Source organism: Bosea sp. BIWAKO-01 (assembly GCF_001748145.1).
Classification (GTDB): domain Bacteria; phylum Pseudomonadota; class Alphaproteobacteria; order Rhizobiales; family Beijerinckiaceae; genus Allobosea.
This window is the reverse complement of sequence record NZ_BCQA01000001.1, coordinates 3,175,439-3,233,109: the sequence shown is the minus strand read 5'-3', so window position 1 is coordinate 3,233,109 and position 57,671 is coordinate 3,175,439. Positions and strand designations below refer to the sequence as shown.

Annotated in this window: 49 protein-coding genes and 2 pseudogenes (2 of these 51 running past the window's edge); 10 read left to right on the top strand and 41 right to left on the bottom strand. The window is 64.1% G+C overall.

Features of this window, described 5'->3' with window-relative positions:
* From BIWAKO_RS14870 to BIWAKO_RS14835, 8 genes and pseudogenes are all read right to left on the bottom strand, one after another.
* Window positions 1-151 (bottom strand): annotated as a pseudogene (locus BIWAKO_RS14870) (ABC transporter ATP-binding protein) (its annotated part extends 638 nt beyond the left edge of the window); the annotation flags it as partial.
* A gap of 70 nt (window positions 152-221) precedes the next feature.
* Window positions 222-1,145, bottom strand: a complete 924-nt coding sequence (locus BIWAKO_RS14865) for an ABC transporter permease (protein WP_069879318.1) — start codon at window positions 1,143-1,145, stop codon at window positions 222-224.
* Between the two features lie 9 nt (window positions 1,146-1,154).
* Window positions 1,155-2,225, bottom strand: coding sequence for an ABC transporter permease (locus BIWAKO_RS14860; protein ID WP_069879317.1), 1,071 nt, complete (start codon window positions 2,223-2,225; stop codon window positions 1,155-1,157).
* 9 nt (window positions 2,226-2,234) lie between these two features.
* Entirely contained in the window at window positions 2,235-3,875 is a 1,641-nt protein-coding gene (locus BIWAKO_RS14855; RefSeq protein ID WP_069879316.1) for an ABC transporter substrate-binding protein, read from the bottom strand.
* A gap of 91 nt (window positions 3,876-3,966) precedes the next feature.
* On the bottom strand, window positions 3,967-5,394 hold the full coding sequence (locus BIWAKO_RS14850; protein ID WP_069879315.1) for a M20 family metallopeptidase: 1,428 nt from the start codon (window positions 5,392-5,394) through the stop codon (window positions 3,967-3,969).
* Window positions 5,395-5,421: 27 nt separating this feature from the next.
* Complete coding sequence (locus tag BIWAKO_RS14845; protein WP_069879314.1) at window positions 5,422-7,236, bottom strand: S9 family peptidase; 1,815 nt, start codon at window positions 7,234-7,236, stop codon at window positions 5,422-5,424.
* 10 nt (window positions 7,237-7,246) lie between these two features.
* Window positions 7,247-8,224, bottom strand: a complete 978-nt coding sequence (gene pip, locus BIWAKO_RS14840; protein WP_069879313.1) for a prolyl aminopeptidase — start codon at window positions 8,222-8,224, stop codon at window positions 7,247-7,249.
* A 192-nt stretch (window positions 8,225-8,416) separates the two neighbouring features.
* Window positions 8,417-9,331: a LysR family transcriptional regulator gene (locus BIWAKO_RS14835; protein ID WP_069879312.1), complete on the bottom strand. Its 915-nt coding sequence runs from the start codon at window positions 9,329-9,331 to the stop codon at window positions 8,417-8,419.
* An 86-nt stretch (window positions 9,332-9,417) separates the two neighbouring features.
* On the opposite strand from BIWAKO_RS14835, the gene BIWAKO_RS14830 reads away from it, so the two are divergent.
* Together BIWAKO_RS14830 and BIWAKO_RS14825 are read left to right on the top strand one after the other, a co-directional pair.
* The gene (locus tag BIWAKO_RS14830) at window positions 9,418-10,620 is read left to right on the top strand and encodes a 4-oxalomesaconate tautomerase (RefSeq protein ID WP_274533583.1); all 1,203 of its coding nucleotides are present in this window, start codon (window positions 9,418-9,420) and stop codon (window positions 10,618-10,620) included.
* On the top strand, window positions 10,553-11,539 hold the full coding sequence (locus BIWAKO_RS14825; protein WP_069879310.1) for a Bug family tripartite tricarboxylate transporter substrate binding protein: 987 nt from the start codon (window positions 10,553-10,555) through the stop codon (window positions 11,537-11,539). The genes BIWAKO_RS14830 and BIWAKO_RS14825 overlap by 68 nt, the downstream gene beginning before the upstream one ends.
* A gap of 98 nt (window positions 11,540-11,637) precedes the next feature.
* Here the strand turns inward: BIWAKO_RS14825 and BIWAKO_RS14820 are convergent, their stop codons facing one another.
* On the bottom strand, window positions 11,638-12,843 hold the full coding sequence (locus tag BIWAKO_RS14820; protein ID WP_069879309.1) for an MFS transporter: 1,206 nt from the start codon (window positions 12,841-12,843) through the stop codon (window positions 11,638-11,640).
* A 119-nt stretch (window positions 12,844-12,962) separates the two neighbouring features.
* Between BIWAKO_RS14820 and BIWAKO_RS14815 the strand changes: the two genes are divergently transcribed.
* Entirely contained in the window at window positions 12,963-13,784 is an 822-nt protein-coding gene (locus BIWAKO_RS14815) for an AraC family transcriptional regulator (RefSeq protein WP_069879308.1), read from the top strand.
* 24 nt (window positions 13,785-13,808) lie between these two features.
* Here BIWAKO_RS14815 and BIWAKO_RS14810 read toward each other — a convergent pair whose 3' ends face one another.
* The gene (locus BIWAKO_RS14810) at window positions 13,809-14,735 is read right to left on the bottom strand and encodes a LysR family transcriptional regulator (protein ID WP_069879307.1); all 927 of its coding nucleotides are present in this window, start codon (window positions 14,733-14,735) and stop codon (window positions 13,809-13,811) included.
* A 91-nt stretch (window positions 14,736-14,826) separates the two neighbouring features.
* On the opposite strand from BIWAKO_RS14810, the gene BIWAKO_RS14805 reads away from it, so the two are divergent.
* Window positions 14,827-15,258 (top strand): PACE efflux transporter, encoded by a 432-nt coding sequence (locus BIWAKO_RS14805; protein WP_069879306.1) that lies wholly within the window; start codon window positions 14,827-14,829, stop codon window positions 15,256-15,258.
* A 221-nt stretch (window positions 15,259-15,479) separates the two neighbouring features.
* Here BIWAKO_RS14805 and BIWAKO_RS14800 read toward each other — a convergent pair whose 3' ends face one another.
* From BIWAKO_RS14800 to BIWAKO_RS35950, 23 genes are all read right to left on the bottom strand, one after another.
* Window positions 15,480-16,304 (bottom strand): MipA/OmpV family protein, encoded by an 825-nt coding sequence (locus BIWAKO_RS14800; protein ID WP_176733326.1) that lies wholly within the window; start codon window positions 16,302-16,304, stop codon window positions 15,480-15,482.
* Window positions 16,305-16,382: 78 nt separating this feature from the next.
* Window positions 16,383-17,762, bottom strand: coding sequence for a sigma-54-dependent transcriptional regulator (locus tag BIWAKO_RS14795; protein ID WP_069879304.1), 1,380 nt, complete (start codon window positions 17,760-17,762; stop codon window positions 16,383-16,385).
* Window positions 17,759-19,489, bottom strand: a complete 1,731-nt coding sequence (locus BIWAKO_RS14790; RefSeq protein WP_069879303.1) for a sensor histidine kinase — start codon at window positions 19,487-19,489, stop codon at window positions 17,759-17,761. The genes BIWAKO_RS14795 and BIWAKO_RS14790 overlap by 4 nt, the downstream gene beginning before the upstream one ends.
* Before the next feature lie 54 nt (window positions 19,490-19,543).
* A complete protein-coding gene (locus tag BIWAKO_RS14785; protein ID WP_176733325.1) occupies window positions 19,544-19,975 on the bottom strand; it encodes a DUF2147 domain-containing protein in 432 nt (143 codons plus the stop codon).
* Complete coding sequence (locus BIWAKO_RS34810) at window positions 19,962-20,378, bottom strand: EamA family transporter (protein ID WP_069879301.1); 417 nt, start codon at window positions 20,376-20,378, stop codon at window positions 19,962-19,964. Before BIWAKO_RS34810 ends, BIWAKO_RS14785 begins: the two co-directional genes overlap by 14 nt.
* Window positions 20,375-21,562 carry a GNAT family N-acetyltransferase gene (locus BIWAKO_RS14775; RefSeq protein WP_069879300.1) on the bottom strand — a complete coding sequence of 396 codons (1,188 nt, stop codon included), beginning with the start codon at window positions 21,560-21,562 and terminating at the stop codon, window positions 20,375-20,377. Before BIWAKO_RS14775 ends, BIWAKO_RS34810 begins: the two co-directional genes overlap by 4 nt.
* Window positions 21,559-22,413, bottom strand: coding sequence for an alpha/beta hydrolase (locus BIWAKO_RS14770; protein WP_069879299.1), 855 nt, complete (start codon window positions 22,411-22,413; stop codon window positions 21,559-21,561). The genes BIWAKO_RS14775 and BIWAKO_RS14770 overlap by 4 nt, the downstream gene beginning before the upstream one ends.
* Window positions 22,414-22,426: 13 nt before the next feature.
* Entirely contained in the window at window positions 22,427-22,780 is a 354-nt protein-coding gene (locus tag BIWAKO_RS14765; RefSeq protein ID WP_069879298.1) for an EamA family transporter, read from the bottom strand.
* Window positions 22,777-23,694, bottom strand: a complete 918-nt coding sequence (locus BIWAKO_RS14760) for an arginase family protein (RefSeq protein ID WP_069882508.1) — start codon at window positions 23,692-23,694, stop codon at window positions 22,777-22,779. Before BIWAKO_RS14760 ends, BIWAKO_RS14765 begins: the two co-directional genes overlap by 4 nt.
* A 23-nt stretch (window positions 23,695-23,717) precedes the next feature.
* Window positions 23,718-25,172 (bottom strand): aspartate aminotransferase family protein, encoded by a 1,455-nt coding sequence (locus BIWAKO_RS14755; RefSeq protein ID WP_069879297.1) that lies wholly within the window; start codon window positions 25,170-25,172, stop codon window positions 23,718-23,720.
* Window positions 25,165-25,857, bottom strand: a complete 693-nt coding sequence (locus tag BIWAKO_RS14750; RefSeq protein WP_069879296.1) for an MtnX-like HAD-IB family phosphatase — start codon at window positions 25,855-25,857, stop codon at window positions 25,165-25,167. Before BIWAKO_RS14750 ends, BIWAKO_RS14755 begins: the two co-directional genes overlap by 8 nt.
* 299 nt (window positions 25,858-26,156) lie before the next feature.
* Complete coding sequence (locus BIWAKO_RS14745; RefSeq protein WP_069879295.1) at window positions 26,157-26,882, bottom strand: HpcH/HpaI aldolase family protein; 726 nt, start codon at window positions 26,880-26,882, stop codon at window positions 26,157-26,159.
* 7 nt (window positions 26,883-26,889) lie between these two features.
* Window positions 26,890-27,720, bottom strand: coding sequence for a carbon-nitrogen hydrolase family protein (locus tag BIWAKO_RS14740; RefSeq protein ID WP_371331962.1), 831 nt, complete (start codon window positions 27,718-27,720; stop codon window positions 26,890-26,892).
* A gap of 78 nt (window positions 27,721-27,798) precedes the next feature.
* Window positions 27,799-29,349, bottom strand: coding sequence for an ABC transporter substrate-binding protein (locus tag BIWAKO_RS14735; RefSeq protein WP_069879294.1), 1,551 nt, complete (start codon window positions 29,347-29,349; stop codon window positions 27,799-27,801).
* 24 nt (window positions 29,350-29,373) lie between these two features.
* A complete protein-coding gene (locus tag BIWAKO_RS14730; protein ID WP_069879293.1) occupies window positions 29,374-30,513 on the bottom strand; it encodes a C45 family autoproteolytic acyltransferase/hydolase in 1,140 nt (379 codons plus the stop codon).
* Window positions 30,514-30,526: 13 nt separating this feature from the next.
* The gene (locus tag BIWAKO_RS14725; protein WP_069879292.1) at window positions 30,527-32,080 is read right to left on the bottom strand and encodes an ABC transporter substrate-binding protein; all 1,554 of its coding nucleotides are present in this window, start codon (window positions 32,078-32,080) and stop codon (window positions 30,527-30,529) included.
* An 84-nt stretch (window positions 32,081-32,164) separates the two neighbouring features.
* Window positions 32,165-33,010, bottom strand: coding sequence for a hydrolase (locus BIWAKO_RS14720; protein ID WP_069879291.1), 846 nt, complete (start codon window positions 33,008-33,010; stop codon window positions 32,165-32,167).
* 22 nt (window positions 33,011-33,032) lie between these two features.
* Window positions 33,033-34,463, bottom strand: coding sequence for an NAD-dependent succinate-semialdehyde dehydrogenase (locus BIWAKO_RS14715; protein WP_069882506.1), 1,431 nt, complete (start codon window positions 34,461-34,463; stop codon window positions 33,033-33,035).
* A 34-nt stretch (window positions 34,464-34,497) separates the two neighbouring features.
* On the bottom strand, window positions 34,498-35,829 hold the full coding sequence (gene aptA, locus BIWAKO_RS14710; RefSeq protein WP_465247426.1) for an omega-aminotransferase AptA: 1,332 nt from the start codon (window positions 35,827-35,829) through the stop codon (window positions 34,498-34,500).
* Window positions 35,830-35,978: 149 nt separating this feature from the next.
* Complete coding sequence (locus BIWAKO_RS14705) at window positions 35,979-36,878, bottom strand: GntR family transcriptional regulator (RefSeq protein WP_069879290.1); 900 nt, start codon at window positions 36,876-36,878, stop codon at window positions 35,979-35,981.
* A 213-nt stretch (window positions 36,879-37,091) separates the two neighbouring features.
* Window positions 37,092-37,247, bottom strand: a complete 156-nt coding sequence (locus BIWAKO_RS35955; RefSeq protein WP_176733324.1) for a hypothetical protein — start codon at window positions 37,245-37,247, stop codon at window positions 37,092-37,094.
* Between the two features lie 345 nt (window positions 37,248-37,592).
* Window positions 37,593-38,528, bottom strand: coding sequence for an alpha/beta fold hydrolase (locus BIWAKO_RS14695; protein WP_069879288.1), 936 nt, complete (start codon window positions 38,526-38,528; stop codon window positions 37,593-37,595).
* Window positions 38,529-38,668: 140 nt separating this feature from the next.
* Window positions 38,669-38,812 (bottom strand): hypothetical protein, encoded by a 144-nt coding sequence (locus tag BIWAKO_RS35950; RefSeq protein WP_176733323.1) that lies wholly within the window; start codon window positions 38,810-38,812, stop codon window positions 38,669-38,671.
* 130 nt (window positions 38,813-38,942) lie between these two features.
* Here BIWAKO_RS35950 and BIWAKO_RS14690 point away from each other — a divergent pair, with 130 nt between their 5' ends.
* The 4 genes from BIWAKO_RS14690 to BIWAKO_RS14675 all read left to right on the top strand — a co-directional run bounded on the left by BIWAKO_RS14690 (window position 38,943) and on the right by BIWAKO_RS14675 (window position 43,791).
* Entirely contained in the window at window positions 38,943-40,316 is a 1,374-nt protein-coding gene (locus tag BIWAKO_RS14690; protein ID WP_084651406.1) for a serine hydrolase domain-containing protein, read from the top strand.
* 556 nt (window positions 40,317-40,872) lie between these two features.
* Window positions 40,873-41,766 carry a hypothetical protein gene (locus BIWAKO_RS14685; protein WP_176733322.1) on the top strand — a complete coding sequence of 298 codons (894 nt, stop codon included), beginning with the start codon at window positions 40,873-40,875 and terminating at the stop codon, window positions 41,764-41,766.
* Window positions 41,767-41,870: 104 nt separating this feature from the next.
* Window positions 41,871-43,406 carry a serine hydrolase domain-containing protein gene (locus BIWAKO_RS14680; RefSeq protein ID WP_069879285.1) on the top strand — a complete coding sequence of 512 codons (1,536 nt, stop codon included), beginning with the start codon at window positions 41,871-41,873 and terminating at the stop codon, window positions 43,404-43,406.
* A 37-nt stretch (window positions 43,407-43,443) separates the two neighbouring features.
* Window positions 43,444-43,791 carry a hypothetical protein gene (locus BIWAKO_RS14675; RefSeq protein WP_069879284.1) on the top strand — a complete coding sequence of 116 codons (348 nt, stop codon included), beginning with the start codon at window positions 43,444-43,446 and terminating at the stop codon, window positions 43,789-43,791.
* Window positions 43,792-44,049: 258 nt separating this feature from the next.
* Here BIWAKO_RS14675 and BIWAKO_RS14670 read toward each other — a convergent pair whose 3' ends face one another.
* The 5 genes from BIWAKO_RS14670 to BIWAKO_RS14650 form a co-directional block, all read right to left on the bottom strand.
* Entirely contained in the window at window positions 44,050-47,010 is a 2,961-nt protein-coding gene (locus tag BIWAKO_RS14670; RefSeq protein ID WP_069879283.1) for a hypothetical protein, read from the bottom strand.
* Between the two features lie 143 nt (window positions 47,011-47,153).
* Complete coding sequence (locus tag BIWAKO_RS14665) at window positions 47,154-48,782, bottom strand: GMC oxidoreductase (protein ID WP_069879282.1); 1,629 nt, start codon at window positions 48,780-48,782, stop codon at window positions 47,154-47,156.
* Window positions 48,769-49,137, bottom strand: coding sequence for a hypothetical protein (locus BIWAKO_RS14660; protein ID WP_069879281.1), 369 nt, complete (start codon window positions 49,135-49,137; stop codon window positions 48,769-48,771). The genes BIWAKO_RS14665 and BIWAKO_RS14660 overlap by 14 nt, the downstream gene beginning before the upstream one ends.
* Entirely contained in the window at window positions 49,134-50,507 is a 1,374-nt protein-coding gene (locus BIWAKO_RS14655) for a sugar porter family MFS transporter (protein ID WP_069879280.1), read from the bottom strand. Before BIWAKO_RS14655 ends, BIWAKO_RS14660 begins: the two co-directional genes overlap by 4 nt.
* 34 nt (window positions 50,508-50,541) lie before the next feature.
* A complete protein-coding gene (locus BIWAKO_RS14650) occupies window positions 50,542-51,879 on the bottom strand; it encodes a DegT/DnrJ/EryC1/StrS family aminotransferase (protein ID WP_176733321.1) in 1,338 nt (445 codons plus the stop codon).
* Between the two features lie 184 nt (window positions 51,880-52,063).
* Here BIWAKO_RS14650 and BIWAKO_RS14645 point away from each other — a divergent pair, with 184 nt between their 5' ends.
* Window positions 52,064-53,374, top strand: a complete 1,311-nt coding sequence (locus BIWAKO_RS14645) for a sugar porter family MFS transporter (RefSeq protein ID WP_244523449.1) — start codon at window positions 52,064-52,066, stop codon at window positions 53,372-53,374.
* Between the two features lie 233 nt (window positions 53,375-53,607).
* Here BIWAKO_RS14645 and BIWAKO_RS14640 read toward each other — a convergent pair whose 3' ends face one another.
* Complete coding sequence (locus BIWAKO_RS14640; RefSeq protein ID WP_069879278.1) at window positions 53,608-54,045, bottom strand: universal stress protein; 438 nt, start codon at window positions 54,043-54,045, stop codon at window positions 53,608-53,610.
* Window positions 54,046-54,141: 96 nt separating this feature from the next.
* A complete protein-coding gene (locus tag BIWAKO_RS14635; protein ID WP_141740091.1) occupies window positions 54,142-56,928 on the bottom strand; it encodes a UPF0182 family membrane protein in 2,787 nt (928 codons plus the stop codon).
* Window positions 56,929-57,064: 136 nt separating this feature from the next.
* On the opposite strand from BIWAKO_RS14635, the pseudogene BIWAKO_RS36645 reads away from it, so the two are divergent.
* Window positions 57,065-57,276: pseudogene (locus BIWAKO_RS36645) on the top strand (slipin family protein); the annotation flags it as partial.
* A gap of 125 nt (window positions 57,277-57,401) precedes the next feature.
* Here the strand turns inward: BIWAKO_RS36645 and BIWAKO_RS14630 are convergent.
* Window positions 57,402-57,671, bottom strand: partial view of a hypothetical protein gene (locus BIWAKO_RS14630; protein WP_141740090.1) — the 3' end only. 654 nt of this gene lie beyond the right edge of the window; only the last 270 of its 924 coding nucleotides appear in the window; its start codon lies beyond the right edge, outside the window; its stop codon occupies window positions 57,402-57,404.

Sequence of the window (57,671 nt, the reverse complement as noted above, 5' to 3'; positions counted from 1 at the left end):
GCAGGTCGATGCCGTCGAAGGAGAGCCGCCTGGCGTCGATATGTGCGGCCTTCGGCGTCAGCTTCAGCACCGTGCGCCCGGTGAGCGACTTGCCCGAACCGGACTCGCCGACGATACCGACCTTCTCCCGGCCGACGTTGAACGAGATGCCCCGGACCGCCTGGGTGGTGCGATGAGCCCCCTTGAAGGAGACGAAGAGGTCCTCGACCTCGAGCAACGGCTTAGCCATGACGCGGATCCAGGATATCGCGCAGGCCATCACCGAAGAGGTTGAAGGCGAGGCTGGTAATCAGGATGGCAGTGCCGGGAATGGCCGCGATCCAGCCATTGGTCAAAATGAACTCCCGGCCGGAAGCCAGCATGGCGCCCCATTCCGGGCTTGGCGGCTGCGCACCGAGGCCGAGGAAACCGAGCCCCGCAGCGGTGAGGATGATCGCCGCCATGTTGAGCGTGAGGCGCACCACGACGGAGGGAATGCACATCGGCACGACATGGCCAAGGATGATGCGCAACGGCGAGGCTCCCTGCAGCCGCACGGCGGCAATATAGTCCGACTTGCGGATCGACAGGGTTTCCGCCCGGGCAAGCCGGGCGATCGGTGGCCAGGCGGCGAGCGCAATCGCGATGATGGCGTTCTCGATGCCCGGGCCGAGCGCGGCGACGAAGGCGAGCGCCAGCACCAGGCTCGGGAAGGCCAGGAAGACATCGACCACGCGCATCAGCACGATATCGACCCAGCCACCGAGATAGCCGGAGGTGGTGCCGATGATGAGGCCGAGCGGCGCGACGATGATCGCCGTCAGCAAGGCGATGTAGAGCGTGATGCGCGCACCGAAGATAAGCCGGCTGAAGATATCGCGACCAAGCTCGTCCGTGCCGAGCCAATGCGCCGCGGACGGCCGCATCAGCCGCTTGCCGAGATCCTGGGCATAGATGTCATGCGTCGCGATCAGCGGCGCAAACAATGCCGCCAGCACGATGAGCACGATGACGGCCAGCCCAAACAGCGCCGACGGGTTGGCCTTCAGCCGCCACCATTTCAGGGACAGCTGCTGCATCCGCGCCTGGAATGGCGAGGCCGGGACGGGGGCCGTAAGCCAGGCCTTGAGGCCTGTACCGGACGTTTCAAGAGGGGGAGCGGACATGGCGTGCCTTCACCGGGTGCGCGGGTCGAAGACCCGGTAGAGCAGGTCGCAGAGCAGATTGAGCGTGACGAAGATGACGCCGACGAGCAGCGTGCAGCCGACCACGGCATTCATGTCGCCAACCAGCAGGGCATTTGTCAGGTAGCGACCGAATCCGGGCCAGGCGAAGACGGTCTCCGTGAGCACCGCGCCTTCCAGCAGGAAGGCGTAGGAGAGCGCCACGACGGTCACGACCTGCACGGCAATGTTGCGGAAGGCATGGCCCCAGACGGTGCGCGACCAGGACAGGCCCTTGACCCGCGCCGTCACCACGTACTCCTGGCTGAGCTGCTCGATCATGAAGCTGCGCGTCATCCGGCTGATATAGGCAAACGCACCGAAGGCCAGGATCGAGGCTGGCAGGATGATGTGCGAGAAGGCGTTGCCGAACATCTCCCAGTTGCCGGCCATGGCGCTGTCGATCAGCAGGAAGCCCGTCACCGGCTCGAGGTCGAACTCATAGGTGAAGTCGATGCGCCCCGGCCCGGCCACCCAGCCGAGGGTAGCGTAGAACAGGACGAGCCCCATCAGCCCGAGCCAGAAATTGGGGGCGGAATAGCCGATCAACCCGATAATGCGCGACGACTGGTCGATCCACGTGTCGCGGTACATGGCAGCGAGCACGCCCATCGGAATGCCGAGGCCGGTACCGATGATGATCGCCACGCTGGCAAGCTCGATCGTCGCCGGGAAGACGCGGGCGATGTCCTCGATCACCGGTTTCCCGGTGTTCAGCGCCGTCCCGAAATCGAGATGCAGGATGCCCCAGACATAGCGCGCGAACTGCACCCAGAGCGGCTGGTCGAGACTGAGCTGCCGGTACATCGCATCATAGGCTTCCTGGGTCGCGTTGTCGCCAAGCACGGCGGCAACGGGATCGAGCGGCAGCAGGCGGCCGATGAAGAAGGTGAGCGCCGCGAGCCCGAACAGGGTCACAGCAACGGAAATGATGGTCCTTCCGGTTGCCCAGACCCAGGACGGAAGACCCTTCCGCCCTGGACTTGCAAACCGACGGGAGCCGACCTCGGCGACTTCGGACACCGGCCGGCCTTACTTGCTGGTTCGGGCGTAGTAGGTCTTGAAGCCGGTCCAGCTCCAGTCCTTCAGGTCCTTGCGGACACCCGCGATGTTGTACATCTGGAACATGAAGGCCATCGGCCCCTTGGCCATGACGTCCTTCTGGATCTCGGCGTAAAGCGCGTCGCGCTTGGCCGTATCGGCTTCCAGCAGGGCTTCGTCGATCTTGGCGTTGAGCGCCAGGTCCTGATACGACGAACGCCAGCTCGGATACTGCGTCTGCTTCGCCTCGGCCCGGTTGTCGGGATTGAAGACGAGGCGCGAGGCATTCCCATGCGCATCGGGCACGCCGGTCTGCCAGGCCAGCATCGCCGACTGGAATTCGCGGCCGCGGACCTTGCTGAACAGCTGGGCATTGGCCATCCGCTCGAGCGACAGCTTCACGCCGATCTTGGAGGCGTTCTGCTGCACGCTTTGGGCGATCGGCGCCGAATGCGGCAAGGTGCCGAAGATCAGGCTGGCTTCGAAACCGTTCGGATAGCCCGCCTCGGTCAGGAGCTGCTTGGCCTTGTCGAGGTCGAGCTTGAAGGGCTGGCCCTCCTTCTCGTCCAGCGCGCCGACCGCTCCAAGCTGCGCGAAGCTCGCGCGCGGCACGCCGAGATAGGTCATGATCGTCTTGCCGAGACCGTCATAGTCGATCAGGTAGCGCATCGCGAGGCGCACCTTCTCCTTGGAGAAGGGACCGTCCGCAACGTTGAAGTTCCAGAAGAACAGCTGCGGCCGCAGAACCTTGAGGATCGAGACATCCTTCGAAGCTTCGAGGTCCTTGACGTCCTCGGGCGTCAGGTCACGCGCGACGTCGACGTCGCCCTGCCCCAGCAGCAGGCGCTGGGTGCCGGCTTCCGCAACATGCCGGATCAGCACGCGCTTCAGCGCCGGAGCCTTGCCCCAATAGCCCTCATTCGCCTCGAGTACGATGGACTCGCCGGCGTTCCAGCGCGTCAGCTTGTAGGGGCCGACGCAGGCCGTGCGGGTGCCGAGATATTTATTGCCGAGATCGCCATTCTGCTCATTGGCCATGATGGTCTTCATGTCCATCACGGCGGCGACGCGGTTGGCGGCGATCGCCTGCAGGATCAACGTCGTCGGATAGGCCTTGTCGAGCTTGAACACGACCGTATTGGCATCCGGCGCCACGATGCGCTGATCGACCGTGTCCTTGGTGAAACCGTACTCGGTCAGGGTTGCGGCATTGCCGAAATTGAGTTTGACCACGCGGCGCAGCGACCAGAGGACATCCTCCGCGGTCACCGGGTTGCCGGACGGGAACTTGGCGCCCTTGCGCAGGTGGAAAGTGATCTCCTTGCGATCCGCCGAGACATCCCAGCGCTCGGCGAAGAGCGGGACGACCTTGCGCTCGTCCGCCGGGTCGAAATCGACCAGCGTGTCGCACGTGTTCTGCAGGATCTCGTTGGTCACGACCTCGCCGACCTGGGCCGGATCGAAAGTGCTGATCGCGTCGATGTTCCACGCCATCACCAGGGCGTTCTTGGGGGTGGCGGCACCAGCCGTCGTGGCCGCAGCGCAAACGGCCGCCGCAGCGGCGACGCTTGAAAGAAGATACCGCGCAGCGCGCGGAGCACGCGTCTCGGTCGACTGGTCTTGCTTGGCCATCGTCAGTTCCCGCTCTCGTGATTGTTCTTGGTCAAGATTTGGTGTGGTCGCCGGGCCTGCGCTGTCTCCCGCGCAGGCCCGGCTGAAAGGCTCAGGCGGCTTCCGGCCGCGGCTGGATCGGCGGCTTCACCTCGGCCGGGATCGGGCAGATATAGGGCGTCCTGGTCGTCCGCTCCTGGTGGTCCTTCTTGGCGCGCGCCAGCAGCGTCTCGTCGCTCATCACGTCGACGGCAGTGCCGGCCATGATCTTGGCGGCATGAACCATGCCCTTATGCGCGGCCGGGGCCTTGCCTTGCGCGGTGATCTGCCAGGAATGCCCGGGCGTGCCGATGGCATGCGTTGCGACGCGCGCCTGGATGGTCGGCACCTTCCAGCTGACATCCGCGACGTCGGTCGAGCCGACCATCGGCACGCCTCTGGCATCCCTGGGGATCACAAAATCGCAGAGCGGAGTGTTCTCGCGCGGCGCAACGCCGGTACGGCGATAGTCGTTCAGGATGTCGGCCTCGCTCAGCGTCGCCTGGATCTGCGCGGCGTAGGCGCGGTCGGCATCGTCGAACGGCACCGGCCCGAGGCGCTGGATGTTCTGGAACATCGCCTCTTCGAGCGGCGTATTGCCGAGCATGTTGGAAACCGCGCTCATGATCGAGATCGAGACCTTGGTCTCGGTCATCAGCGCCGCCCCCTCGGCGACTTTCTTGACCCGTTCATTGAGCTCCAGCATGCCCGCGAGGTCGCGGGCGCGGATCGCATAGCGCACCTTTGCCGAAGCCTGCACGACGTTCGGCGCGATACCGCCGGAATCGAGCATGGCATAGTGGATGCGAGCATCCGACGGCATGTGCTCGCGCATGTAGTTGACGCCGACGTTCATCAACTCGACGGCATCGAGTGCGCTGCGTCCGAGATGCGGCGCCGCCGCCGCGTGCGAGGCGCGGCCGGTGAAGTGGAAGTCCATGCGCGTATTGGCGAGCGACAGCGCCTCGTCGACCCGCGTCATCGACGCCGGGTGCCAGGTGATGGCGACATCGACATCGTCGAAGGCGCCGGCCCGCACCATGAAGGCCTTCGCTGCGCCACCCTCTTCCGCCGGGCAGCCGAAATAGCGCACCCGCCCAGGGCGCCCCGTCTCGGCAAGCCAGTCCTTGAGCGCGGTTGCGGCCAGCAGCGCGGCCGAGCCGAGCATGTTGTGGCCGCAGCCATGGCCATGTCCGCCACCCTCGACCGGGCGCGGCACGGCGATATTCGCCTCCTGGCTCAGGCCGGGCAGAGCATCATATTCGCCGAGAAAGGCGATCACCGGACCGCCCTCGCCGGCTTCGCCCATCACCGCAGTCGGAATACCGGCGACATTCTCGGTAACGCGGAAGCCCTGCTCCTTCAGCATCGCCGTATGCTCGGCGACCGAGCGATACTCGGTATAAGCGATCTCGGGCATGCCCCAGACCCGGTCGCTCAGCGCCTCGAAGGGCTGCCGCTTCGCATCGACCAACTGCCAGATCGTCTCGGAATTACGCATGGGCGTCCTCTCGCATTCCAGATGCTGTCACAGATGCTTGCGCAGAAAGCGCGCGACGGCCCCGAAGACCGTGCGCCGGTTCTCGATCCGGGCGAAGCCATGGCCCTCATGCGGGATGCGGACATATTCGACCGGATGGCCGCGGCCGCGCAGCACCGAATAGATCATCTCGCTCTCGCCAGGAGGCACACGCGGATCGTCGAGCCCCTGCGCGACGAACAGTGGCGCGCGGATGCAGCCTGCCTTGTGGATCGGCGAGAAGCGGATCAGGTCGTCTCGGTCGGCAACGAGATCACCATATTCGACCGCGCGCAGATACTTCCGCCACGGCCCCGTGGTTTCGAGCATCGTCAGGAAATTGGCGATGCCGTAGAACTCGACGCCGACCTTCCACAATTCGGGTTGTTCGGTCAGCGCCGCGAGCACCATGAAGCCGCCATACGAGCGCCCATAGACCGCAACGCGCGCGTCATCGACCTCCGGCTGTTCGCGCAGCCACAACCGCACCGCCTTGAGATCCGCGACACTGTCCATGCGCAGATGCTTGTCGTCTAGATGCTGGTAGGTGCGGCCGTAGCCGGTCGAGCCACGCACGTTGGGGGCGACGACCATGATGCCCTGGCTCAGGAAGAACTGCAGGTCGGCCCGGAAAATCGGCGTCCACTGCGCTTCCGGTCCGCCATGCACCACGACCACTGCCGGATAGCCGCCCGCCGGAGCCTTGCTCCGCGGCCGGTAGACGAAGAAGGGCACGTCGAGACCGTCGAAGCTCGCGACGCGCTCGACGCTGGGCTCGATAAAGCTGCTTGAATCGAGACCTGCCTTGGATGCATCCGTCAGCCGTGTTGCCGTGCGCGTGGCCACATCGAAGCGCCAGATATCCGGGGACGAGGTTGCACCATCGAGCGGGAACACGAGGCCGCTGCCATCGGGAACCCAGGCCACCGAGCCGATGGTCCCGCGCGGCAAGCCGGCGACCTCGAACTCCTTGGCCGTCGCGAGATCACGAATGAAGACGCGGTTCCAACCCTCGTCATTCGCGACATAGGCAAGGCGCCCCTGGTCGGGCGCGAGCGCGATCGCCTCGATATCCTGCTTCTCCCGCTCGACGATCCAGGTGACGCGGCCCTCGGCCAGTGCACAGAAGGCGACGCAGAGATGCTCGCGCCCCTGATCGGACACGAAGAAGAAGCCGCTGCCATCCTTCTTCATGCGGCTGACGACATAGCGCGCACGGCCCTCATGCGGCAGCAATGGTGTAAGGGCGCCGGTCTCGAGATCGAGGCGATACAGATCCTGATCGCTCATCGAACGCGTGGCATTGGCAACGAGCAGCGACTTGCCATCGGGGAAGAAGGCAACCGCCTCACGATAGCCGGAGCCTTGATGGACGCGCTTGGCCGTGCGCGTTGCGAGATCCATGATGTAAACGTCCATATGCTCGCAATCGCGGGCATTGGAGGTGAACGCGATGCGTTGTCCGTCCGGCGCCCAGGCTCCCCAGGCATGCACGACCGTCGGGTCATCGGTGAGCGGCTCAGGCACTCCGGACGCGCCCGGCACCAGCCAGAGCTGATGCCGCTCGTCGCCACCGCAATCCATAGTGAAGAGCAGGTCGCGGCCCTTGGGGTTGAAGGAGATCGCGCCGATCGGCTCCGGCATATCGGTCAGGCGCCAGGGCGCTCCGCCCGCGAGCGGCCTCAGCCAGATCTGGTGCGTGCCGCTCTCGTCGCTGAGATAAGCCAGCAATTCGCCGTCGGGAGCGATGGCGGGGCTCTTTGCGCTCCGGACCTCGAGATAGGGCTCGATGCCGATGCGAATCTGGTTTGCGGCCTCGTACATGGGCTCTCCCTCAGGCCGCCTTGGCCAGCATCACATCGCGCAACCGGTCCGTTGCCTCGCGCAGGGCTTGCGACAACGCCGGCGCATTCGGCGTCGCTGCGTGGTTCGCCTCGGTCACGATCGTGAACCGGGCTTCGGGCCAGGCCTTCTTCAGCTGCCAGGCCGTGCTCATCGGCGTCACCGTATCGTAGCGCCCCTGCACGATCTCGGCCGGCAGATGGCGGATGCGACCGATGTCGCTCAGCAATTGGCCAGGGGGAAGGAAAGCCCCGTTCATGCAGTAATGCGTGAAGATCCGGGAGATCGCGAGCGCGGCGTCGGTGTCGGTCAGCGTCGCGACATGGTCCGGGTCGGGCAGGAACGTCTGGGTCTGCGCCGAAAAGGTCCTGAGGCTGACGGCAGCGGCAGCACGCAACCCGGCATCGTCGCTGGTCAGGCGCTTGTAGTAGGCCAAGAGCAGATCATGGCGCTCCACCTCCGGCACGAATTCGGCGAAAGTATCCCAATGATCCGGGAAGATCATGCGCGAGCCCTGGAACCACCAGTCGATCTCCGAGCGCTGCGCCATGAAGATGCCATGCAGACGGAACCCGAGACAGCGCTCGGGATGGCTCTGGCCATAGGCGAGCCCAAGACAGCTGCCCCAGGACCCGCCGGTGACGAGCCAGCGCTCGATGCCAAGATGGCTGCGGATGCGCTCCAGATCGGCGATCAGGTCCTGCGTCGTGTTGCCGTCGAGCTCGGCATGCGGGGTCGATTTCCCGGCGCCGCGCTGGTCGAAGGTCACGATATTGAAGACGGCAGGGTCGAAGGTGCGGCGCTGGGCCGGCTTGGTGCCGCCGCCCGGACCGCCATGCAGAAAAACGACCGGAATGCCGTCGCGATTGCCGCTCGTCTCGACATGGAGTTCATGCGCGCCCCCCACCGCAAGCCGAAAGGCGCGGTAAGGCTCAAGCGCGGGGTAAAGAACGTCATCGTAGGCCGACACGCCTTGCTCCAACGAAAAATGCGCTGAAGCCAGCGCTCAACCATCTCGATGACCTAACGATGCCACGCTCGGCCCGATGCTGGCTAATGCAATTTGGGTTCGATGTTATGCGCCTGTGGAATAGTTTTGCAGCATACCCGTCCCCGACCTCCTGTCGCCTCGGGCGCCGCGGCCAGCCGCGCGGGCAGGCTCCTATTTCCGCTGAGGCAGAGGCCCTCGCCATGTCCCCAGCAGCATATCGAGAAAGCGCTCCGCCGCCGGAGCAAGGCGAACGCCGCGGCGACGCACAACACCAATGGTCCGCGAGACCTCCGGATCCCGGATCGGGCGTGTCACGATGATGGGATGCTCTCCGGTCGGCGTTGCAAGGCGCGGCAAAACCGAGATGCCAAGCCCGGCTTCGACCAGCCCCAGCGAGGTCGACAGATGCGTGACTTCGAACGACCAGTCCAGCCGCACACCGACCCTCACCAGGGCCGCGTCGAGGATGGCGCGATTGCCGCTCGCCCGGCTGACGGTGACCAGTGGATGCCCTTCGAGATCGGCCCAGGCGAGCGATGGCTTGCCCGCCAGGATATGGTCGCGCCGGCAGGCGAGGACGAACGGGTCTTCAAGCAGCGGCTCGAAGCTCAGATCGGGATCGGAGCCGCCGAGTAGATTGATGCCGAATTCGACCTCGCCGCGCGCCACGCTCTCCAGGCCGTCATTGGCCGAGAGGTCGAGGATCCGGAACCGAATATTGGGATACTGCTCCGAGAACCGCGCGATCACCGAGGGCAGGAAGTAGAACGCTGCCGTCGGCACACAGGCGAGCGCGATCTGCCCTGCCCGCCTTGTGCCGAGATCGCGCATCGCGAAGATCGATGAATCGAACTCGTCTAGCATGCGCCGCACCAGCGGCAGCATCTCACGCCCGACCATGGTCAGCGCCACGCGCCGCGTCGTGCGTTCGAGCAGGGCCGCGCCGACCGCTGCCTCGAGTCGCTGGATGCGCCGGCTCAGCGCCGGCTGCGACATGTTGAGGGCCTCCGCGGCGCGGTGGAACCCCTCCAGTTCAACCACAGCAATGAACGCGCGCAGATCAAGCGCTTCGAAATTGATGCTCATGACGCATCAATAGCACCGATCTCTGCATTTCACAGCGGTTTCGCGATCTGGGATGAGAGCCCGTCACCCACCGCAGGACGCCGCCCTTGCCCGATCCACTCAAGCCCGCTCATGCACGTGCCCTGCGCATTCCCTGTGTGCTGATGCGCGGCGGCACATCCCGCGGCCCGTTCTTCCTGGAAACCGATCTGCCGGCCGACCCGGCGGCGCGCGACCGCGTGCTGCTCGCGGCAATGGGGTCGCCTCACACGCTGCAGCTCGACGGGATCGGGGGCGGCAATTCGCTGACCAGCAAGGTCGCCATCGTCGGCAATGCGTCACGCCCGGATGCCGATATCGATTACCTCTTCGCCCAGGTCGCCGTCGACCGGGCTCATGTGGATCTCGGTCCGAACTGCGGCAACATGCTCTCCGCCATCGGCCCCTTCGCCATCGAGGCCGGCCTCGTGCCGGCATGCGATGGTGAGACGATGGTTCGGATCTACAACCGCAATACCGCCTCGCTGATCGAGGCGGTGGTGCAGACCCCCGGCAAACGTGTCGAGTATGACGGCGCAACCGCAATCGACGGCGTTTCAGGCACTGCAGCCCCGATCAAGCTGACCTTCCTCGAAGCTGTCGGCTCCAAGACCGGCTCCCTGCTGCCGACCGGCCAGCCGCGCGAGTTGATCGATGGTGTGCCGGTCACGTTGATCGACTATGCCACGCCGATGCTGCTCGTCCGCGCTACCGATTTCGGCCTTGCCGGTGACGAGTCGCCGGCGGATCTCGACGCGAATACGGCCCTGCTGGCGCGGCTGGAGGAGATCCGGCGCGAGGCGGGCAGGCGCATGGGTCTTGGAGACGTCGCCGGCCGGGTCATTCCCAAGATCGGAGTGCTCTCGAAGGCCCGTCAGGGCGGCAGCCTGACTTCACGCTATTTCACGCCGGACCGCTGCCATCGCAGCCATGCCGTCACCGGCGCACTCTGCATCGCCGTCGCCAGTCAGGTCGCCGGCAGTGTTGCGCAGGACGTCAGCCTCGCGGACGCCGTCTCGCTGGTGACGATCGAACATCCGAGCGGCCGTATCCAGGTCGATCTCGCTCTCGACGCATCTGGCCAGGTTGCCAGAGCCAGCCTGGTGCGTACCGCGCGCCGTATCTTTGAAGGCCATGTCATCGTCCCCGCCAGCGCGATTGGCGCGCTGCCAGAAGGGACTGCAATCGGAGGAAATTCCCATCATGACACCGACGCGTCGCCACTTCTGCAGCCTGCTGACGACTGCAGCCGCCAGCGCCTGTCTGCCTGAGCTGGCATTCGCTCAGGCGGCATTTCCCGAGCGGCCGATGCGCCTGCTGGTGCCTTACGCGGCCGGCGGCGGAACGGACGCGATCGCGCGTCTGGTCGCCCAGGGCGTTGGGGAAAAGCTCGGCCAGTCGCTGGTCGTAGAGAATAACGGATCGGCCGGTGGCAACCTGATCACCGCACAGGCCGCCACCTCCCCGGCGGATGGCTACACCGTGCTGATGGCCAATCAGGGCCCGATGGTGGTCAATCCGCACCTGTTCAAGAACGTCAAGGTCGATCCGCTGACGGCCTTCGACCCGATCACGCTGATATCCGCGGCCCCGCTGGTCGTCGTCGTGGCGCAGAATTCGCCCCACAAGACGATCAAGGACCTGATCAGCTTCGGCGAGAAGAATCCGGGCAAACTGACCTACGGGTCTGCCGGCAATGGTTCGGCCAGCCACCTGGCAACCGTTCTGCTGGCGCAGATGGCGCAGTTCACTGCCGTGCACGTGCCCTATCGCGGCGCGGGCCCGGCCCTGACCGACCTGCTCGCCGGCCAGTCCGACTTCATGATCACCACGGTGCCGTCGGTTCTCGGACTGATCGAAGGCAGCAAGGTGCGCGCGCTGGCGGTGACGGGCAAGGAGCGGGCCAAGCTCTTCCCCGAGGTGCCCTCGGTCGCCGAAAGCGGCTGGGCCACTTACGAGGCGACAGCCTGGTACGGCTTCGTCGTGCCGAAGGGTACGCCGAAGGATGTCGCTGCAAAGCTCCGCACTGCCACCATCGAAGCCATCAACGACGCGACGATCCGCGAACGGCTGAAGAACGAAGGCGCCGAGCCGATCGGCAATACACCGGCCGAGTTCGCTGCGATGATGGAAGCGGAGTCGAAGCGCTGGGCCGGCATCATCAAGCAGGCCCAGATCGCGGTAAACTAGGCTCGGGATAGGCCATTCCATACAAGGACCTGCGTCACGGCCCGCCAGCGGCAGGCCGTGACGCAAGCGTACTCATCAGGCTTGAGCGATTCCGGGGCCTAGCTCTCGCCCCTTTGCGGCAGGCGAGGCAGCAGGATCGTAAGCAGCCCCAGCAGCGGCAGGTAGGAGCAGACGCGGTAGACGAAGGCGATACCGTGCGTATCGGCGAAGTTGCCGAGCAGGGCCGCTCCAAGTCCGCCCGCGCCAAAGGCAAAGCCGAAGAACACGCCCGCGATCAGGCCGACACGGCCCGGCACGAGTTCCTGCGCGAAGACGACAATCGCAGAGAATGCCGAGGCGAAGATCAAGCCGATCACGACGCTCAGCACGCCCGTCCAGAACAGGTTCGCATAAGGCAGGAGCAGCGCGAACGGGATCACACCCAGGATCGAGAACCAGATCACGAAACGCGCTCCGAACCGGTCTCCGATCGGCCCGCCCAGAAAGGTCCCAGCAGCCGCCGCCGCCAGGAAGAGGAACAGCATCAGCTGCGCGTCCCGCATGCCGAGCTGGAACTGGTCGATCACGTAAAAGGTGAAATAGCTCGAGATACTGGCCATGTAGACGTTCTTGGTCGCGGTCAGCAGCACGAGGATGAGAAACGCCAGGGCAACGCGCCCCTGCGGCAGCGGCAGTGCACGGCTGACGGCAGGACGGCTGGCATTCTGGCGGCGATGGCCGGCATACCAGGCCCCGACCCAGCCGAGCACGATCATGCCCAGCATCGCGATGGCCGAGAACCACGCCACGCTGCCCTGGCCGAACGGCAGCACCACGAAGGCCGCGAGCAGCGGTCCGATGGCCGAGCCCATATTGCCGCCAACCTGGAAAAGCGATTGCGCCAGACCGTGGCGGCCGCCGGAGGCCAGGCGAGCCACCCGAGACGCTTCCGGGTGGAAGATTGCGGAACCGAAGCCGATCAGGCTCGCCGCCACGAGCAGCATCGCAAAGCTATGCGCATTGCCCAGCAGGATCAGTCCAGCGCAGGTGCAGGCCATCCCGGCCGGCAGCGAATAGGGCATCGGCCAGCGGTCGGTCACCATCCCGACGACCGGCTGCAGCAGCGAGGCCGTGACCTGGAAGGTCATGGTCAACAGGCCGATCTGGACGAAATCGAGAGCGTAATTTGCCTTGAACAGCGGGTAGAGCGAGGCAAGAAGCGATTGCATCACATCGTTGAGCAGGTGGCAGAAGCTCACCGCCAGCAGGATCGATGTCGTCGTCTTCTCGAAACGGGACCGGGTCCCGGGGAACGCTGCAACCATCTCAATTCGTCTCCAGCGCGGGCCGCAAACACCGGCTGATCGCCGCCATGCCTCTTTACAGAGCGCCTCCTTGACCTGCATTCGTATTTCGGTCGAATTCTTTTGCGTTTGGGCCAAAGATGAGAAAACTGCCGCAGCATCTGCTCGAGGCGCGCGACGAGGCTCACCGCCGTAACCTCGGATGGATTGCCTATGCCGAGGCCGACATCCCGGTGCACAGCAACGAGGATCCGGCGGGCTACACCATCCCTCTCCATAGCCACCAGCGCATCCAGTTGCTCTGCGTCTTCTCGGGCGTCGTGGCAGTCGCGACCGAGCGCGGCCGCTGGATGATTCCGCCAGGCCACGCGCTGCTGATCCCCCACCATCTCGAGCATTCCGTGGAAATGCTGAGCGATGTCAGCATGAGATCGGTCTATCTTCTCCCCCGGGAGGGCATCCTGGCCGATCCCCAGCCGGTGGTGCTCGAAGTGACGGATCTTGCGCGCAGCCTCATCATCGAAGCGATCCGCCTGCGCGAGGCACCCGCTGGAAGCCGCAAGCTCACATTGAGCCTTCAGCTCCTGATGGAAGAGATCGCCTCCCTCAAATCCCGTCCTCTCGGCCTTCCATTCCCTCCCGACAGGAGACTCGCGGCGCTATGCCGGGCCTATATGGCGGCGCCGTCAGCGAATGCCCGGCTCGACACCTGGGCGGAAGCGCTTGCGATGAGCCGCCGAACCTTCACACGCTTCTTTCTCAGGGAGACGGGCGTCAGCTTCGCGACCTGGCGGCAACAGGCCAGCCTGTTCGCCTGTCTCCCGAAACTCGCGGAAGGCACCCCGGTGACGCAGATCGCCATGCTGGCGGGCTACGAGAATGTCGCCGCCTTCACCACGATGTTCCGCCGCCTGCTTGGGACCTCGCCACGCAGCTACATGAAGGCCTCGATGACCCGCTAGGCCCGCGCCGGCTCGCCAGGGCCGCTATGTCCGGTTTCCTTCCGGCAGTGGCGACCTCCAGGACGAGATGGTGTCGATCCGGGTAGCGGCGAAGCGCTCGCGGAGCCATTTGGCTGCCGGGCCGCATGGCCGCTGCTTGTGCCAGATCATCTCGAGCGCGATCGGCCAATCCGCGTCGTCGAATTGAAGGTCCGGCGTGATCAGACCGGGGGCGGCCGGCGAATTCGCGATGACATGGTCGGACACGAAGGCCCAGCCAATACCGTGCTTCACCATTTCCAGAATGACCCAGTGGCTTTCCACCCACCAGACCTCGGCAGCAACGCGCAGGCGCCGCTTCTCCGGCCCGTCGCTTCTGGCGGCAACGAGAATCTGCCTGTAGCGCTTCAGCTCTTCCCAATCGACGCGGGCCTTGGCAAGCGGGTGGTCCTTGCCGCAAACCAGCTTGAGCGGAACCCATCCGATCGTCTGGAAGCCAAGCTCCGTCGGCAAGACCTCCTGGCGCCACATCACGCCCATATCGGCTTTCCCTGCGAGGACCAGCCGGCTCACATCCTCCATCAAAGGAAACAGGATTTCGAGCTCAACATGAGGGAAATGCCGCGCGAAATCGGCGAAAAGTGCCCCCAGAGCGTGCTCCGGGTAGAGTTCGTCGATCGCGATGACAAGCCGCTTCTCGACATGGGCCTCGAAGCTGCGCGCGACGCCGATGAGGTGTTCGCTGCGATCGAGCACGACCTTGGCCTCGCGCAGCAGCCGTTCGCCGGCTGGAGTAAGTACAGGATTGCGCCCGGCCCTGCTGAACAGAGCGACGCCCAGATCTTCCTCGAGATTCGAGACCTGCGTGCTCACGGCTGATTGCGCCTTGCGAAGCGCACGTGCAGCCCCGGAGAACGAGCCATGCTCCGCTGCCGCGACGAAGGCCCGAAGTTGGTCCAGTGAAACCGTCATCTATCTGATTATCAGATACGATCCAACTTGATGCAATCGAAATGACAGATAGAGAACGCGGCCATCAATCATATTGAAGGCCCCTTAGCACATGCGCTCCGTTCGAGACCGAATCCGCCACGCACTCATGTTCGAGGCGGTCGGATTAGCCATTGTCATTCCGGCGGGAGCCTATCTGTTCGGGCTGCCGGCGGGGCATATGGGCGTCATCGGCGTCGGCAGCGCAACCGTTGCGACGATCTGGAACTTCTTCTTCAACCTCGGCTTTGACCACGCGATGCAGCGTATGGTCGGCCATACCCATAAGGGAATCGGCACGCGCATCCTCCATGTCGCGTTGTTCGAGGGCGGACTTCTGATGATCCTGCTGCCGCCGATCGCCTGGTATCTCGGCATTACCTTGATGCAGGCCTTCGTGATGGATATCGCGATCGTCGTCTTCTACGTCGTCTACGCCTTCAGCTTCAACCTGGCCTATGATCGGGTCTTCCCGATCCCGGCGAGCCCGGCTTATGCAATATAAGGCTGAGGCTGTCGTCGCGGCGTCAGCTCATCATGACGGCCGCGCGCTCGGCTGCTGACTTCGTCTCCAGCCGGAGGCGAGGCACGCCCGAGGACGAGTGTGAGGGCCTGAAAAGCTGATAAATCCGCGGCCGCGGGCGAGCCGGATCGAGGTGCCGTTCCGGCCGCTTCTGGCCCGGTTCGAACAGCCCCTTCACTTGATTCCGTGCCTGAGGATTGGCGCTAGCCGCCAATCTTGAAGGAATAGGTCGTGCTCAATCCGAACGAGAATTGGTCGCGCTGGCCGATGGTGCGGACGATCGGTGAGCGCGCCGCCTCCTGGAGCAGGCGGTCATAGCGGGCATAGGCCGTGGTCTTCCAAACCTCCGACCATGCATATTCGAGTGCCGCCGCGAGGCCCGCCGACTTGACGCCTCCCGAAGGGCTGTAGGCGGCGAGGATGCCGTTCGCGAGCGATTCCTCCGGCGTCACACCGAAGTTCCTGCGCATATAGGCCTGGTTGCCAAAGGAGAGGCGCGGACCGCCCGAGAGCGTGAAGCGGCCGATCGGCTGAACCCAGTCGACGAAGATGTCGGCGACGATGCCATGATGGCCATGGAAGCCCTGCCGCACCTCGATCCGGGTCCGTAGCCGATCCTCGATCGGCCAGAACTCGGCGAAGGCGCCAGCCTCGATCGTCCAGGGTACATCGCGCATGCCGAACAGTTTTCGATCCGAGCCGGAATAGCGACCCGACTTCAGGTCGCCGACGACGCCGATGCTGAAGCGGCTCGTCTCGAACAGGGCGAAGTCCAAGCCCTCGTCAGGTGCGCTGAACCCTTCCGGTTCGCCAACCCGCCGCCAGCTCAGCGACGGCGTACCCGACAATCCGTAGGACTTTGCGCCGTCATATTTGGGACCGTACTGCCCCGAGCCGCCGAGCGTCACGATCCAGCCGGAGGCCGGAGCGGGGTTGAGCAGCGTCGGAGCCGGATCGGCCGCGAGAGCAACCTGGGATCCTGCAGCCAGGCACAGACCGGCGACGGCAAGCTTACGGTAGGCGGGCACAATCGTCGCTCCTGCAGGTCACCCACTCGCTTGCCATATCCGAACTCTGTCGCAAACCGGTAAAGATCGAACCCAGCGTCACTCGACGATCTTTCTGCCGAGTTTCACGTCCAGTTTCTTAATGCGGTGCCACAGGCTCCGCTCGGCAATGCCCAGGAGCCGCGCAGCCTGGACCTGGACGCCGTCCGTACGCCGCAGCGCCTCGATGATGAAGCCGCGCTCGAGCCGCTCGAGTTCGGCATCGAGATCGTTCGGGAGGCGATCGCGCTCGGCGCGCCGGGCGCCGCCTTCAAACAAGTCGCGAGGCAGATCCGGGACGTCGATGGTCGGCGACTTCGCGACGATCACCGCGCGCTCGACGCAGTTATGCAGCTCACGGATATTGCCGGGCCAGTCATGGCCGTCCATCGCCGAGAGAGCAGCCGGTGTAAAGCCGGTCACGCGTTTGCCCATGGCCTCGGCCAGCGTCGCGAGAAAATACGCGGCGAGGATCGGGATGTCTTCGCGGCGTTCACGCAGGGCGGGCAACTGGATCGGGAAGACGTTGAGCCGATAGAACAGGTCTTCCCGGAACTCGCCGGCCGCAACCGCCTGGCGCATGTCCCTATGGGTTGCCGCGATCAGCCGGACATCCACCGTCTGGCTGCGGGTGCCGCCGACAGGCTCGAAGCTGCGCTCCTGAACCGCACGCAGCAGCTTCGCCTGAACGGCGATCGGCATATCGCCGATCTCGTCGAGGAAGAGCGTTCCGCCATCGGCGGCTGCGAAGCGGCCGACGCGGTTGGCCAGCGCTCCGGTGAAAGCACCTTTCACATGACCGAAGAGCTCGCTTTCGAGCAATGTCTCCGGGATGGCAGCGCAATTGATCGCGACAAAGGGCTTGTTCCGGCGCGGACTGTTGAAATGGATCGCGCGTGCGACGACCTCCTTGCCGGTGCCGCTCTCTCCGTTGAGCATGACCGTGGCGCGCGTCTCACAGACCTCGGTGACCTGCTCGATCACTCTTCTGAAGGGCGGGCTCGTTCCGATCAGATTTTCGAAGCTGTAACGGCCCTCGAGTTCGCCCCGCAGCCGCTCATTGTCACGCACCACTTCGGCAAGCCGCAATGCGCGACGAATGACGGCCGCGACATCCTCCATCTCGAACGGTTTGGCGATGTAGTCGAAGGCGCCCTCCTTCACGAGTTCGACAGCGTCGCGAACCGTGGCGAAGGCGGTGATGACCACGACCGGAACATCCGGCCAGCGCTTGCGCACCTCCTGTAGCAGGGCGCGCCCATCCATCCCCGGCAGGCGCAGATCGGTCAGCACCAGGTCGAACCGTTCCTGCTCCAGACTCGAAAGCGCCTCGCGGGCGTTTTCGACGGCGGTCGCGCGATAGCCGAGATCATCCAGCGCTGCCGCCAGAACATCGGCCAGTCGGGCTTCGTCATCGACGACCAGGATGCTGTGGGTCATCCGGGTGCTCCCCGCTCCAGCAGAGGCAATGTAATCGTGAACGAGGCGCCCTGCCCCGGCGGGCTCGCATAATGGGCGCGGCCCCCATGCGCAGCAGCGACGGATTGCACCTTTGCGAGACCAAGCCCGGTGCCCTTCGTCTTCGTGGTGAAGAAGGGATTGAAGATCTCGCCCCTGATCTCGTCAGCCACGCCACCCCCCTGATCGCTGATCGTCAGCGAAATCTCGCCATTGGCCGATGTGAGCTCCGCCGTGATCATTCCGCCAGCGGGCATCGCATCGATCGCGTTCAAGACGAGATTCAGGCCCGCCTGATGGAGCTGGTCCGGGTCGCCCGAGATCACCCCGCCCCCGCTATGATCCTTGATGTCGAGGACGATGCCATGACGGTCAAGCTCCGGCATGGCGATCGAGGCGACCCGATCGATCACCGCGCGGAATGGAAAGACCGTCTTGCTCGGCGCCTTGGGCTGGGCGAAGTCGAGAAAGTCCCGCACCAGCGTCTCGATCCGGCGCACCTCCTCGATCACATAGCCAAGCATGCGGTCCTCGGCGACCCCGAGCTTGGCGCGATTGCGCACCACCTCGGTCGAGGTCTTGATGATTCCGAGCGGATTGCGGACTTCATGGGCAATCACCATCGCCGCTTGCCCAAGGGCCGACAACCTGTCGCGGCGCCGGAGTTCGGTCTCCAGAGCATGCAGCTTGCCGAGCTGCTCCGCCATACCGTTGAACCCCGCGGCGAGCTGCGCAATCTCGCGCCCGCCGGTTTCAGGAACCCGCTGCTTGAAATCGCCGGCCGCAATCGCCCGGACGCCGCGCGTCAATGCACGCAGCGGCTTGACCAGGATGCCCGACATCGCAGCGCCGACGATGATCGAGATGAGGCTGCCGAGCAGGAAGATGCCGATGAAGAGCTGGGATGGTCCGAGCTGCTCGAAGAAGTCTGCACCGCTTGGCAGCCCGATGAATGCGACAGCCGCCAGCTTGCCGTCGATACCGCGGAAGGCCGTGTAGACCGCACGATAGGCGCCGCCATCGGCCTCGCGGTCGAAGATCGTATCCTCGCCCTTCGCCAGGCGCTCACGGATAGCATCGGGTACCGTGCGCGTATCGTCCGGATGGGTCAGCATGACGGATTCCAGACCGGCGCCGGTCTCGGCGAAGAGCCGGACATCCAGCGAGGTCACGACTTTGATGCTGCCGAGATAGGAATCGTCGAGCCAGGTGCCGACAAGAACGTAAGCCGGCTTGTCATTGACCTGAACGCTCTGTACGGCGCCGGCCATGAGCTGTTTTTCATCCCCGGTCGTGATCTTGAAGATGCCCTGGCTCGTTTCGGTGGGCAGGACCGCCGACGACGTGAAGTCGCGCGACGTGAACAGCATTTCGCGCCGATCGTCGTAGATCGCGATCAGGTCATAACCGACCGAGCTGAGCAGCGCGAACTCCCGCTCAATGGCCTTGGGGCGGCGAAGATCGCCGTGGACCGAGGTCTCCAGGCGATGACCGATGACGCTGGCGACGCGCTGCGCCTCCTGTGTCGCCTCGGTCACCTCGAGCATGAAGAAGCGCGAGGTCTCGCCGAGCCATTGCTCGACATTCGCCTCAAAGGCGGAGGAGATCAGCCGCGCCGCGACATAGGCGGAGGTCAGCATCGCCGGGACGCTGACCAGCAGAAAGCCGATCACAAGCCTCAACCGGAGCGACGTCTTGCGAATAGGCATCAAGCCGTCTCCAGGACAATGGAAGGCTGCGTTCTGCCCAAGCAGCACATCCGCTCAGGGTCGCCTCGTCCAGGTATCGTCATCGCAGATGAAGCCACCCAGCACGCACCCCTTTACGACGAGTGTCGTCTGTGACTGCAAGCTGAGCGTGGTCTTGTAGGTGCGGCCATCCTCCGGATTATACCCCTCCCCGGCCAGCACCCCAGCCGTGCCCTCGGGTCTGAAGCCAGTCAGGACCTGGACGCCGAGCAGCGAACGTCCGCGCAAATTGTTTTCGGGATTTGATCGGTCGACCCGCTCCTGCTTGAGCCAGACGATCTTGCCGCAGAGCGCCTGCCCGCAACGCGCGATCGCAATCTCGGACTCGCCATCGGAATCGCGCCAGCGCCCAACGACCTCGCTCATCGGGTCCGCAGCGGCGGCCTGTAGTGATGACATCCCCGCCAATGCGGCGAGAACAAGCATTCCGGCGCTAAGTCTGGCCATCGCCATCCTCCTCATCCTCCCAACCCAAAGCAATGACGCCGGCGACGATCAGGGCGATGCCACCGGCTTGAACCGCGTCGATCCGTTCGCCGAGCGCAAGCCAGGCGAGCAGAGGCACCGTGACATAGGCGAGCCCGGTCATCGGGAAAGCGCGGCTGAGCGGCATGTCACGCAGGATCAGCATCCAGACGATGAACGTCGCGGCATAGCCGATCGCCGCCAGCCAGACGCCCGGCAGCGTCGATGCCCTGATCATCATCTGCAGCCCGAAATCCATGTCGGCGAGCCCATCCGCCCCCCACTTGAAGGCAAGCTGGGTCGCGGTATCGAGCGCAATGAAGACCGTCCAGATCCAAAGCTGGCGCCATGGCACGAGCTGCCGCGAAGTCTCGATCGTGCTCATGCCGCTTGCTCCCTTGTCGCCTGCTCCCTTGCCGGCGAGCGGCGCAGCGCCCGCAGATCCGGATCGAACCTGTCGAAGGCAAACCAGGGACTGGCCGATTTCAGGGCCCATTGCAGCGCGGCATTCCGGTGCCTGAAGAAGACCGTTGAAGGCACCAGTCGGCTGCCGAAGCGCAGCTTCGACGCATAGGCTGTCTGGCCGGTCTGCAGCCGGGCGATGCCGCGCTCGAGACAAAAGCGAACATTCGTCATCCAGCTCACCGCATAGAGGTTGTGCTGGCGGGCAAGCGGGTAACGCATGCCGAGGAACTTATCGATCACCCTGTCATTCTCGATCAGCAGCAGATTGAAGGCGGCCAGCGTCTGGCCCACCCAATAGAGCGCAAAGACGGCGCGCTCGCCGAGCGCCGCCGAGACAGCCTTGAAGTACCCGGGGGGAAGCACCTCCAGATCGCCGTAGTCGAGGCCACTCTCGGCCCGCGTCGACTCATAGAGCTCGGCAATCTCGCTCTCGATGCCCTCGATCCCATGCCGCATCTCGACCCGGACCTCGCCGGCCTTCGCCAGCTTGCGCCGGATATCCTTGCGCGTGGCAGCCGAGAGCGAGGCGAGATAGTCCGCCTCGCCAACGAAGGGCAGATCGAGGACCGCGAACGGCAAGCTGCCGACACCCGCAAATCCGCGCGAAAGCAGCGCATCACGCAGCCCCGACACATCCTGCGCGGCAACGTCCTTCCAGGCCACGACATCGGCCCCCACGCTTCGGGCGTGCTGGTCGAGGATTTCGCCCAGCGCCGCAAATGCAGACGCGGATTGATCGGAACCAAGCCCATCCCGCACTGAGGCATGACAGCGTTCGGCATAGGGCGAGCCGACACAGAGCACGTTGAGGGAGACGAGACGCGGCGCCAGTCTGAACACCGCATCGCCGAAGCGCCGAAGCCCCCCCTGAAACGGCGTATCAAGCCGGTAGGTGAACTGGAAGAATGGCGCGATGGCACTGATGCCAAGCGCATCCTCGACACAGGCCGCGCCCATGGCGATCCCGCTGCCGCTCCCGGCCAGCGCCTGCTCGCAAGCGCTGTAATAGGCATGATTTTCGGCTTCGCCGGGGCAGCAGCGATCCCACGCCTCGGGCGCGATCTCGGCGATCCTTTCGACGATGCGGGCGCGCGGCGCGTTCATTCCGCCGCAACGGCGCAGAGACTCGCCGGCTCCCGTCGGACTTTGCCTGGAACGGACAGCCGCGCCGCCAGGGCAAGCGAGCGGTCGATCACGACATCGCGCTGCTGGTCGATGGTCACGAGATGATAGCTGTCGTTCAGCACGACAGTATCGACGATCCCGCCAAGGCGCCGCTGGATATAGGCGGCATTGGAGAGACCGGAAATGTCGTCCTCGCGCGCCTGCACGACGAGCGCGGGACAGGTAATCTCGCCCATCCGGCGGCGCGTGTCCTTGATCAGCGCCCACATCTGCTGAAGCGAGCCCGCGGGCGTGCCCAGGAGGCCGGCCTGCGAGCTGTCCCCGCCGCCCATCGCCCCCACGATCATCGCGCGGGTGCGCTCATCCTTGACGCCATAGGGAGGCCGCTCGACGAAGCGATAGCGGCGGCCCATGGGCGTGTTGATCAAGAGCTTCAGCAGGAAGCTGTACCAGGGGATCGACCAGCCATCATACCAGAGCGTCGGGGCGTAGAGGGCAAGCCCGTGGACGTCGTCGCGGTGGCGTGCCGCGATAAGCATCGCCATCACCGCCCCCATCGACAATCCCCCGACGATGACCGTGTCGCAAATCAGCTTCATCCGCGCGAGTTCCGCCTCGACACTGGCGGTCCAGTCACGCCAGCCCGTCGCCAGGAGATCGTCTTCGCTGCCGCAATGACCAGCCAGCTGGGGGCAATGCACGGTGTGCCCGGCCCGCGCCAACGCCCGGGCGACGAGCCGCAGTTCCACCGGGGTGCCCCCCAGACCATGAATCAGGAGGAAACCAGTCCCGCCACCGGCGAAGCGAAGGCTGTTGTCTTTTGCTGCCACGGAAGCGGATCCCTCAGGCGGTGCGGGCGACGATGACGACGCCAAGAGTGATGAGGCAGGCACCGAGCCATTGCCGACGCACGACGCGCTCCTTGAGGAACACGGCGCTGGCAAGCGTGACGCCAAGGAAATTCAGGCTGGCGATCGGGAACGCGATCGAAAGCGGCACTTCGGCAAGAATCCGCAGCCAGACCACGACCTCGACGAGGTAGATCAGGATTCCCCAGCAGATCCAGCTGTCGCGCAGCGCCGCCAGGACAAGCGCCCGTCCGTCCACGTCGGGCAAACGATCAGCCCCGAGCTTGAAACAGAGCTGGCCTGCGACGTCGCATATCACCGACAAGGCGAACCAAAGCACGAGGGTCATGACAGCACCCGGTCGAAGCAATCCAGCAACGCACCGTTCACGCGCGCATTGACCGCCAGCTCGGCGGCAGTGACCTGGCGTCGCGGCGGATGATCGAAATAGGCGAGCGTCGCCCGGAACGGATCGGTGAAGCGAGGCTCGGAGTAGTCGCCGCAGATATCGACGCCGGCGATCTCGCACTGCTCCGCCAGCCGCTCGATCGCGAGCAGCAGATTCTCGAACGGCAGCTCGCCCTGATCCCAGTTGGTCGCGGCGTCGCCCGGGCCAAGAACATCCTTGTCGATCGTCAACCAGATCCGGCGGGTCGGCAGGTTGCGGATCAGTTCATCGAGGAAGTCGCCCCAGTTTTCATCCGCGAGATTGCGCCAGTGCAGCGCCCCGGCCTTCTGCGTGTGTCCGCGCCCATCACGATAGCGGCGCCAGACACGAGAGGGCGCATGCCGCCATGGGTAGAGTTCGATCCGCCCGTCGGAGACCGCGTCAAGATTGGCAAATTGCCATTCCGGCCTGACCAGATCGCTGCTGCATGGGCCGATCGTCACGACCCGCTTGACGTGATCGAGTTCGAGGGCGCGGTTGACCCAGGCGCCGCAATTCATGGTCGCCGGAAACCGCACCCAGTCGGGGTGATTGTCGAAATGCACGACCGTCAGCGGCCGACTGGTCTGCGCAAGCAGGCCGGCAGTCAGATGATGGAAGTCGCCTGATCCGTAGAACGTCACGGAAGCCTCGCCTTCCCGCATGGGTTTCGCGCGCAGCCGCTCATGCAGCAGGCTCAGCGCCCGCCTGCTTGCGACGATACGCAATGCGCTTCCAAGATCGGTCGCATCGATGCGGGTGGCGGCTCCCGCACCGATGCGCCGGTGCAGCGGCTCCTGAACCGCCGCACTGCCGTCGAGGTCGATTACACGCAACTGCACGTCCGACCTCGCCGTGTTCAAACCCTGGCGACGCGCGTGAACAACTGATCGAGCAGCGCAAGCGCCAGATCGATCTCCGCATGGGTCATCGTCAGCGCCGGAGCCAGCGTAATGACGTTCTTGTGGTAGCCGCCGATGTCGAGGACGAGCCCGTAGCGCTGGCCGTCGACCACCAGATCGGCCTTCATGCCCTCGTCGCACATCAGGTCGACCAGCCGCTTCGACGGGGTGTAGCTGTCATGCGGCTCGCAGATCTCGATGCGCAGCGCCATGCCGAGACCATCGACATCGCCAACGATCCGGTGCCGGCGCTTCAGTTCCTGGAGGCCTTCGAGGAAATAGGCCCCCTTCTCCATCACCATGGTCTCGTAGTCGTCCTCCTCCATCATCTTCATCGCCTCGAGCGCGACAGCAGTGCCGAGCGGGTTCGCATTGAAGGTCGAGTGGGTCGAGCCTGGCGGGAAGATGGTGGGGTTGATCAGCTCTTCCTTGGCCCAGATGCCGGAGAGCGGGTTCAGCCCGTTGGTCACCGCCTTGCCGAAGACGATCACATCCGGCGTCACGCCGAAATGCTCGATCGACCACAGCTTTCCGGTTCGGTAGAAGCCCATCTGGATCTCGTCGACGACGAGCAGGATGCCGTGCTGATCGAGGACCTTCTTCAGCTCGATGAAGAAATTCGGAGGCGGAATGACGTAGCCGCCGGTGCCCTGGAGCGGCTCGACATAGAAGGCCGCATATTCCGACTGGCGGGCCTTGGGATCCCAGACCCCGTTATACTCGCTCTCGAACAGGCGCGCGAACTGCTTCACGCAATGCACGCCGTATTCTTCCTTGCTCATGCCCTTGGGGGCGCGGAAATGGTAGGGAAACGGCACGAACTGAGCCCGCTCGCCGAAATGGCCGAAGCGCCGGCGATAGCGGTAGGACGAGGTGATGGCGGAGGCGCCGAGCGTGCGACCGTGATAGCCGCCCTCGAAGGCGAACATCAGGCTCTTGCCGTTGCTCGCATTGCGCACGAGCTTCAGTGAATCCTCGACCGCCTGTGCGCCGCCGACATTGAAATGCACCCGCCCCTTGCTGCCGAATTTCGCCTGCGCATCACGGGCGATCATCGCGGCGAGTTCGATCTTCTCGCGATGGAGATACTGGCTCGCGACTTGCGGCAGAGTGTCGATCTGGCGCTTCAGCGCCGCGTTCAGGCGCGGATTGGCATAGCCGAAATTGACCGCCGAATACCACATCTGCAGATCGAGGAAGCGATTGCCCTCGGCATCGAACATGTAGGAGCCGTCGCAACCCGAGAAGATCTTCGGGAACTGCGTGTAATGGACCGTGTCACCATGGGAGCAGTACTCCGCTTCGAGGGCGAGCAGGCGCGCCTCCTCCTCGGCATGGAGGCTCGTCGGCCGGGATTCCAGGCCAGCCAGTGCTGCGGAAGCCGGCTCAAGCAAGGCGTATCCGTCATCCATCGATCATATCCTTGAGTTGGTTCTGGGCTCCGCTCGTCACCGGGCTGGCCAGCAGTTCTGCCAGCAGGCCGACGGCCTCGGAAAAATCGGAGAAGGGGTGATGAGGCAGAGCATTGTCGTGGCAATGCCCGATGAGGCTTTTCTTGGCGAAGACGAGATCCGCCTGGCCGGCGAGGCAGAAATCCGAGCGGCCGTCACCGACGAGCAGGGTCAGCGGTCGTCCGAAGCCGTCGGCCACACGGCATTTGCAGGTGCCGCTCGCGCAATCGCCGGTTAGTGCGGCATGCGGCGACGTCAACTGCCAGCGATCGCCACCGACCGCAGCGAGGTGATTGGCGATGACGGGCAGCGCGCCGAGCTCGATCCGGCCCAGCACCGCGCGGATCGTGCGATCAAGGCCGTCGGAGACGACCGTAACCGGGATATCGTGCCGTCGGCAGAGTGCGACGAAGGCGCCGAAGCCACTATCGATCGCAATCGTCTCGGTGAAGCCGTCGAGCACGGCCGGCAGGACGCGCAGCAATTCGACCTGCCGGGCCATGCATTCGCGAGAACCGATCCGGCCGGAAACCCAGTCGTCCTCGATAGCCTCCCAGCCCGGCTCCGCGAAACGCGCCAGGATCTGGTCGGTCGTGTCTTCACACGTTATCGTTCCGTCGAAATCGACGATGGCCTGCCACAGCATGCTCGGCGCTCATTTGTAGCTCTCGGTGAGTGCCGATAGCGCAAGCGCTGTGCCATCTCGTAATCAATTGATATTGCTACAAATTCAGACAAATTATCTGCGCTACCCGCCTCTCACTCGCGGAGCTTCCATCAAAAAATGGAGCTAAACCCCGCGTCAGCTCGCCGGACAGGGAGGCCGATAGCGGCGACCTGCAAGCGCGACAATGACGCCGCGTTGCCCCACCAGCACGGGGGAGGCCGACATGTCAGCAAGCCCGGAACCGCTCCGTGCCTGGGTGCATTCGAGGCAGCGCATCGTTACACGGCAGTGCGCGCCATCTGGAGCCCGCTGGCCATCGCTGCCTGTTGCTCCGCGACCACCTGGAGTGACGCGCCGCGATCTCCGGCGAAGGCTCGTTCTGCCGCGGACCATGCCGGCATGATCCAGGGCTTTTCCGCCGCAGCGCAGGCGGAAGCGATCCGGCTGATATCGTCCCTATCGGCATCGCTGAAGCGATAGCGACCTCTCCCGCGCGTCAGCGAAAGGTCCGAGGGGCCAACGAAAACGCCATCCACGGTCGGCAGGGCGAGAATGGCTTCGACATCGGCAAGCGCCTCGGCCGTCTCGATCATCGGATAACAGGCGGTGTCGCGGTTATCGTCCTCGAAATAGCTGGCGGATGGCGCGCTATAGCGGACGCTGCGGGCTCCGGCATAACTCCGGGTTCCCAGCATCGGGTATTTCGCCGAACGGCAGATTGCCGTTGCATGCGCCACGGAACCGACATGCGGGATCACGACGCCATTCGCGCCGAAGTCGAGCGCCTGCTGGATCGGCTCGGCCTGCGGCCCGGCAACCTTGACCAGAACTTCGAGCTTCAGGGCGCGAGCAAGTGGAATGAGTTTGTCGAGGTCCCCAAGCGACAGCGTCCCGTGCTCGACATCGAGGACGAGCGTGTCGAATGCCAGGTCCGCCGCGATTTCGATGAAGACCACGTCAGGTGCTGCAAGCCAGCAGCCGATCTTGGGCTGTTTCCGTGTCATTGGATGCTCACCTGACAGAGGCAAAGGGCAGACGGCGGTGGCGCGCCAGCGGGATGCGCGTGCGGGCGAGATCGATCGCGGCAAGATCCAGCCGAGCTGCAACGATGCCTTCGCCCAAGGCGCGCTTGGCGATGACCGCGCCCCAGGGTTCGGCGATCAGCGAGTGCCCGTAATTGTACAGGATCTGCCCATCTTCCTCGAAGGGCCCCTCCTGCCCGGGCGCGAGAATGAAGCATTGGCTCTCGATGGCGCGGGCCCGCAGCAGCGGCTCCCAATGTTCCTTGCCGGTGTGCAGGGTAAAGGCTGCCGGCACCGCGATCACGCGGGCGCCAGCGTCGACAAGCGCGCGAAACAATTCGGGGAAGCGCAGATCATAGCAGATCGTGCAGCCGACGGTGACGCCGTCGAGATCGAAGGTCACCAGCTCGGATCCCGCGCCGTAGATCTTGCCTTCGTCATAGACCGTGTCATCCGGCGCCGTGATCGCGAAAAGGTGGATCTTGCGATAGCGGGCCACCTCGCGCCCCACGCGGTCGAAGACGAGGCTGGTGTTGAAGATGCGGTCTCCGTCACGCTCGTTCAACGAGCCGCCATGGATGTAGACGGCGTGGCGGGCGGCAGCCTCTCGCAGCATGGCATAGGCTTCACCGCCCGGGCACAGCTCGGCCGCGGCGCGCTGGGCGTCGGCATCGCCGCCATAGAGAGTGAAGCACTCCGGCAGCATGACGAGATCGGGATTCTCTTCGCGGCAGGCCTGTTCGATCAGGCGCTGGGCGATGGCGATATTGGCGGCCTTGTCCTGGCCGGCATTCATCTGGATCAACGCAACTTTCATCATGTCTCGCTTGTTGGGGAATCCTGGCGGACGACAGCGCAGGCGAGCCGCTGGAGGGCGGCTTGCCTGCGCGCCCATCGGTCACTTCTTGAGGCTGACGGCCCAGAGTCTCGGCTTCGGCATGATGGTCGCGGCATAGCCCTGGACGCTTGAGCGCGCCGCGGCGACTTCGACACCGTTATAGAGCATCAGGAACGGCGCCTGCTCAATGAAGAGAGCATGGAGCTTGTCGAACAGGGCCTGACGTTCGCCATCCTTGGTCGATGCCAGGATATCGCGCAGGAGCTCCTCCGCCTGCGGATCGTCCCAGATCCGGTTCGGACGCTTGTCCTTCGAGCCCATCACCGCGCCATAGGCCAGGGCGGGGTCATAGCGGGCCGAATAGGAGAAGGACTGCATCTGGTAGTTGCCCTTGCTGTAGCGATCGAGCTGCGTCGCCCATTCCAGCACCTCGAGCGTCGCGTTGATTCCGGCCGATTGCAGCATCGCCTGGGCGATGACAGCGCTCTCATAGGTGTCGCGCTCGTTCTTGTTCGCCATCAGCACGATCGGCTGGCCGGCATAACCCGCCTCCTTCAACAGACGAGCAGCCTTGGCCGGGTCATAGCTGTGGAGGCGGGCCTGCTCCTTCGAGTAGAAGCGCGATTCCGTCGGAACGACCGAAGCGTTTGGCTGCCCCAGCCCCTCCGACACGGCCTTGACGAGTTCGCGCGTGTCGATCGCGGCGGCGATGGCCTGACGCATCTTGACGTTGGCCAGCAGCGGATCGCGGGTCTGCAGCAGGATCGTGTTGAGCATCATGGTCGGCGAGGACGAGACCTTGAGCTCCGGACGCGCCTTCATCTCTGGAATGTCGGCTGCCGCGAGCGAAGGCAGGATGTCGATATTGCCACGCAGCAACGCGGCCTTGGCCGTGGCGTTGTCGGGGATCACCATGAAGTTGACGGTATCGACGAGCGCGCGCTTGCCCCCGACATAGCCATCCGGCTCGCCGCCACGATCGGTATAGCCGTCGAACCTGTCGAGGCGAACATATTCACCGCGCTTCCATTCCCCGAACTTGAATGGCCCGGTCCCGACCGGCGCCTTGAACGAGCCGTCAGGGTTGAAGGACGAGCGGGCGATGATCGCAGTCTGCCCGCACTGATTCCGCGCGATGCCCGCGAGAAAGACAGAACTCGGACGGTTCAGGGTGAAGACGACGGTGTCCGCATCGGGAGCGGCGATCTCGACCTTGAGGATGTCTGATCCGTTGTACTCTCCCGTGCAGAGCCAGCCCGTCTTCGGGTCCATGTAACGCTGCCAGTTCCAGACGACATCCGCGGATGTCAGCGTCGTGCCATCGTGGAACTTCACGCCCCTGCGCAGCTTGAGCGTATAGGTCAGCCCATCCGGCGACACCTCGATGCTGTCTGCGAGCAGCGGCTTCGGGGTGCCGTTGGCGGAGTAGCCGACAAGGCCCTCGACCATGTGAAGCACCACGCCGTCCGTCGTGTCGTCCCGGTTCACCCCGGGATTGACGCTGCGGATATCGGCATTGAGACGCACGCGCAGAGTGTCGGCCTCGGCCTTCGACGCCTGAAAACAAGCAGCGCCCATCATCAATGCGAGTGCCGTGAAACGCATTCTCATTCATTCCTCCCGTGGATAGACATGTCAGGCCGCGAGCATCTTCGGCTCGTCGGCGAGGCTGTATTGGGTAAAACGGCGATCGAGGGCGGGAAGAGCCGCCACCTCCATCACGCCGCTCTCCGGCTCCATCACCACCATCGCGACGGTCGCCGAGAGGTGAGCATCGCGCAGGCCGGGCCGCGGTGGCCGGCAGACGCTGTAGGGCGTGGCGAAATCGTCGAAGAGCGCAGCCTTAACCTCGGCGGCGGACAGGGTGCCACCGCTCTGATCCAGCAATCGGCGCACGCGCCAGTCGCGGTAGACGCTGTCCGGCACGTTGACGAGACCGGTATCCCTGAGCTTTCCAAGCGCAATGGGACTGACCCAGTGATTGGCGTGAACGATCAGCCCGTCGCTCGGATAGATCGCGAAAGCCTCGTCCGGGGCGCATTCGTAATTGACCGCAAACCCCTCGGCGCTCGACAGGATCATGTTGTTCGAGCAGGTCTTCTGCGTCGTCGCGACGGCCCTGATCGCGAAAGCGAGGTGGGATTGCTCGAGCACCTTGCGGCGGATCAGGGCAAGCGGCACGCCCTGCTGGCGATAGTCCCGGTCACTGTCGAGATAGTTGGCGGTGATGGCGAGCCCAGCCGCATTCATGCCGGAACGGGCAAGTCCCCCGGCCTCGACGAAGGTCAGGAAATCCGGGCCGTTATCGGGGCGCACCCGCAGCACGATCGCCGTCTCCGCGCATTCGGCGCGCCAATCCCAGTTCTGGGCATGGATCAGCCGCCCCGACAGGCTGCGCTCCGGCATGACCACGAGACCGGTGCAGCCATCGTCGGCCTCGTCCTGTTCCCGCTGCGGCCTGCTCCGTTCGATGCGGGCCTTGGCGATGACCTCGGTCCTGGCGTTGACCATCACGATGTCTTCGAGCGTGACGCCGGCCCCTTCGGCAATCCCACGCATCTCGTCGAGGTAATGGGCTCCGAAGGCCTCGATCTCGCCGGCGAACGCCATGATCAGTTCGGACTGGGCCGCAGGCTGATAGCCGAACTCCGCGAGCTGGTCGCCATAGAGCTCGACGCTCCGGCGCACGCGCTCCCTGGCGGCCTCGCCATATTGCCGGCCGCGCTCACGCGGGGCACCGGAGATAGAGACGAAGGGAAAGGGCGAGGTCGTCATTGGCATGCTCCTGCTAACGGGTGATCCACACGCCCCAGGCGCGCATCTTGCCGAAGCCGGTGACGCCGATGCCGTCGACGCGGTCGGTCGAGGCTTCGACGAGGGGGGTGTTGTAGAGGCTGACGATCGGTGCCTGGTCGATCATGCGCAGATGCATTTCGTCGAAGATCGCTTGGCGCCGGCCGGGATCGAGCTCCGCCGTCGAGGAGGACAGCAGCGCGATGGCATGCGGGTCCTCCCACTGGTTGTCAGGGTCGACATCCTTGGAGCCGACGATCGTCTTGTAATTCAGAGAGGGTTCGAGCCGTGCCGTGAAGCGGAAGGACTGGAGCTGGAAATTGCCCTTGCTGTAGCGGTCGAGCTGGGTTGCCCATTCCAGCACCTCGAGATCGACATTGAAGCCGGCCTGCTTGAGCATTGACTGGAGAATGATGGCAGTGTCGTAGAGATGGGCGAGCTTCTGCGACGTCTGCAGCTTGATCGGCCGCCCGTCATATCCGGCCTCCTTCAGCAACCTGCGGGCGAGATCGGGGTCGTAGGCATAACCCTTGCCGTGGACCGCTGTATGGGCCGAACTCGCGTCCGGGATGGCCGAGGGATTGGGCTTGCCGAGCCCGTCCGTCCTGGTTTCCACCAGCGTCTTGAGATCGATGGCATGGGCCAGCGCGCGTCTGACGCGAATATCGGCGAAAAGCGGGTCGCGTGTCTGGACGAGCAGCACGTTCCAGCTCAGCCCCTGTGCGGTCGCGACCCTGACGCCCTTGGCCGCCCTCAGGTCGACCACATCCGAGACATCGGTGACGATCCAGTCGATCTGGCCTGCCCGCAGGGCCGTCCTGCGTGTGGCGTCATCGGGCACCACCATCCAGCGCACCTGATCGACATGGGCGAGGCGCGCCCCGGCATAGCCGCTCATCGGCTCGGAACGCGGTCGGTAGCCGGCAAATTTCTTGAGGAGAATGAACGAGTTCTTGCGCCACTCGGCGAAGGTGAAGGGGCCCGTACCGACCGGCTGGCGCCACTCACCGTTCGGCCCGACCGAATCCTTGTGCAGGATGCCGGTCAGGCATTGGACATTGGCGACATAGTGCAGGAAGAGCGCCGAAGGCGCGGCCAGCCTGAAGACCACCGTGCGTGCATCGGGCGTCTCGATCGCCTCGATCTTGGTGTCCTGCGAGCCGTCATACCAGCCCCGGCACTGCCATTTCGTCGCCGGGTCCAGCAGGCGGTCCCAGCTCCATTTCACGTCCGCCGAGGACATCGGCGCACCGTTATGGAAGGTGATTCCGTCGCGCAGGGTGAAGCTGTAGCTGCGGCCGCCGTCGCCGACCGTGTAGGTCTCTGCCAGCAGCGGCGCGATGGTCAGGTCCTCGCGATAGGCGACCAGGGCCTCGAGCACATGATGGAGAATGGTGTCGCTGTCGCCGCTGCGCCGAACACCCGGCTCGCTGCTCGTGATATCGGTGGAGAGCGCGATGCGCAGCTCGCCACCCTGTTTCGGGACCTGAGCGAGCGCCTGCATCGGGCAGGCGAGCGCGGCCAGGGCCGCAAGCCATGCAACCTTCATGATCTCTCCCTTTCGTTCGCGAGCGGCGCCCGGTTTTCCGGTGTCACCGCCCAAATGGCTGGCAGATCGCCGCGCCCTGCCCCGCTAGAGGTTTTGCCGTCGGGCAAGCGCGCTGGCGAAGAACTCCTTCACCGGGGGGTGCACGAGATGTCCGATATGCTCGACGCCGGGCACGACATCGAAGCGCACCGGGATATCGAGGCTCAGGAAGGCGCGCTCAAGCGAGCGCAGGCGATCGACCCGCGTCACGCCGGTCTCGTTGATGCCCTCCATCCAGTTCGAGGAACTGGGAGCGACGGTCACGTCCCAGGTCTCGATGTCATCGCCGCCGATGACCATCTGGACCGCGACTTTGCGCATCTCGGACAGATCAAGATCACGTCCGAAGATGCTCTTCAGATGGCCTGTCCCGAGCCACCACGGCTTGTCCGGGTCCGGCAGAGTCACGACGCCAGGAGCGCCGATCGAGACCGCCAGCAGTCGCTCAGGGTGCAGGTAGAAGAAGCGGTGCACGAACTGCCCGCCGCCGGAGAAACCGTGCATCAGCACCTTCTCGGCGTCGAGGCGATAGAGTTCGCCGATCTCCTCGATCATCGCCAGGACCAGGAGGTCGTAACGGATACCGCGATAGAGGATGCGCTTGTAGTTATGCGTGTCGCCCGGCTCCCCGATCCCGCAGGGAAAGAGCGGCACCAGGACGACGCATTGGTTGGCTTCGGCGAAGTCAATGAACTGGTCGCGCAGGCTGTCGACCGTGCGGGTGCTGCCGTGGATCAGGACGGCCAGCGGATAGCGCCTTGTGCCGTTCTCCTCGTAGCCCTCGGGAATATAGCAGCAATAGGAGAAGCGCTGGTCGGCCTGGCAGGCAAAGATCGCCGTCCGTCCGAGCTGGTAATAGGAGAGCTTCTCGCCATGTCCGTTGCGCGTCATCGGTCGTCTTTCTCCGGTCGTCTCAGGCTTGGCTGATCGTCTTGGTGACAAGATAGGCGTCGAGCCCCTCGGTGCCCCCCTCGCGGCCGTCGCCGCTGTCCTTGACCCCGCCGAATGGGGTTTCCGCCGCGGCGATCTCGAAGCGATTGATGCCGACCATCCCGGCCTCGATCCGTTCGCCGAGCGCAAGGGCCCGTGAGCCGGAGCCCGTGAATGCATAGGCGGCGAGCCCGACCGGCAGGCCGTTGGCACGACTGATGACCTCGTCCAGATCGCGGAAGCGGGCGATCGGAGCCACCGGCCCGAAGGGCTCCTCGCTCATGATCGCCGCGGCCTCCGGCACATCGGCGAGAACGGTCGGCGCGTAGAAGAAGCCACGATTGCCGATGCGCTCCCCGCCGCAGACAAGCCTGGCGCCATGGCGCTGCGCATCCTCGATCAATCCATGCACCGCCTCCAACCGCCTGGCATTGGCAAGCGGACCCATGCCGATGCCCTGGTCGAGGCCATTGCCGACCTTGATCCGCTGGGCGGCCGAGGCGAGGGCGGTGACGAAGCGATCATGCACCGCCTCGTGGACATAGAGCCGTGTCGGCGCGACACAGACCTGGCCGGCATTGCGGAATTTTCGCTGGGCTCCGAGCGCAGCCACCGCCTCGACATCGACATCATCGAATACCAGGACGGGGGCGTGACCACCGAGTTCCAGCGTCGCGCGCTTGGGCCCTTGGGCGGCCAGGGCTGCAACCGCACGCCCTCCCGCCGTGGAACCGGTGAACGAGACCTTCCGGATTACCGCTGAGCTGACCAGATGCCGCGAGACCGTTGGCGGATCTCCCAGGACGAGGTTGATCGCGCCCGCCGGCACGCCTGCCTCGACACAGGCCTCGACCAGGGCCAGGCAGGTCGCCGGGGTTTCCTCCGAGGGCTTGATGATGATCGAGCAGCCGGCACCCAGCGCACCCGCGATCTTGCGCGCCGGCGTCAACGCCGGAAAATTCCAGGGCGTGAAGGCGGCAACGGGACCGATCGGCTCCCGCACCACGATCATCCGGGCGCCGGCCGTGCGGCTAGGGACAACCCGCCCATAGGCGCGGCGCCCTTCCTCGGCATACCATTCGAAGACTTCGGCCGATGCGACCACCTCACCGCGCGCCTCGGCGAGAGGCTTGCCCTGCTCACGCGTCATCACCGCGCCAATGGCGTCCTGGCGCGCCCGCAGCAATTCGCCGACGCGACGCAGGATACGGCAGCGTTCGAAGACCGAGACCGCGCGCCAGGCAGAAAAGCCCGCCTCGGCAGCCTTCAGCGCGTCGTCGAGATCGACCGCCGATGCCAGGCGCGCCGTGGCCAGGATTTCGCCGGTCGCAGGATCATGGATCTCGATCTCGGCGCCGGAGCCCACGCGAGCAGCGCCGCCGATATGCAGGGTAACGTCGGGATAGGCGCTCACGTCGCGCAACCTCTTCAAACGGGGGTGGGCAGGGTCAGGCGATGGTTGCGAGCGCCTTGCGGATGCTGGCGAAGAGGCGGTCGATCTCGTCGGGCTCAATCGTCAGCGGCGGCGACAGCACCAGCAGATCGGCGCCGGCGCGCACGAGGACACCGTCCTGGAAACAGGCCTCGGCGCATTCCGAGCTGCGCTGGCCGGCACCACCGGGCCGTGGCTCGAACTCGATCGCGGCCACGAGACCGATAGTGCGGATATCGATGACGTGCGGTGCGCCCTTCAGGGCATGCGCCGCGTCCTCCCAGTGGCGCGCGATCCGCCGCGCGCGTTCGAACAGCCCTTCCTCTTCATAGACTTGCAGGGTGGCCAGGCCCGCGGCGCAGGCGAGCGGATGCCCCGAATAGGTATAACCGTGGAAGAGCTCGATGCTGCCTTCCGGACCGGTCATGAAGGCCTCGTAGATATGCGGCCCAACAATGGTCGCCCCCATCGGCACGGCGCCATTGGTCAGCCCCTTGGCGCAGGTGATCATGTCGGGAATGACGCCGAAGGCTTCGGCGGCGCAGGAAGCACCCAGCCGCCCGAAGCCCGAGATCACCTCGTCGAAGATCAGCAGGATGCCGTGCCTGTCGCAGATTTCGCGCAGACGCTTGAGATAGCCCTTGGGCGGCGGCAGCACGCCGGTCGAGCCCGCAACCGGTTCGACGATGACAGCCGCGATCGTCGACGCATCATGGATCTGCACGAGCCGCTCGAGATCCTCGGCGAGATCAGCGCCATGATCGGGCTCGCCGCGCGAGAAGGCATTCCTGGCCAGGTCCAGCGTGTGCGGGAGATGGGCGACACCCGGCAGGAGGGGCCCGAAATCGCGGCGGTGCCGGCTGATACCCGCAACCGAGAGCCCGCCGAAGCCCATGCCGTGATAGCCGCGCGCCCGGCCGATCAGGCGGGTGCGCCCTGCCTCGCCGCGCTGGCGGTGATAGGCCAGCGCGATCTTGAGCGCCGTGTCGACCGCCTCCGAGCCCGAATTGGAGAAGAAGACATGGTCGAGCCCCTTCGGCATCATGTTGGCGATGCGGCTCGCCAGCGTGAAGGCGTCGGGATGTCCCATCTGGAAACAGGAGACGTAGTCTAGCCTGTCGACCTGGGCCTTGATCGCCTCCTTGATCCGCGGATGGCCATGTCCGGCATTCACGCACCAGAGCCCGGCCATGCCGTCGAGGATCCGGCGCCCGTCGGCTGTCAGATAATAATTGCCCTCGGCTCCGACGAAGAGGCGCGGATCACTCTTGAAACGCCGATTGGCCGTGAACGGCATCCAATGGGCATCGAGGTCATTCGGGCGGGTGGCGGCGGAAGCGAGCAAGATTGAACCTCAGGAGCGCTGGATGATGTTTTGATCTTTTTGCAAAAATAATACAATGTCAAGCGAGCCTGATGGCCGCGTTCGGGCCAACGGAATGTCACGAAGCAAAGGCGTGACGCCTTCGGCTCAGCCGCGGGGAAGGAGAGACCGGCTCAGCGCGGCGCGCGCGTCAGATGCTGGCGCATCAGGGTCGCCGCCCAGTTCGTGTCGCCCTGCTCGAGCGCATCCAGGATCGCCAGGTGTTCCCGGCAGGATCGCAGCAACGCCTCCCGATCGAGGCCGCCGTAATCGGCGTACTCGGTCAGGCGGCGCAGCGAGTTCTGCGCCTCCATCGCCTGGACGACGAAGCGATTGCCGGAACAGGCGGCAAGCATGCCGTGAAAGCCGGCGTTGATCTCGAAGAAGCGCTCTGCGGACGGCGTATCATCGAGATCGGCGATGAAAGCCTCATGCGCTGCCCGGCTTCGCGCAAAGGCCGGCTTGTTGACCCGAAAGCTCGGCTCGCACAGCCCCAAGCATTCGATCATCATGCGGAAGCGATAGCTTTCCTCCCGCGCCTCAGGCGAAGCGAGCGACGGTACGAAACTCCAGCCGTGGCCGCGGCGTCGCTTGATCAGCCCATCCTCCGCAAGGCGCAGCAGAACCTTGCTGAGGGCGCTCCGGCCGATCTGATAGGTCTGCAGAAGGTCGGTTTCGATAAGGTTCTCGGGCAGGCGACCAGCCTCGCGATCCCGCAGGATGGCATGAATGATGTCCTCGTCACGCGCGCTCGGCAGGGAGCGCTCTGCGGCCTCGAGATCCTTGCCGTCCCGCGCAAGAAAAAAGCCCTGGTTCACGCGTGCTTCGACTGCGCCCTGCTCGGCCAGCAGGCCGAGCGCAGCTCGCACCGGAGTGCGCGAAACCTCAAAAGCTCGTGCAATCTCGGCCTCCCGCAGGTGGAAACCGGCCGACCACTGCTTCTCGGCGGCGCAGGCCAGAATTCGCTTCGCGAGAGCGGTATGGAGATTGCTGGGCTTCCGCGATGTTTGGCGGGGAAGCGAACGCTCATTCATCGAGACGACTCCGTGCGCCGCAGCCGTAACCGAATTGCATTATTTTTTCAATGAGAGCCAAATCCCATCAAGACCTCTCGTGCGGTAAACCGGATTGAGCCCCGCCAGCTCCGCTCGGGCCTTTACGGGTTCTCGTGGACGTATTTTTTCTTCGGATTTTTCGTCCCACTCTTTCGCAGTGAGATCGGGATTGCGGCGCTGCACTTCCTTCTCTCACTCGTGACTCTTGGCCTCTGGCAAATCATCGTCAGCTTCCTCGACAACAAGCAGTATACGAACCGCCTGATCGAGAAGGGCTTTCGCTTCAACGACACCGTAGAGCGCAATCAACGTGCTGCTGAGGCAATTGGAGTCGACCTCGCCGTCCATCAGCGAGCGCCCGCCCCGATCTGATACGGAAGGCCGACCCGTACCAACCGCCGTGCTCCGGTCGCGTTTGCGTCTCACGCAAGGTGACGATAGCGCCGAAACCTCGAAGAGCTTTTCGGCGCTATCGCCTCAACGGAATGGCCATATTCGTCCGCCCGCACAGAGCATCGGATGCAACAAGCAGAAATCCGCCCCTTTGCAGCATATGCCACGGATTATCCGTTCAGCTGCGCCGGTCCGAGTGAAACGCGAGCATTCAAGCCGAAGCTTGCCGGGCCGATTAGTTAACCGGGCGCATCGCGTAGACGCCCTGCCGGCCAGGCAAGCCAGGCCGCGCGGCTGACGCTACGGCGCCCGGCTGGCCTTGCCGTCACGCGCAGCGTCGACAACGTCGCGGATGGCATCGATCACGAGTTGCGGCCGGTCCTTGTGGATCTCATGGCCGCTGTCGGTGTTCGTGACATGCTTGGCGCCCGGCACGAGTGCAGCGAGCCTTGCCTGCGCCTGCTTCTGCGCCCTGTCGGTGACGTAGCCGAAATCGGAAGGAATGCCGGCGGGCAGTCTGCCATCGGCGATAAGCCCCGGGATGAGTGGTCCCCAGGGGTGATCCGCGCTCAGCACGGTCAAAGGCATCGGCCGGAGCGGCGCAGCAGCAAGCAACTGATCGAAGCTGAGATCCGCATCGACCCGCTCGATCGCTGGATAGACGTTCAGGGCTTCAGTCAGGTCGCCATCGAGCAGAACGCGTTGGATCGCCCATTCACGAGGGGTCTGCGATGCCCGAAGTCCCTCTGACAAGGCATCGACGAGAACCATGCCATTCACCTCGCCGGGATAGGTCATCGCGTAGAGCCGGCTGACGAGGCCGCCATAGGAATGCCCGACGACCACGAAGGGCGTCGCGATGCCGGCCGCAGTCACCAGCGCATGCAGATCGGCGACCGCTTCCCGCGCGGTGACCGGCTGCGCAACCGGGTCGGTGCGGCTAGGCGCTTCGCCGACCGGAGTTCCCGGCCGGTCGTAGGCGCAGACCCGCGTGCTCCCCGCAACCGCGGAGAAGACGTTCACCTGGCCTGGTTCGGACTGGGTCCAATCGGCGGCGGAGGCTCTCGCGCCTGCCACGATGACGACGGCAGGAGCCCCCTTGCCACGACATTCGAGGTACATCTTGCGGCTGCTGTCGATTTTGACCAGGCCGGAGACATCGCCGCTCTCCGCAAACGCTGAGACTGATGAGGCGACCAGACCAAGTACGAGGAACAGGGAGCACTGAGGCGACATTGGATGGGCTCTCCGCCGCGGCATTCGGCATCCCCGACTCGATCGGCGAGCCCACGCGGCAAACGCTCGACCACAAAGGTTAAGCAGCGACAGCTTCCGACGCAAACGAGGGCCTTCCGAAGCAGAACCTCGGCTTCGCCTCACTGGCTGCATTCCAAGGCAGCCTTGCCGAGCGTGTCGAGATCGACCTTGGAAAGCCCTTGCTCCGACATGCACGCAGGCCGGCCGATCTGACCGGTGCGCCGAGGACGTTTCAAGAGGCAGACCAGGTCGGCTTCGTGCATGCAGAGACCATCCTCACTCTCGGCCCTCCACCCGATCAGTCCCGTTCCGATCGCTCCAGGGTAAGGCCGCTCGGGCGCAGAAACAGGCGGCGATCCCGGACGGGCGGTCATCAAATTGGGATGTGCGGTCATGGTGCCTGGCAACGATTTCTCCTTAGTTTCAGTCGAAATCTCACCCTGTCCCACGCCCGAAGCGACTGCGGCATGCCCCAAAGCTCGCCATCATCTGCGCCGCAATATCCGTTCGGCGATTCTGGCGACGTCCTCCTCGCGACCATTGTCTTCGCAACTCTCAGCTTTGGGGCACCAAATGTTCTTTGCAGCTAGGCTCGCTGTCATATTCATGGGCTGCGTCGGCGCATCATGGCCAATCGCGCAGGCGCAGGAACTCGACCTAAGGAGTCTGGAAGAGATCCGCTCAATCGCTTCTGCACAGTTCGAAAAGCACCACCTCAATTCGCTTCTCTTGCAGGTGCGCATCAACGGCAAGGAAGTGACGAGCCTCGCGCTTGGCGAAGCGATGACCGGCGTGCCCGCGAAGATAGATGGGCGTTTCCGCAACGGGGCTGTGGCCCTCACATATATTGCAGCGCTTGCCTTGAGGCTCGCCGAGGAAGGTATCGTCGATCTCGACATGCCCATCTCGCGCTGGCTTCCTGATCTGCCCGCATCAGGCGAGGCGACCATCCGCATGCTGGCGAACATGACGGCCGGCTATCCCGATCATGTCGCCAACGACGAAAAATTCGTGAAGCCTTTCATCGCGGATCCCTTCAGGACGTGGAAGCCGCAGGATCTCATCGCGGTAAGCCTGTCCCAGGCGAGGCGCTTTGCCCCCGGAGAAAACTGGGACTATTCCCATAGCGGGTACGTCATTCTCGGGCAGGTACTCGAGGTGGCCACGGGCAAGCCGATGCATCGCCTGATGGACGAGTACATCCTGACACCGCTCAAACTCGGCGGCACCTACGGATTCGACAACGCGACGATCCCTGAACCCGCCATCCACGCCTTCACGGCAGAGCGCGGCGTCTGGGAGGACGCGACCTACTGGAATCCGTCATGGACGTTGCCTGCCGGTGCGATCCAGGTCACGACGATTGACGACATGGCCCGCAGCTTCGACACGATCGTCGGAAGCCCTGGCTTTCTCTCTGCGCAATCGCGCAAGCAGATGATAGAGCCACGCTTGATCGGCTTCGGTGTGCCGCTCGAAGGCTGCCCAACCTGCCATAGCCTGACAAAGCGCTTCAACTATGGGCTCGGCGCCATGCTGCGTGGCGACTGGGTGTTTCAAACCCCTCTTTTCGGTGGCTACGCCTCTGCCGTCGGCACCTTGCCGCAGGAACGCTCGAAAATCGGGCGCATAACCATTGCCGTGGCGGTCACCTTCACCCGTGACTCTGTCGCGGATTGGAATGAACGTGCTCCCAATCTTGCCGATGCGACGGTCTCTCTCATCGCCGCCAAACTGGCTCCCGAACACCCTGTTCCATTTCTCTAGGTTCCAGCAACGCTGAAAGCGTGGGCTGAAGCCACAAGGGGAGCAGATGTCCTGAAGGCCGCATCGCCGTTGCCCGCAGGATCGTCGTCATCCTCCAAGCCATATCGGCTCGGCCCCAACCAATCAGTCCGCTCCGATCGTCATAGAAGGCGGGCGGGAGCGAGGGCTGTCGGCGACCTTGGACGGACGGTCATCAAGTTGAGATGCACGGTCATGGTGCTCGCCCGCGATTTCGACTTAGCTTCAATCGTAGATCCAGCGTTTCCAGGGATCGCGGAGGCTAGGCTCCCAACGGGCAGCGCACAGGCGTCGCCTCCTTTGAGCTTGATCCCCGGTTTCGGGCTGTCGTCCAGAGCAACCGTTGGGGAGCGCGGTGAAGCAATTCAGACTGGATGGCGGCGCGACACGGCCGGCGGACATGGATAGCCAGCCACCGATTGTCTCAGCCTCGCGTCACCTCGCCCTGAAGCTGAGGCTGACGTCACTGGCGCTTGGCTGCTCGACCCACAAAGAACTCTGTGCGCGATTTGCGGCCAGCAATCGGACGACGCTGTTCGTGCCCCAGAACGCCTATAAATGGCTAAGCGGCAAGGCCGTGCCCCGCGCATCCAGCGTCTACGAGGATTGGGCGCGGGTGCTCGGCGGCATGCTGACCGCGCCGTTCCTCGCCTCGTCCTCCTTCGATGAGTTTCAGGACGCGGTCGGCGCCCACTTCGCCGTTCCGGAAACCGCGCTCTCGGCGCTGAGGAGCGAGGCAGGCCTACGGTCGGGCACCCTCCCCGCCCTGGCCGTTGTCGGATCGTCGGTGACCAGGCTGAATGGGCGGCACCCCGCCGAGCATTGGCTGGAGGGCGTCTATCTCGCGATCTCACCGGCCTGGTCTCGCGCCGAGGCGGGCCGACTGATCATCGGGACGGTGGCAATCCACGCCGACGCCATGCAGCGTCTGCAGATCCGCTACAGCGAAAACCTGTTCAGCCGTCAGGTCCTGATGAGCGGGCAATTGCGAAGCGATGGCCGTACCGCACAGAGCGCCCTGGCCTGCTCCTATACGCAGCGACTGTTCTTTCTGGCGCTGAATATGCCCACCCCGCCGGCCAATCTCATCAGCGGCATTCTCAGCGGCGCGGCAGTGCATGATCCCGACGCCCGGGCCACCGCCTGCCGCATCCTGCTTCTGAGAGCGCATGGCAGCCACGCCGAGGACCTGGTGGCGCGCACGGGCTATCTCGACGCGGACGGGGCACTGGTCGAGAGTGAATTGGCCGCGCTCGGCTATCGCGGCGATGCCGAAAGGGCCGCGCTTGGCACCGGCATCGTCGATTTCCTGAATGCGCCTTCGCCCTCCGGCCTTTCCGAGGCGAAAATCACAGATTTAGCGCCACTCGAGCGGATCATAGATCGGATATCTCCGTCAGAATGCTTACAAAAATCAGCATCGTGGCATTGAACTCAAACCACTGATCCCCCTGTTTCTTACCATAAATAGCATTCCGGGTCGATATTGGCGCCACATGACGTGGCAATGTACTTAGATCGAAAGCGAATAACCTTATGAAACACTGCGGTAGTATCTTCGCTGCGGCGCTCTTCACGCTCGCTGCCGTTCATCCTTCCAAGGCAGAAATCACGGGCGAAAAGCTTCAGGCGCTCCTGCCCGGCCTCGAGAAGCAGGCCGCTATCGGGATGAGGGAGTTCTCGGTTCCTGGCATGGCCATCGGCATCGTCTTCGACGACCAGCTCATTTACAGCAAGGGCTTCGGCGTCAAGACGATCGACAAGCCTGACAGCGTCACGCCCGACACCATTTTTCAGATCGGATCGGCAACCAAAGCGTTCCTCGCGACATCGCTTGCTCAGGCCGTGGATGCCGGCAAGCTGAAATGGAGCGATTCCGTCGTCGATCATATACCCACCTTTCAGTTGGCCGATCCGTGGGTGTCGCGCGATTTCCGCATCCTCGACCTCGCCGCGCAGCGCTCCGGCCTCACCCCTTACGTCAATGACGACCTGACCTTTCTCGGCTTTGACAAGCAGACGCTGATCCAGTCTTTGCGCGTCGCGCCGCAGACGGGCATCTTCCGCTCGGAGTTCGGCTATCTCAACATCCCGCACATGGTCGGCGGCGAGGTGGTGGCCAAGCTGGCCGGTACGTCATCCTGGTTCGAGTCGGTCAAGCGGACGCTGCTTGATCCCCTGGGCATGTCCTCGACGACGGCCAACTCGGAAGGCATCATGCGGGCTGCCGACCACGCAACAGGCCATAGGCTCGACGAACGACCGGTCGCAATCCCATTCCACGCAGCCTTTCCCTATGTGTTTGGCCCTGCCGGCGGCTTCAACTCCAACGTCAAGGATATGGCGCAATGGCTGCGTTTGCAGCTCGGGCGTGGGCATTTCGAAGGCAAGGTCCTCGTCTCCGAGGAGAACCTCGACGTCACCTGGACACCGCGCGTCGCGATGAGCGAGCGCATGAGCTATGCCGTTGGCTGGGCGGTCCATTCCACGCCAAACGGTCGCGTGATCTGGCATAATGGCGGAACGACGGGCTTCGGCACCCATGCCGGCTTCCTGCCGGATGGCAGGACCGGCATCGTGATCCTGACCAACATCGCCAACGCGGCCTTGGCAGATGCGCTCGCCCAATGGTTTTACGACCGGGCCCTCGGCAATCCCGAGGTCGACAACATCGCAATCGCCGCCACAGCTATGCGGGCGAATCGTGATCTCGAGCGCAAGCAGTCGGCTTCCTTCGTCGTGGGACCGCTGCCGGCCTCTGCAAATGCGCTTGCCGGCAGCTACGTCTCGCCAATCCTCGGCGCGGCAACGGTCGTCACCGTCAACGGGACGCTGCAGATGACCCTCGAGAAGACCGATGCCGTCGCTCTGCTCGAAGCGAGCAAGGATGATCCGAACCTGTTTTCGGCGCGCCTCTCCGCGACGGCCGGCTTTGAGCCGATCATCGCCATGACCGGCAATGTTCCCTTCACGCAGGTTCGGTTCGACCGGGACAGCTTCGGCAGCATCACCCAGCTCCGCTGGCTGTCCCCGGAACTGCCGCATGTCTTCACACGCCAGCCCGGCCAATAGGCCTGAGCCCTTCCGCGCTTTTTCGAGGACGAGCCCAATGAGCACTCTCTCCAGCACCCTAGCCCGGACTTCGTTGGCCCTTGCCCTGAGCATGGCTGCCGCCGCCGCTTGCGCGGCTCCGGTCACTGTTCCCACTCAGGCAATGGGCGAGCAGCGGCATATCGTGCCAGCCGGCAACATGTTTCGTGGAATCATCGATTTCCTGGGCGATCAGGATAATTACGTTCACGACGATCACTACGACTGGCAGCGTTACCGGGACACGACGTCCCGGAAAGAGCGCATCCGCGATTACTATCAAATGCAGCAGGAGGCGCAGAAGGACTACTGGCGTCACCAGAAAGAGGCGCAAAAGCAGATGATCAAGCAGCAGCGCGGCTGGTAGGACCTGACGACCGCTCCATCATCCGGGAGCGGAATTGAACGACGCCGCCTCGCGTTGGACCAATCCAGCGTGAGGCGGCGCTTATGCAGAATCAGGACTTTGGTTCCAGGGCGGCCAATGGCCGAGCCCATCAGCAGACTGCCCCATCCCGCCCGGAGCATTGGTCTTGAAGCGCGGAGACGTTCGGCTTCGTGCCGCATGCCCCCAAGAACCTGATGTGCGGGTTTCGGGAAAGCAAAGTCAGCCGAGCCGCTTCACTCAATCTTGCCGCTGAGCACCACCTGCAATGGTAACGGCTCCTGTCGTCACCGTGCGCAGCTTCCAGCCCTCGGATCGGGACCCCGCGAGGTTGAGACGCCCGGCCATGAAATGCAGCCGCTTGGTATCCTCGCTCTTCGAGGTGCAGAAACGGTCCTGAAGGTAGAACGGCGGCATCGCCTGGTAGAAGAGCGTCGCCTCGACGGCAGCTGGCTTACCGTCGATCTCGGGCAGGGCGATGCGATAGAGCGTCGCGTCGCCGCCACCCTCCCGATAATCGGGATCGTCACCGACCTGCACCGGTCCGGCCTCGTCAGCCAGTTCCGGGCCGGCGCCGAGGGAGGCCGCGAGCTTCACCCGCTCGTCGCGCGCCAGATAGCCTCTCGGCAGCAGGCGATTATCCTTCACATTCGAGCAGATCGACAGGAAGCTCGTCGTCAATTGCCCCGCCGGCTGGGAGCCGATGCCGCACTGGGCCGGCCCGGACAGCGGAGGGCTCGAAACCAGCTCCTGATAGATCTGGACCTGATCCTGTCGGGTGATCACCTCTCGATGCGGCTGATGTGCGAGCGGATCAAGTCTGGCCGAGCAATCGCCATTCCACCAGACTTCGCCGGCGACCGGCGCACCCGCTTCGTCGGTAATGACGCCGAGCGCATTGGTACGCCCCGAAGCCCAGATCGTCTTGCCGCCGGCGTCCAGCACCTTGAACGCGATGAAGGCGCGCCGGAAGCCGACACCGCTCGGGAATTTGTGCCCGGCCTTGTTGGTGACGCGCACCGACGTCTCCAGCGCCGATTCAGTCATCCTGATGCTCTCGAAGGCGATCGCGGCGGTGCGTTCCGCAGCCTGGTGGTCGATCGCCTTCTCCGTAAAGAGCAGCGGATCGACGCCTTTCTTCGTCAGCATCGGATCCTGCGTCCGGATTCCCATCAGCTCCGGGAACTGCTGCGCCATCTTGATCAGGAACGAGTTCAGCCCGACCAGCACATGGCTGGCAAAGCCCGAGCGCACCGGCAGGTCGATATCCTCGGGCGGCAAATTGTGCTCCGCCTGGGGGAAGTTTGAATATTCCTGGATGCTGGCGATCTTGCTGCGATAGGGGTGTCCGTCCGCATCGCGGCTGGGCATGTGACAGCCCTGGCAGGTTTCCGCGCTCTTGCCGGCCCCGAACGGAAGCGCCCCGTCGGGCGACTGACCGGTACGGAAGTCGCTGAACGCCCATTCCGCATAGGTCGTCTGCTCGTAGGTGTGTCCGATGACCTTGCCCTTGTCGAGCACCGGCAGGTGAACCATGTGGCAGCTGCCGCAGACCTCCGAGCTCTTGATGGCGGGGCTTTGCACCGGCGTCATGCCGAGTGCGCTCTCCATCGGCTTCGCCTTGGGGTTCTCGAATGGCCCCTTCATCTCGGTCATCGCGCCCATCAGGAAGCTGCCGGTGAAGGTTCTGGCGAAGCCCGTATTCTCCGGGTTGAGCCGCTCCTGGCGCTCCTCGACGCAACTGTTCTGCGGCTGCGCCTTGACCCGGCTCCGTTCGGCCTCGCTCAGCGCCATGGCGTGACAGGTTGTGCAGGAGACGCCGTCGCGGGCGAGCGCGCCATGCCGGGCCTCCAGGCCGGAATGACCGGCGGGCCAGGGCACCGCAGCGACGGCGGCACGCGAGAACGGAGAGCAGCCCTTGCCCCTTGCTCGCTCGTCGATCTTGAACTGTCGCTCCCCCATCACGCCGTGACAGCCGAGGCAGGTGTCCTGCACAAGCTCGGCGGCTTCGGGATGAAAGGTTTCGGTCTCGCTGGTGAGCTGGGCGAAGAAGACCGGGTCGCGTCCGGCCAGGCCCATCGGCGACGAGCTCCAGGTGCCATAGGGCGAGAGATTGAGGAAGCGGCCGCCCGGTCCCGGCAGCGTCATGTCGAAATGCAGCCCGGTCGACCCGGCATCGTGGCAGCCGAGGCATTGGTCCGAAGTCAGGAACTGCTGCCGGGCCTCGCGCCGGTTCGCACTGGCCCAAACCACGTCATAGGTCTGGGATGGCATCCGCATCACCTTGTCGGCGGTCGGATGCGGAAACGGGATGCCGTAGAAAGTGGTGAACTCGGGCGCAGGGCTTTCGCGGGCTGGAGCGCCGGGCAGCGTGATGTCGTCGGATTCCTGTACGATGCGCAGGTGGTTGAGCATCGCGGACAGGTCGTCATGGGCCTGGGCCGAGCGATCGGTGAAGGCGTTCTGGCTCAGGAAGACCAGCGGACGGCCGGGCTCGCCCTTGATGTTCTTCAGGTCAGCGAAGGTCGCGTTGGCCTTGGCACTGGCGTGGCAGTTCACGCAGTACTGACCAAAACCCATGTTCGGGTAGCCGTTGCCGGGCCCGGCCGGCCAATCGGGCTTCCAGTCGCTCCAACCGAACCAGCCCCAGAACCAGCCGTCATGCGAGGCCTTCGCGTCGCGCACCATCACGGCCGCGCCGCTCGTCGGCAGCAGCCGAAGCGGATCGACATCGCGGCACAATGCGGCAGGCGCCGGAAACATCTCCTTGATCATCAAGGCCCCGTCAGGCACGGGCGCCTCCGCCATCCCCTCATGGGCCTGCGTCCGGTTGGCCTTCAACCACGCGAACATTTCCGGCGAGTACCAGATGATAACCGGGGCATGAGTGCCATGGTAGTTGCCGGTGGCCTTGTCGTTGCGCAGGGTCGCGGTGAACGGCCCGGTATCACGAACCATCTTGTCGACGCGCCAGCCGGCCACCGGGTTGCGATGGCAGAAGGCGCCCAGATAGCGGCCGAGCTTCTCCTGGTAGACATCGAGAGGAAAGGCACCGGGCCTGCGGATATCCCGGTCGAGCGCGGCACAAAGGGCAGCGTCGGCCGGCACGAGCGGCGTCGGGCGTTCAGCGGGACACTGGGACGCGAGCGCAAATCCTGGCACCAGGGAGAGCAAGCCAATGAGCGCGATCGTGCGGAGCATGAATCAACCGGGCGAGTTTCAGTACGAAGCTGCGCACAAGGTGAGCGGAGCGCAAGCGCATCCATCCCGCTCACCGCACGCAGCCTCATGCTGATCGGAGCAGCAGCACCGCTCCCTGACTTCTTTCGCCACGATCTCGCGCGTCAAGCGGCGACCGTCTGCTGCTTCGCGACCTCGACCAGATGGCCGGCCAACCTGTCGGCCAGCGCCATGATCGTCAGCGTCAAGTGTTTGTCGGGGAGCTCAGGAATGACCCCGCCATCGCAGATATAGAGGTTGTCGATGTCATGGCTCTTCAGGTCGGCATCGACAACGCCGTGTCGCGGATCCTGCGCGATGGCCGTGGTGCCGGCGTAATGGATGCCGGTGCCGCTGTTGTCGCGGCTGGCATAGATCATCGTGGCGGAGGCCCGCCGCAGCACGCGCCTGCCCCAGACTGTCATCGCGTCCATCATCTGATGGCTCGCTGCAGGAATCGTGAAATCGACCTCGACCTGCCGGACGCCATAGGCATCGACGCTCCGGCCCGGGCGCACCCGGTTTCCAGGCGTCGCCTCGCCCTGGCAGAACAGGCCGAGCGTGACGTAGCTGTGGAACATCATCCGCGCGAGCCGCTCCTTCAGGAAGGGCGGAAAGCCGCTCATCGCGGTCAGATAGTGCGGCACGTCAGGCGCGCTGTGGATGGCATGGCCGATGAAGGGGAAAGGCGCGCCATTCGCAAGCTTGCCTTGCGACAGCAGGATCAGCAGATCGCCATAGCCGAGGTCGTAATCGCGGCGCTTGCCCCAGAGCTTCAGCAGGGAGGTGGAAAGCACGACCTTGGGATTGTCCTGCAACCCTGCCCCGACCCGCCCATTCCGGTTGCCGAGGCCGGCAGGATCGGCGTCATCGGCCGAATTGAACAGGATGCGCGGCGTCTCGAGTGCGCCCGCGGCCAGCACGACGATGCCCGCACGCAGAAGCCGCCGCTTGCCGGTCGCGAGGTCGAGATACTCGACCCCATCGATCCGCCGGCTGCTGCCGTCGCGGAGCAGGCGAACCACCTTTGCCTGGGTCCGCAGCTCGTAGTTCGGCAGGTCGATGATCTGCGGCAGCAGCCGCGTCGAGAATTTGTAGACCGCGCCGACAGGGCAACCCGACGTACACATCCCCGTCGAAATGCAGGATGTCGGGGTTCCAGCCCGGGTGTTGATCGCCTTGCGGTTCGGGATGGCATGGGAATGCCCGTCGTTTAGCGACTTGACCGCGTTGACGACCAGCCGGTCGGCCGGGCGAAGCGGCTTCGGTGGCAGATAGTCGCCATCGGGCAGATCCGGCAGGCCCTCCTTCGTGCCGCATACGGCGATCAGGCGCTCGACAGCGCCATAATGGGGAGCCAGATCGGCATAGGAGAATGGCCAGGATTTGAAGTCATTCGCCGAGAACCGGACGCTGACGCCGTTCCAGAGATTCTGCAGCCCGTTGACGGCCAGGACCTGGAAATGCCGAAACCCCTCCTTCGGCCGAGCCGTCGAGCCGACGCTGCCATCGGCGAAGAGCGGGTGGACGAAGAGGCTGTCATGCGGATCGCTGGGCCAGGTCGTGCTCGGATCGATACCGAAATCCTTGGTCACGCCGGGTGGCAGTGTCGTCCTGAAATGGTCCTCCGGCAGCATCGCGCCATGCTCGAGCGAGATCGTGCGCAAGCCGGATCTGGCGAGCCTGTGGGCGAGGATACCGCCGCCAGCCCCGGTGCCGACGACCACGACATCGCAGAATTCAGCCTCGGTCACGCAGGCCTCCCACGGGCCATTCCCCGACTGAGCGCAAGAAATCAGGCGAGGCGAAGCGGATATATTCGAGGAAGCCGAGCAGCGCGGTCCGGTCAGGGCCGAGATCGGAGCGACGCACCCGCCCCGTATGCGCGAAATCGGCGCGCTGCTCGACCGCCGCGAGCGCCGCTCCGATCTGCCGGTTGGCTCGTGCAATCCGCGTGATGTCGGTCAGGAGCGGAAGCAGGACCGCGCGATACGGACTGAGCCCGATCAGTGCGGCAACCAACCGCTCCGCATCTTGGGAGGCAGCCTCCCGGGCACCATCGACGCGCTCTGGTGGCTGCCTGTCGAGAACCGGCCGCATGAGGCTCATGCGGTCACGATCCGAACCGGGGCCGCATCGAGCGTCCGGAACGGCCGCCCCGATTCCAGATGTCGCTCGATTTCTTCGAGCGAGACACCATTGGTCTCCGGAACCAGCAGATAGGTGAAGACCAACCCGGCAGCGCAAGCCAGCGCATAGACCGCAAAAACGCCACCGAGCCCGAAACTGGTGACCAGCATCGGAAAGGAGAACACGACCAGGAAATTGAAGCCCCAGTTGGCGAGCGACGTCACGCTCATGCCGAGGCTGCGCACCTTGAGCGGAAAGATCTCCGACATCATCACCCAGGGCAGCGGCCCGATACTGGCGGCAAAGGCGGCGATGTAGAGAACCAGGCCGACGGTCGCGAGAATATCCAGCGCTTCCGAGCCAGTGGCCGCGGCCAGTGCGATCATGCCGAGGCTGAGGGCCGTTCCGGCAAATCCGATGAAGAGCAGGCGCCGCCGTCCGATCCGGTCGATCAGATACATTCCGACGAAGGTCATCGCGACATTGACGATGCCGATCCCGACCGTCGCCAGGATCTGACTCGAGGTCGAGTTGAAACCCGACTCGTTGAAGACCGTCGGCGCGTAATAGATCACGGCATTGATGCCGCTGAGCTGCTGCAGAAAGAACAACCCCATGCCGACCACCAGCGCCGGCCGAACCGTCGGGCTGAGCAAATCCGCCCAGGTGCCGGGCCTGGTCCGTTGCTGCGCCGCCTGCCGGATGCTCGCGAGTTCAGCATCGACCGCGGGATCCTGCGGCCCGAGATCGCGAATCCGTGCGATCGCCAGACGCGCCTCTTCCGTGCGGCCCTTGAGGGCGAGCCAGCGCGGCGTGTCGCCCATGCGATACATACCGATCAGCAGGGCGAGCGCAGGCAGGACGCCCATCAGGAACATCAGCCGCCAGGACTCCGCAAACGCGAAGTCGACGACATAGGCGCCGAGAATGCCGAGTGTGATCGCCAACTGGTAGATCGAGACGAGCATGCCGCGCTTCTCGGCGGGCGCGCTCTCGGAAATGTAGAGCGGCGCCACCATCGCTGCGATGCCGACCGCCAGACCGAGCAGCAGACGCGACGCCGTCAGCATCCAGACCGCGCCGGCCGCGGCTGAGAACAGCGCCCCCGCGGCAAACAGCACCGCGGCGACCAGCAGCAGGGCACGCCGGCCATAGGTTTCGGTGGTGCGCCCCGCCAGCAGCGCCCCGCCCAGTGCGCCGAGCGGGACGGCGGCCGTCATCAGCCCCTCATCGAACGGGCTGATCGCGAATTCCCCGCGCAGAAGATGCAGTGCGCCGGCGATGACGCCCTCGTCGAAGCCGAACAGGAATCCGGCGATGCCTGCGATGGCGGCTATGAAATAGATCATCGTCTCCGCCTTGGTTGACCTGGATTGGCGCGCATCAGGGCAGCAGACCGTTCGCCACCTTGCGGAATGCAGTGACGATGTCGCTCTCGTCGGCTTCGGTCAGCATCGAGCCGATGGCGAGCAAGGCGCCGCGTGCATGGAAATCGTCGCATCGCGGCAACGCCCCCGCGCCGTAATCATAGGCTTCGGCGAAGGCATTGGCGGGGTGTGTCCAGGGGAATCCGTCCCGGCTGTTGGAGCGACGCTGGACCAGGCTCGGAATGTTGAAATACCAGTGCATGCCCCATTCCTGCATGGTGATGCAGGCGAGGCTGCCAGGCGGCCCGGCGATCCCCTCGGCGCGCAGCGCATCGACGAAGCGTCGCGCCAGGTCGGCATCGGGCAGCAGCATCAGCAGGAACGGACCGGTATCTCCGGCGGGGTCCGGGATATGGCGGAAGCTGATGCCCCGCAGATCCGCCAGCTGCTGGCGAATGCGCCATTTCGAGGTCCGCATCGCGCCGGTGATGCGCGACAATTTACGCATCTGCGCCAGCGCCATCGCGCCGGCGAGCTCCGACATGCGCGCGCCCATGCCCCAGAGCTGGCAGGCCTCGTCGGAGGCGTCGAGCCGGCCTTTCTCGTTTCGGGGGTAGCCGAGGTCGTGCAGGGCCGCGATACGCCGGAACAGCGCCTCATCCTCGGCGACGATCATCCCGCCATCGCCCGAGGTCATGTTCTTGTTCAACTGGAAACTGAAGATGCCGATATCGCCGAAGCGCCCGACCGCACGCCCGTCGACGGAAGCGCCGGCCGCCTGCGCGCAGTCCTCGACCAGCCCCAGGCCATGGGCGCGGCAGATCTCCGCGATCTCGGCGATGCGACCCGGCGCGCCGCTCATATGCACGCAGAGTACGGCGCGGCTATGGGGCCCGATCTTGCGCCGCAGATCCTCGGGATCGATGCAGAAGGTCTCGTCGATATCGACCAGGCGGGGAATGGCGCCGACCCGCACCACGGCCGAGAGGCAGCTCACCCAGAGATAACCCGGCACGAAGACCTCGTCGCCCGGGCCGACGCCGAGCGCCGACAGCGCAATCGTCAGAGCAGCCGTCCCCGACGAGACACCGAGCGCGTGGCGATGTCCGAAGGCTTCACACCATTCGCGTTCCAGGGTTTCGACCATATGCTGCGGGTCGGGCCCATAAAAGCGGAATGGGCTGCGCGCGCGCACAACCCGATCGACCAGTTCGCGCTCTTCTTCGCCGATCCAGTGCACGCCAGGCAATTCCCAGGGCAGCGGCTCGCGCCGAACCGGAACACCACCGTCGATGGCAAGTCGATTGGCCCGCTCCTGACCAATCCGCGATCCTGTCTCGGCCAGATCGGTCATGCGTATCTCCTGTAGGCAGCTCGTCGGCCCGGGGTTGGCCAGACCATCGCATCCGGGAAGATGTTGATCTCACCAATGCACCGCTTGTAGCATGAAACCGAAGAACAAATCCGGCCTTTAATTCTGGAAATAATTGGAAATGATTAGAAATATTTGGATTTACAGATTAAGCGATCCAGTATTTTTGATTTTGACGCTCATATTTGCCAGCGGAACTGCTTTCGGCTTCGGGATAGCATCTGTTTCCGGCGTCCTGGATCTTATAAAGGTCGAATTTGAGCTTTCGGAACGTGGGGAACAGCTCGTCGTCGGGATCCTGGTACTCGGCTGCTTCGTCGGCGCCGCCATGGCCGGCCCCGTCTCGGCCCGCTGGGGCAGAAGACGGACGATCATGCTGGCGGCTGCACTCGGCGGGCTCGGCTATACGCTGATCCTGGCTAGGCTCGGGCTCGGCGGATTGCTGGCCGGGCGCAGCCTTGCCGGGCTGTGCATTGGCCTGCTTTCAATGGTGGTACCGATGTATGCGGCGGAGACGACGCCGGCGCGCCGGCGCGGCGCGGTGGTCTCGATGTTCCAGCTCGCGATCACGCTTGGCATTCTCGGCGCCTACGGCGTCACGCTCGCCTTCTCGGCAAGCGTGCCCTGGCCGACCCTGCTCGGCGCCGGCAGCCTCCCCGTTGGCCTTTGCCTGTTGGCAATCCTGCTGCTGCCCGAAAGCCCGCGCTGGCTGGCGGCACGGGGTGACCACACAGCGGTGCTGAAGGCGGCGCAAAGGCTCGGCCTCGCCGAAGAATGGCGGGAGACCCCGCCAGCCCTCTCCCATGCCGGCGCCAGCAGCGCCGCCCTGCTCCGGCGCGGCAGCACTGGCGCCGTGCTTCTGCTGTGCAGCGCCCTCTTCGTGCTGCAGAACCTCAGCGGCATCGACGGCATCCTCTACTACGCCCCCCGCATCTTTCAGGAGCTCGGCTTCTCCGCCGGAACCGCCGCGCTGGCCGCGACCTTCGGCCTAGGCCTGGTCAATGTGCTGGCCACGATCGCGGCCATCGCCATGGTCGATCGCCTGGGCCGCAGGCCGCTGCTGATCTTCGGCTCGGGTGCGATGGCGATCGGGCTCGCCGCGGTCATCGTCGCATCCCAGCTCGGCTGGCCCTGGGTCGGCCTCGCAGGGCTCGCAGTCTTCATCGCGGCCTTCGCGCTGAGCCTCGGCCCGCTGCCCTATGTGCTGATGTCGGAGCTTTTTCCGACAGCGATCCGCGAATCCGGCATCGCCATGGCCTCGGCCACGAGCTGGCTCTTCAACGCCTTGATCGCCTTCACCTTCCTGTCCCTTGTGGCAGCGATCGGCCTCTCCGGCGCGATCGCGCTGTTCCTCGTGGTCTGCCTGCTCTCGCTCGGCTTCTGCCTCGCCTTCACGCCGGAGACGCGCGGTATCCGGCTCGAAGAGATCGAGGCGGCCGTGCTGGCTGGACGCCCGTTGCGGCATATCGGTGGCTAAGGCGGCGGCGAAGCGATCAAGCACGTCCTGACGCATCGATAAGTCCGGGCGAATATGCGCGCCCGCAGCTCGAGAAAAGCGGCCCCATCCTTCTGACCGAGCCCGCCGCCTGCCCGCGCTGTCGGGATGCGATGAGGCGGCTCGCGAGGACAGGCCGTCGTGTCGAAATCCGGCGCGGCTCTTGGCCGTCTCACCGATTTTCTGGTTGCGGTTCCCGAGGGCGATCCGAGCGCTCAGCGATAAACAAGGACCGGAATCTTGGAATGCGTCAGAATCTTTACCGTCTCGCTGCCGAGCACAATCGCGGCGATGCCGCGGCGGCCATGCGATGCCATGGCGATCAGATCGCAACCCCGCGCAACCGCGGTGTCGATAATGGCCTGATAGGGGTGCTCGTTCTCCACCTGAATGGCATCGCAGGGTATGTCCGCGGCCGCAGCCTTCTCTTGGGCGGCAGTGAGAAACTGCCGCGCTCGCGCTTCGGTAAGCTCCTGGTGGTCCGCCAACGTCTCGATGGCCCTGCCGGGCTCAGAGGCGAAGATGTGAAAGGGCTCCGTTACAGCAAGCAATGTCAATCGAGCCCTTAGGGACTTGGCAAGCTGCGTGGCCTGTTCGACGGCTGCGGCGGACAAGGGTGACCCGTCGGTGGGAACCAGAATATGTTGATACATGGCGTCCTCCCCACAGCAGCAAGATGCGCGGCCTCCGCGTCCGCAATGTCCACTTCTCCCGCCCAGAGGCCACGCAAGAGCAGCGATTTCGAGGCACTAGTGGCCGGTGGGGCTTCGGTTCATTTCCTCCAGAATCTCGCGCATTGCATCGAACTCCGTACCAAAGCCTTTCCAATCTCCGGACTTCAATCGCTCCCTTGCTTGATTGTAGCGATCAAGCGCCTCCCGTGCTTGATCTGTCGCTGGGCTTGTCCCGGGCATCCCCTCTGTCGCGCGTGAAGCCGCCGGCACGGCGCCGGGCTCTGCGAACAGCGCCGATAAGGCCTCTGCGAGCGTTTCCTTCATCACCACATGTTCACCGTAGGCTGCGATCACACGTTTCAGCTCCGGCAGATGTCCGCGCTCCGCTCGCAAGTAGAGCGGCGATACATAAAGGATCGAGTTCTCGATCGGGATGACCAGCAAGTTCGCACCGCGGATTACCCGCGAACCCATCTGGTTCCACAGCGTGATTTGTTGGGAGATCTCTGTACTCTGATTGATCCGCGCTTCGATCTGGAACGGCCCGTAGACAAGCTTTTCCTTGGGAAATTCGTAAACGATCAGCTTGCCGTACTCGGGACCATCGCAGCGCGCGGCGAGCCACGCGATCATGTTGTCGCGGCGGCTAGGTACCATCGGGAGCATGAGGAAAAACTCAGCATGCGCCTCTCCGGGCAGCCGCATGATGATGTAATAGGGCGCCATCATTGCGGTGCCACCACCACCCGGCTGGAGCGGGAATTGCCAGAGGTCTTCGCGGTTATAGAAAACGTCGGCCGCCTCCATGTGATAGGTTTGATAGAGCCGCGCCTGAACCAGGAACAGGTCCTCGGGATAGCGAATATGCTTCTGCAGGTCTGAAGGCATGGCCGCGAACGGCTTGAACAGGGCGGGAAAGATGCGTTGGTAGGTCGCGGCGATCGGATCGCCGGGATCCATCAGGTAGAAGTCGACGGCCCCGTTATAGGCATCGACGACAGCCTTCACCGAATTGCGGATGTAGTTGAGATCGCTATCCTGCGCGGGCTGCGCATAGGGGAAATAGGAACTCGTCGTGTAGGCATCCTGCATCCAGAGCATCCGCCCATTGCTGATGACCAGATAGGGATCGTGATCGAGCCTGAGAAACGGAGCGATCGCTCGCACGCGTTCCTGGATATTGCGGCGGATCATGATCCGGCTGTCGGCAGTGATATAGCTTGAGAGGAGCAGGTTCGGGTCGTTGAAATAGTAAGCGAACAGCATTCTGCTCGCCATCGCTCCGATCGGAACGCCACCGGTACCGTCATAGGCCGCATAGGCATTGTCTTTGCCTTTTGGATAATCGAACTCCGGCGTGCTTCCCTTGACGATGACGTAGCTGTCCTCCTCTTCGCCGTAGTAGATGCGCGGCTCATGGATTTGGGGCCCTCCGTCTGCGACGGGAGGAATATCCCGCAAATAGAGGAGCGGCAGTCCTTCCAGACTCTTACGGGTGACCGGGCTCATCACCGCGCCGTTGCCGTGGGTAAACAGCACGTGGCGATTGACCCATGTCTGGGCGTTCGGTGGCAGCAAGGAGGGCGGTAGTTCGCGAGCCGCGAGCATCACGCTTTGGTAGGAACCATCGAGCCAGTAGCGATCAACGTCAGGATCATGGAATTTGTAGTAGGTGCGAATTTCCTGCAGCTGCGCATAGGTATCCGACAAGGGCAGCTGATCCCACAGCCTGATATTCTCGATTGTCGCCTTGTTGGCCGCCAGCGTGTCGAGAGAGAGCTTCTGTTCTGCGGCAAACGGCTTGGCTGCGATCTGATCCAGATTGTAGGCCTGCCGGGTGAGCGCGATGTTGCGTTCGATATACGGCTTCTCCAGTTGCAACTCGCTTGGTCTGACGAAGAACTGCCGAAACAGCACAGGGGCTGCCCCGGACAGCACGAAGGAGCCGATGGCAACGAGCATGAACGCTGCGGCAGGAAGCCAATACGTGCGCAGCCAAAGGTTTGCCCACGCGGCGAACGCCGCGATGATCGAGAGCCCGATCAATAGCCAGAGGCACGGTAGCCCGACATGGATGTCGGTGTAGCTGGCGCCGACGACCACACCGTTATCGCCATAGAGCAACAGATAGCGATCGAGACCATAGGACCAGGCCTTCACTGCGAAGAGAAGACCGAGCACTGCCGAGCCGTGAGCGATCACTGTCGGCGACATTGATCGGCGCCGCACGTCGTTTTCGATGTCGCCGTGCACCCAGTAGATCGTTCCGGCGAAAAGCGCGCTCAAGACCAGGGTGAGCAACATCCAGTTCTTGATGAGGAAGTAGGCGGGCAGTGAGAAGAGATAGAAGCCGATGTCCTTGTTGTAGAGCGGATCGTTTGCGCCATAGGGCACCTGATAGAGAAACCGCAGGAGGATGCCCCAGTTGCCAACCTCTGCTGCGGCGACGAGCAGCGCGAGCAAACCCGCACCGCCTGCAATGATCCGGGGCCAGGGCAGTCGATCGCGCACGAGCGCGAGCAGCTCGGGTGTCAGCCCATTGCCGGTGGTTTGCCACGTAGGGCTGGCGACAGCTTGCATCGGCCGCCGCCGGGCAAAGCGCATTGCGAGCCATCCGTTGAGCCAAAGAACGAAGGCGGTCGCCGTCCAGACGGAAAAGAGGACGACGGCTTCAGCTTCGATTGTTGTCCAAAAAACCTGCAGATAGCCGATCGAGGAAAACCACAGCCAATCGACCAGAAAGTCGCTCGCGTGCCCGAGCAGGATCAGGCAAATCCCGACGGTGACGGCCGCAATGACGAGCCTGACCATGGCGTTCTGCCGTGGCGCCTTCCGTCCGGGTCCGGCGATCCCGATCGTCATGGTGCAATTATAGCGGAAATGAGGGACGATTGCCGCTTGCTTGCTAATCGGCATTGCGGATCAAGGCGGGCCGACACAGATGCTCGAAGCTCGGTCACCGCACCCGTGAGCTGTTTCGCACCCTTGGGGGCAGCCCCGCGCGAATGTGATCAACGTGTTGGGCGAGCAGCAAGTCGCTGAGAAGATGGTCGAGGCAAGCCGGATACTTGCCCAGGAGCCGCAAGCGATGCAGCTACGCTATCTCGCAGCGCTTCACGACATCGCAGGCGAGCGATCCTCGACCATGGTTTTCCGGCACCGATGGATCTGCTCAGCCATCTGACGCCGCAGCAGCGTGGAACAACGTGACGACCGAACGAGATGTATCAGAATGCGTCGTTCTTGGCGGCCTTTCCCTCCGTCCAACACCAGAAATTGTTGCGATATTGTCCCAGTAGATTGACATAAATCGAAGGATCGATGCTACCGACTGATCAACAGCTGATCGATCCGTATCTATCTGAGTACATATAAACGCTACAGGCATATTGGACGAAACGAAGCTCCGCGCCCCGGCAGCTAATCTCTGCGTTTGGCCATCTAATTATCTGGGCTTCGCAATTGCGCTCGATTGGCCGAAGTCCGCTTTTGCATTCCAATTCCCCGCTTTTCCTGTTCGAAACATAGGCCTCGCAGCTTCTTTCAACGTCTCGAAGCGAGATTTTATAGCCATCAATATGATGGACAGCAGATTTTTTCTGCTC

Bases quoted from the DNA above. Each gene is read 5' to 3' on its own strand.
- BIWAKO_RS14865 (WP_069879318.1), bottom strand. From the start codon at position 1,145: ATGTCCGCTCCCCCTCTTGAAACGTCCGGTACAGGCCTCAAGGCCTGG.
- BIWAKO_RS14855 (WP_069879316.1), bottom strand. From the start codon at position 3,875: ATGGCCAAGCAAGACCAGTCGACCGAGACGCGTGCTCCGCGCGCTGCG.
- BIWAKO_RS14850 (WP_069879315.1), bottom strand. From the start codon at position 5,394: ATGCGTAATTCCGAGACGATCTGGCAGTTGGTCGATGCGAAGCGGCAG.
- BIWAKO_RS14845 (WP_069879314.1), bottom strand. From the start codon at position 7,236: ATGTACGAGGCCGCAAACCAGATTCGCATCGGCATCGAGCCCTATCTC.
- BIWAKO_RS14835 (WP_069879312.1), bottom strand. From the start codon at position 9,331: ATGAGCATCAATTTCGAAGCGCTTGATCTGCGCGCGTTCATTGCTGTG.
- BIWAKO_RS14825 (WP_069879310.1), top strand. From the start codon at position 10,553: ATGACACCGACGCGTCGCCACTTCTGCAGCCTGCTGACGACTGCAGCC.
- BIWAKO_RS14820 (WP_069879309.1), bottom strand. From the start codon at position 12,843: ATGGTTGCAGCGTTCCCCGGGACCCGGTCCCGTTTCGAGAAGACGACG.
- BIWAKO_RS14815 (WP_069879308.1), top strand. From the start codon at position 12,963: ATGAGAAAACTGCCGCAGCATCTGCTCGAGGCGCGCGACGAGGCTCAC.
- BIWAKO_RS14810 (WP_069879307.1), bottom strand. From the start codon at position 14,735: ATGACGGTTTCACTGGACCAACTTCGGGCCTTCGTCGCGGCAGCGGAG.
- BIWAKO_RS14805 (WP_069879306.1), top strand. From the start codon at position 14,827: ATGCGCTCCGTTCGAGACCGAATCCGCCACGCACTCATGTTCGAGGCG.
- BIWAKO_RS14795 (WP_069879304.1), bottom strand. From the start codon at position 17,762: ATGACCCACAGCATCCTGGTCGTCGATGACGAAGCCCGACTGGCCGAT.
- BIWAKO_RS14790 (WP_069879303.1), bottom strand. From the start codon at position 19,489: ATGCCTATTCGCAAGACGTCGCTCCGGTTGAGGCTTGTGATCGGCTTT.
- BIWAKO_RS14785 (WP_176733325.1), bottom strand. From the start codon at position 19,975: ATGGCCAGACTTAGCGCCGGAATGCTTGTTCTCGCCGCATTGGCGGGG.
- BIWAKO_RS34810 (WP_069879301.1), bottom strand. From the start codon at position 20,378: ATGAGCACGATCGAGACTTCGCGGCAGCTCGTGCCATGGCGCCAGCTT.
- BIWAKO_RS14775 (WP_069879300.1), bottom strand. From the start codon at position 21,562: ATGAACGCGCCGCGCGCCCGCATCGTCGAAAGGATCGCCGAGATCGCG.
- BIWAKO_RS14765 (WP_069879298.1), bottom strand. From the start codon at position 22,780: ATGACCCTCGTGCTTTGGTTCGCCTTGTCGGTGATATGCGACGTCGCA.
- BIWAKO_RS14755 (WP_069879297.1), bottom strand. From the start codon at position 25,172: ATGGATGACGGATACGCCTTGCTTGAGCCGGCTTCCGCAGCACTGGCT.
- BIWAKO_RS14750 (WP_069879296.1), bottom strand. From the start codon at position 25,857: ATGCTGTGGCAGGCCATCGTCGATTTCGACGGAACGATAACGTGTGAA.
- BIWAKO_RS14745 (WP_069879295.1), bottom strand. From the start codon at position 26,882: ATGACACGGAAACAGCCCAAGATCGGCTGCTGGCTTGCAGCACCTGAC.
- BIWAKO_RS14740 (WP_371331962.1), bottom strand. From the start codon at position 27,720: ATGATGAAAGTTGCGTTGATCCAGATGAATGCCGGCCAGGACAAGGCC.
- BIWAKO_RS14735 (WP_069879294.1), bottom strand. From the start codon at position 29,349: ATGAGAATGCGTTTCACGGCACTCGCATTGATGATGGGCGCTGCTTGT.
- BIWAKO_RS14730 (WP_069879293.1), bottom strand. From the start codon at position 30,513: ATGACGACCTCGCCCTTTCCCTTCGTCTCTATCTCCGGTGCCCCGCGT.
- BIWAKO_RS14725 (WP_069879292.1), bottom strand. From the start codon at position 32,080: ATGAAGGTTGCATGGCTTGCGGCCCTGGCCGCGCTCGCCTGCCCGATG.
- BIWAKO_RS14720 (WP_069879291.1), bottom strand. From the start codon at position 33,010: ATGACGCGCAACGGACATGGCGAGAAGCTCTCCTATTACCAGCTCGGA.
- BIWAKO_RS14705 (WP_069879290.1), bottom strand. From the start codon at position 36,878: ATGAATGAGCGTTCGCTTCCCCGCCAAACATCGCGGAAGCCCAGCAAT.
- BIWAKO_RS35955 (WP_176733324.1), bottom strand. From the start codon at position 37,247: ATGGACGGCGAGGTCGACTCCAATTGCCTCAGCAGCACGTTGATTGCG.
- BIWAKO_RS14695 (WP_069879288.1), bottom strand. From the start codon at position 38,528: ATGTCGCCTCAGTGCTCCCTGTTCCTCGTACTTGGTCTGGTCGCCTCA.
- BIWAKO_RS35950 (WP_176733323.1), bottom strand. From the start codon at position 38,812: ATGCACGAAGCCGACCTGGTCTGCCTCTTGAAACGTCCTCGGCGCACC.
- BIWAKO_RS14690 (WP_084651406.1), top strand. From the start codon at position 38,943: ATGGTGCCTGGCAACGATTTCTCCTTAGTTTCAGTCGAAATCTCACCC.
- BIWAKO_RS14680 (WP_069879285.1), top strand. From the start codon at position 41,871: ATGAAACACTGCGGTAGTATCTTCGCTGCGGCGCTCTTCACGCTCGCT.
- BIWAKO_RS14675 (WP_069879284.1), top strand. From the start codon at position 43,444: ATGAGCACTCTCTCCAGCACCCTAGCCCGGACTTCGTTGGCCCTTGCC.
- BIWAKO_RS14670 (WP_069879283.1), bottom strand. From the start codon at position 47,010: ATGCTCCGCACGATCGCGCTCATTGGCTTGCTCTCCCTGGTGCCAGGA.
- BIWAKO_RS14660 (WP_069879281.1), bottom strand. From the start codon at position 49,137: ATGAGCCTCATGCGGCCGGTTCTCGACAGGCAGCCACCAGAGCGCGTC.
- BIWAKO_RS14655 (WP_069879280.1), bottom strand. From the start codon at position 50,507: ATGATCTATTTCATAGCCGCCATCGCAGGCATCGCCGGATTCCTGTTC.
- BIWAKO_RS14650 (WP_176733321.1), bottom strand. From the start codon at position 51,879: ATGACCGATCTGGCCGAGACAGGATCGCGGATTGGTCAGGAGCGGGCC.
- BIWAKO_RS14640 (WP_069879278.1), bottom strand. From the start codon at position 54,045: ATGTATCAACATATTCTGGTTCCCACCGACGGGTCACCCTTGTCCGCC.
- BIWAKO_RS14635 (WP_141740091.1), bottom strand. From the start codon at position 56,928: ATGACGATCGGGATCGCCGGACCCGGACGGAAGGCGCCACGGCAGAAC.